The sequence below is a fragment of the Acinetobacter sp. WC-323 genome (genome assembly GCF_000314615.1).
Taxonomy (GTDB): domain Bacteria; phylum Pseudomonadota; class Gammaproteobacteria; order Pseudomonadales; family Moraxellaceae; genus Acinetobacter; species Acinetobacter courvalinii.
The window spans coordinates 230687-288357 of sequence record NZ_AMZS01000060.1; the positions used below are offsets into that span (position 1 = coordinate 230687).

A 57671-nucleotide genomic window follows, 5' to 3' on the forward strand; every position below is an offset into this window, starting at 1 on the left:
ATTATAAATCGCCGAACTCTTACCTGCAGCCGGGTTACCAATCACCATATACCAAGGCAATTCGTATAAAGCCGCATTACCCTTTTTATCGCCCAGTTTGGATTTGCGAATCAACTGGATCGACTCTTTCATCTGTTGCTGGATTAACTGTAATTCGGCTTTATCTTTTTGTTGTCCGTACTCAGCCTTGCTGTCCTGCTCGATCGCATTGGCCAGTTCTTCACCCTGTTCAGCATGGCGTTTACGCTGGATTAACCAGTAAATGCCATACACAATCAGGCCCAACGCATAAGTCGCTGCCAACGCCCAGAAGATATGACGCGGAATGGACGAATATGAAGAAATAAGCGCCACAAACAAGGACAAAGCAATGATTGCCTTAGGATTAGTGATGTACTGCCACAGATAACCTAAAATGGTATACATTGAGTTCTCAAATTCTTAATAAAGTTAATCAATTAGCAATTGCTACACTTTCCTGATCCGGTGAGATCTCTGGGAAAGTTTGAATAAATGCTTTTAAATTTTGTCCATAAACAAAGGCAACCTGTTGATCTGGAAGGTGTGCCCCCAACATCAATCCAAAAACTTTTGCCACGTTCTGGGTATGTCCAGCAGCTGGTTTACAATACAGGTAGTGATGCTGCTCTACCGGGCTTTGTGCAAAAAATTGTTCCAGCTTTTTGACTGCCTTGATATCGGTCGCATCCTCGACCACCAGTACAAAAGGTTGTTCATCTTGATATTGTGGTAAATCATGTATTTCTAGCTCTTTGAATATTTGATCTAAATTATTTTGATGAGCGACCAGCTTCAAGCTTTTTAAAGGCTGTTGTTGCATCAGCTGCACTTCGGGATGCGCCAGACAACTGCTACCGACAAACTCGGCAGGTGTATAGGCGCTCATTCCCCACACCTTTTCATCCACGATTTCCTGATCAATTTCTGAGTCTGCAGCAATAATCAAGGAAATTTCATGCGCCTGTTTCTGGATGCGCTCCACTAACTCGACCATCTGCTGCTCTGTCGATGCAGCACTGATAAAATGATATTCAATATGGAATTTTTGTGGAATGATGCCCAAATCATAAAAAATGCGCTGCAGCATTTCATTACTACTTTGGTCATTCCAGGTATGTACCACATCCTCAGACAGCAAAATATGTAAATTTAACTTATCTAAACGGTAGACCTGCTCGATCGGCAGCTCTTCACTTTGTTCTTCCCCGGAAAATCCAGGATCAATCCATGCAGGATGCATCCGGTATTCATGCAGGTTCTGACTTTCGTAAAACAGGCTGGAACGTTTTAAATGCTCTGAGATGGAAACGAGTACATCATGGTGCTGTTCGATCTGATGTCGAATCAATGCCATGATGCGTTGCTGTCGAATAGCTAAAAACTGTGACTCATCCTCGTCATCCGGGCCCAACTGCTGATCCAGCTCCTCAATACGATAGGATAAAATCGGTAATCCCTGAAAGCTCAATAAATGCGGATCCAGTTTCGGGCTGGCAAACTCTTTAATCCCTGTCAGGATGGCATCATTTTCACCCAATGCATTATAGACCGCAGCAGAGTACAGATTGACATTCAACCATTTACTTGCCTGAGCAATCGGCGCTTGCTCATCTTCTGCCTGATTATTATTTTGCTCAGCGGCCAAAGCCTGTTCTTTTCTCTCTTTATATTTTTGATAGCCCTTATAGATGAGCCAGGGCGAAAGTAAAATAAAGGTAATGACAACAGGCAGAATCAGGAAGTAATTAATCAGGTCTGCAGATTCAGGTAAATATTGCGTATCTCTCCAATAGAAGATCACAATCAGTGCCACCAGAATAAAACAGGTGATTAACGTTGCCAGGATTTTCTTGATCATTATGCGGCTCCTAAAAGTGCATAACGCGTTTCACTGTTATGTTGTAATTGTTCTGACGGCATTAAAAATGCACCTTGTCCCAAGCCCATTGCATGCGATGAATCCAGCGAAATCGGGCGAATTTCATTTTTGTCGAGAATCAAGCGCACATCAATAAATAGCGTCGGACTGCACCAGGTCTGGATCAGATCTTTTAATTTTTTATTCAGCGGCTGATTCGGTAAAAAAGCCAGATACTGTTCACGGTTTAATGGGCCAATTTGAATTTCTATTTTTCCGTCAATCTGCTCAACGGTATCCCCGCAGAAGGTATTAATGCCCAGTAAACTTGGGTGACTGCCGCCCAAAGTGGTTTTCTGTTCATCGCCCAACTGGAATTTCTCTTTAACAAACTCCTGAATCTGTACCTGCGTATCAAACACCCGTCCTAAGATGGTTTTCAAGGCATGGGCAGTATTATTCTGTCCCTGCATCAAACCAGAAAATTCGGCAAAATATTCATCCAGATCGTGCTGCTGATGCTGGGAGCGAATATAACCATTTAAGGCATGTAAAATATCGAGATAGTGATTCTTTTGTTCAATCTCATAACGTACTGGTAAATTATAGGCAATACTGGCATCGACATATTTAGTCGTGAGTTTATGGTTAAACAATCCCAGAAAGGCTTTGATTTCGAGACGTTGCTGGCGTGAACTCTGCTTGAGTTTATTGGTATAGGTATAAGGCAGTGCACCTTGGGTACCGGTTAAACCGACCACCAGATTGGTCAAATGAATCCGCTGATCTTGATAACTCAGTTCCTCAATTTCGGTTGCAGGGAAACTTAAACTAAATGAGGTTCCAAATTTGAAATCATCTGACCAGTCCTGCTGACGGGATGGTGCAGGTAAATGCCGTAATAACCGTGTCGACTGAATAAACTCAAATGAGCCGGCTTTTTTAAAAAGCTGGTCGACTACAGAAGAGTCTTGCCACCAACGTTCTGCACGCATTGGTATATCTCCTGCTGATTAAGACTGTCTTTTACAACCACATCGACAAAACTGTTAATCTGAACTTTCAGATTAAACACATGGCTGAGCAGCTGACTGAAAATATATAAACTATGCCCTCTAAACACACTCTTGTTGACTGCAAGCTCAGCTTTCACCCCTCGAATGAACATCGGGAAAGGCTTGGAATTAACCAGTTTATTGGTGGTTGAAAAGCTCAGTTGCTTGAGTGCATCAATCAGTAAAATATTTTCTTTTGAGTGCGGCAAATTATATAAGGCCAACAGCTCTTTCACATGACTCAAGGCGTCCCCTTTCATCAAGGCCAGCGTATTCAATGAAAGATGAGAAATAATCCGCCACTGCTCATTTTTATTCTTATCAAAATAGAAAGGCGACGTCGGACGTTTTAAAATTAATGCACGTCGTGCCAGGCTGCTGTCATTCAGGTTCAGGATATTATTACTTTGACTTAATGCTTCATGCGGCAAGTCGCCATTTGAGCAGAGTAAGCGGGTACTAATAAAATCCGATTTAATTTCATAAGGTTTCAAATGTTTTGAAACGATTGAATAGCCCATTTGCGTGGTTTTATTTTGTGCGGGTACATAATTCAGCGAATAAAAGAACTGTACTTTATCATTATGATAATGACTCATTGCAAAAAATGGCAATACCGGCAGATGGGTCTGTTCCTGATTGGTTTTTTCCCGCACCATGTTCATTTCAATCACCGAATAGACCTGATAAAGCTCAGGATGATGCGCATCGGTGATGAGTGGATATTGTAATTGGGTATGTGAAATTTTTTGTGGCTCAGCCTGTTTTTCAAACAGATTGATTGCGGGAGTCGTAAACAACTTAAAGTTTGCGACATTCAGCTCGGAATAATTCCGTACCACCGCCTGATCGTTTAAATTGAGCTTGAGATGGATCAGGATTTCAAACTGATTCTGCTGACCCAGCAAGCCTTTTAAGCGGCTTAAATCCAGATTGAGATAGTTAAATTTTTCAGGAAAACAGAAATATTCCATCAATAAACGATAAGCATGATGGGTATGCTGATCAATCGGTAACAGGCTTTCCTGCTCGGTAAACCCCATCACTTCAAACGGATTGCTGATTTCTAGCACGCGCGGCCCGACACGGAGCGCAAAGCCGGTATCTTTACGGAAAATACTGTCCAACACCTGTAATGGAAAGTTTGAAATCGCATCCAGATAAATCGGCAGTTTCTCATCCAGGATCCACTTTTGTGCCTCATTAAAAATTTCAAATTTCAGGCTTAAAGTCGCATTCTGGTTCAAATGCATATGGATACTGGGTGAGGTTTGAAACTCAAGCTGCGTCAATGAAATCGGCAATAAACGAACTTCATTGGTGGTATTAAACTCGCATTGCACGCCCTTAAAGCTACGCGATTTCAAGGCTGTTTTTTGTGGAATGACATGTGCTGCGGTGAGCTGTTTCAGTTTATTAATATCTTCAAAGCTGACCACTGTACAGGCAGGGAAATGACGTAAATATTGAGGAAACATCACCTCAAACAATGAATGGGTAAATACGTCGTAACTGTCTTCTAGTTTTTTATCAATACGTGCAGCGATCAGGGAAAAAGCCTGAATTAACCGTTCTATATGCGGGTCATCAATCTGTTCCTGATTTAAGGAAAGGCGCTGCGCAATTTTGGGATACTTCTGCGCGAACTCTCTGGACTGTTGACCGAATTCTTGTAGTTGTTTTTCATAATACGGTAAAAGTTGCTCTATCACAGTTCGCTCACACTAGGTTCTGGCAGAAATAACATATTGTTGTGTTGTCGGTTTGAGTAAAGCGTCAAAAAATACAGGCTCATGTCTGAATATCAGGAAGCCCATACGGTTTCATCCTTAAAAGGTGCGCCTCCGGGTTATGTCGGTTATGGCCAAGGCGGTGTTTTAACTGAAGCGGTACGTCGTAACCCTTATAGTGTTGTGCTTCTGGACGAAATTGAAAAAGCGCATAGCGACGTTCAGGAACTGTTTTATCAGGTCTTCGACAAAGGTACCCTGGAAGATGGTGAGGGTCGTGTCATCGATTTCAAAAACACTACCATTATCCTGACCTCGAATACGGGTTCTAGCGCCATCATGCAGGCCTGCTTAAATCAACCTGTGGAAGAATGGCCGGATGCGGATGACCTGATCGAGCATTTAAAGCCAAGCTTGTATAAACAGTTCAAGCCCGCATTTATTGGTCGCATGCGCATTGTGCCTTACTTCCCTTTACATGATGATTTACTGGTTCGTATCATTAAACATAAGCTTGGGAAGATTGTTGCACGTATTGAAAAACAATATGCAACTCAGGTGCAATATTCAGACGATTTGATTGACCTGATTTTAAGTCGTTGTACCGAAGTTGATAGCGGCGCGCGCAATGTAGATAACATTTTAAACTCGACCGTTTTACCAGCACTTGCGACAGAAATTCTGGTGGCTTTAGCTGAGCATAAATTGCCGAAACTGATCAACATTGATACCAAAGATGATGAAATCATCTATCAACTTGATCCTGTTGCCAAAACCACGAAAAAGCGTACCAGCAAAAAAGCGAAAGCTGAACTTTAAGATTGAGCCAACACTGTGATACATATGGATATTAACCCATTACTGAACCCGATTAATGAGCAGTCGCCTTGCGGTGAAGATTACTCTTTTTCAAATGAGTTCCATGCCATTAAAAAAGCCCGGACTCAAGATGATCTGCTGCTTGATCAAGGCGATTGGGTCACAGAACCGAAACAGGCCGATTGGGACTTTGTTGCAGCCACATCAATTGATCTACTGCAAACCAAAAGTAAAGATATCCGTATCCTCACCTGGCTGTCTGAAGCCTGGGCCAATCTCTATGGCTTCGAAGGGATTGCCAAAAGCCTTGAGCTCAGTCATCGCTTGCTTGAACAATACTGGCTGACACTGCATCCAGAAGTGGAAGATGATGATCTGGATCAACGGATTGGATTATTACAGGGTTTAATTAACCAGTTACCCCTACTGATTAAAAAAGTCCCACTGATCAATCACGCTCCTTTTTATCATTTACTCGACTATGATAATTTTCTTTATCATGAAAATATTCGTCGTAAACAGAGTGATGACTATGAAAGTGCGGGCAGTACCAGTGAGCTAGAGCAGTTTGAGCAGGCTTTAATGAATACAGATAAAGCTTTCCAACGCCAGAATTATCAACATTTCAGTGAGATTTTCCAACAGTGGTCGACCCTGAAAAATGTGCTGGATGGTTTACTTGGTCTGGATTCACCAAGCTTTGCCGCAATTGACTCTAGCCTCGATCATATTCATATTAGTCTGAAGAAAATTTATAAAACAGAACAGTTTGAGCAAGTAACTCAAACCGTGGCGACTGACAGTGAAACCGCTATGACCACGACACCACAAAATCTGACCGCTCAGCCAACTGTAGCTCAAGCGCAACCGACCTTTCAGCCACAAGTTCAATCGCATGTTGAAAATCGTGAGCAAGCGATGCGCGTTTTACAGGAAATCGCGACTTATTTTCAAAAAAATGAACCGCATAGTCCCGTGAGCTATATGTTGCAAAAAACCATTAAGTGGAGCCAAATGCCACTACATGAATGGTTAACCCAAGTGATTAAAGATGAGCATCCGTTACAAATGCTGCAAGATACGCTCGGTGTGCAACCAAAGAATGAATACGAATAATTGTTGGTAAATCGATATGTTTAAAGCAGAGAAAATTCTTTGGGGTGAGGGCCTGTTTTTACGTCCTCAGCATTTCCAGATTCAGGACACCTACCACGAGCAACGCTTGAACCATACGGTTCGGGCGTTAATTCCGCATGCGTATGGCGTCCAGAAGCTCAAATTTGATGAAGTACAGCTTTCAACCCATATTCTGGCTTTAGAAGAGGCTGAGATCATCTGGCAGGATGGTGAAATCTACCATGCACCTGCACAGGATCTGTTACCAGAACCCTTGTTGCTGGACGATTTAAATCTGCAAGGTGAAATGATTGTTTACCTTGCCCTGCCTATTTTACAGGCGAACAAGAAAAATATTGCCGATGAAACCCGCTCGCTGTCGAGCCGTTATCATAACTATCTGTCAGAAACCCATGACCTGTTTACCGACGCCAGCCCTGCTGAGCTGAGTTTGTTGCGTCGTCGTGCTGAATTCAAACTGCTTGATCCGCATATTCAACCGACCCAGAATCTGGATGGCTTCCTGTATCTGGCGGTAGGACGATTAAAACGCCAAAGCTCGGGGACTTTCGAGCTAGATGCCAAGTTCATTCCACCGATTTTACATGTGGCTGCGTCAGAGTCTTTAATCAATAACTTAAAACGTACCTTGAATGTAATTAAGGCCAAGATTAAAACCATTCAAAGCAACAACCGTGAAAATGAACAGAAACTGATCGAGTTCCGTTCCGGCGATATTGTTTCATTCTGGTTGATCAATGCCCTGAATACTGCTTATGCAGGATTGAATCATTTACTGCATTATCCGCAAATTCATCCAGAACGTTTATTCTCTGAATTATTGCGTTTGACCGGTTCCCTGCTAACCTTCTCAACCGCTTATGATGTCGACCATTTACCGCATTACAAGCATCATCAGCTGCAGGACAGTTTCCAGCAACTCGATGTTATTCTGAGAGATTTACTAGATACCATTATTTCAAGCCGTTATTTCAGTATTGCCTTGAAAGAAACACGTCCATCCTACTGGGTCGGCAGCCTTGAGTCTGACAAGATTACCCGTGATACACGTCTTTATATTGCGGTTTCGAGCAGTATGATGCAAACCCATGAACTGATCCAGATCGTGCCGTTACGCTTTAAAGTGGGCAGTACCATTGACGTTGAGCAACGTGTGATTGCCGCCCTGCCTGCAGTTCCACTGCATCATTTGATGCAAGTCCCAACCGCAATTCCAGTGCGTTCAGGTGTGAGTTACTTTGAAATTGAACCGCATCATGAACTCTATCAACGTATGCTTGAGTCAGAATCCATCTGTGTCTATGTACCAGCCGGTTTCCAAGATATTAGTATTGAACTCATTGCTGTAATGAATAGTTAAGAGAATCACAATGACTCAACATCCAGCGGGTATTCCTTCTTTATTTGATGATGGCAAAATCGGTTCAGGCTTACCTAGCACTGACCAGCCACAAAATAAGGCCCAAGCAACAAATCTGATCGATCTGTTACACGATGGATTTTATTTGGTGTTCTTGCTTCGTAACCGTTATATCCCTTCCAATCCAAGCGATTTTCGTGAAAAAATTCTGGATTTACTCAACCGTTTTGAGCAACAGGCGAAGCGTTTGCAATTTTCTGCAGAGGATATTCATGACGCGAAATACGCATTTTGTGCCTTGATTGATGAAACCATTGCCACGCAACAGGATGCAGCTTACTTTAACTTGCAAAATAGCTGGCTGATCAGCCCGCTACAGTTGAGCTTATTTGGCTCTCAGTTGGCCGGTTATCGCTTTTTTGAGATTCTGGAACAGCTCCGTAGCCGCGGTAAAGAACGTCTGGCCTCGCTTGAAGTGTTTCATTACTGCTTATTGCTAGGTTTCCAAGGTAAATATCGTCTCGAATCGGTGGAAAGCCTCAATCATCTGGTGGCACGTGTCGGTGATGAAATTGATTATCTCAAAGGTAAGAAAGCCGCGTTCTCTCCGTTTGCTGCGATTCCCGACCAGATCAAGCATATTATTCATCATGAACTGCCATTTTTCTGGATCTTGATTTTCTTATTGTTATTCGCAGCACTCGCCTTTGCAGGGTTAAAGTTTATGCTGAATAAACAAAATCATAATGCTTTAACACCTTATCAAAATGTGATTTCAGCGCCAGCGGAAGAAGCACATATTACTATCCATTTGCCTTAGTTGATTGAAGTATGAGTCAGGAAAGAACTACCTCTTTACGCATCTTACAGACAAATAAGAAAAAAACGTTATCTCCTGTGATCTATTTACTGATCGGATTTATTTCGGGGATTATTTTAACTACATTGTTTTTCTTCATGTTGTCCACCGGAACAGGATCATCCAGTGAATATGTCGAACCGACTCAGGTTGTAGAAGAAAATACCACAGTACTTCCTGGCGCCAAACAGACCACTCAGGTAACTGAAGCCGCTGCTCCTGTTCAATATGAATCGACTGAGTCAGAAGAAGACAGTAACTTTACCCAGCCAGGCAGCAATGACCTGAACAAGTTCTTCCAGCGCACGCCACCACCAGCGGCTGCACCGGCCCAAACAGCGCAACATGCCTCACCTTTTGCCAATGAACCGCATGTCAGAGCAGCTCAACCGGCAGCTCCAGCAAAAGCACCCGTTGCAAAAAGTGAAGCAGTACCAGCCAAAGTGGTTAAACCCGCTGCTCAACCCGCGAAAGCTGCTCCAGTAAAAGAACCTGAAGCCGAAGCACCTGATGCCACCGTGCAGATTAAAGTCACCCAGAAGCCTTTTGCTGTCAATGAACTCAAATAACAGATGATCTGGTTTATTTTTCTCTGCTTTGTCGGGGTTGCAATTGGGCTGACTTTACTGATGTCCTATGAGCTGCGTTACAAATGTACGCAGCTTTTACAATCGCTACTCCCAAGCGGGAAAAAGAAAATCGCCAATGCCATGCAATTTGCAGAGCATATGCATCAGGCAGCCTCTCCGGAAAAATTACAGTCACATTGGCATTTGCAACAATGGTGGATCCTGATCGCAGGTTTCTTTTTATTTGCCAGTATTCTGATTTTTGCGTTTACCCGTCCGATCAGTTCCACACGGATTGAAGCTGAATATTTAAAGGAAACCGATCCCCAGGTCTATGCGCTCCTGAATGGCGAAATGCTGAGCCCTCCACCAGATGTGGACGAGACCCTGATTCAAGATGCGATTGTAGAGGCTACCCGTTTAGAACAGGCCTATCAGGCTCAACATACGGCTGATCCGAGTATCGACGCTTCACAAATTGAAGTGCCGCTGACTCATTCTCATGGCAGTCTGGATTCATCAATGGTGGATCGTAAATGGGATAAAATTAATCCACGTTATAAACAGCGTTTACTCATGGTCTTTAAAATCATGAAAGAACAGCATGGCTATGAGCTGGTCTTACTCGAAGGTTATCGTAGTCCGAATCGTCAAAACATGCTGGCAGGCAACCCGAATACCACGCGTGCAAAAGGCTATCAAAGTTACCATCAGTTTGGTCTGGCTGCGGATGTGGCCTTTAAACGCAATGGTAAAGTGGTGATTAGTGAACGGGACCCGTGGGCCATGCGGGGTTATCAACTCTATGGCCAGGTTGCCGAATCGGTTGGCCTGACCTGGGGCGGTCGCTGGAAATCAATTCAGGATTATGGTCATACCGAATATCGTATGCCAGGTTTAAAGAAAACCAAGGAAATGGCAGATCAACTGATTGCTGAGGGTCAATTAACAGCGCGAACAGGTGATTCATAGTGATTAACATATCCAGACAGATTATCTACATGCCTATCTGTCTCTGTTTCAAACCAAAATTACCATAAGTCTTTAATCATATGATTTAAAGTATATTTTCACCAAATACCGGAATAGATACGATTCTGCTCAATTTTACTTTGCATAGCTCATAAATATAATCAGTAACAGAAACGATTATAAAGGCGAAAATAAATGAAGCGGCGATATCAAAAGGAAAATGCACTCCGACATACACTCTGGACCAGCCCACAATAGCCCCCAGGAATAACCCGACAGTTGCAATTTTTCTAAAGCCAGACAACAGATAAGAAAAGGCAATCATCGCCACGGTAAGTGTGTGCATACTCGGGAACGATGAAGTTGAACCATGCCCGACCAGCGTATGTCCTAGCCCCATCGCAAAGGGACGAGGGTGATAATACAAAGCATGGATCACTTGGCTAAATAGCAAGGCGACCAATATGAACATTAAGGTCTTTATAAATTGCGTTCTGTACTTTTTATCCTTAAACACGACAGAAACAATCAGAAATCCGAATAAACCGCCAATCAGATTATGCGAAGCAAATATAGCAATTTTATCCAAAAATGAATTTTGAGTCGCAGCTGCATTAATCCACTGAAACAAAGCAATATTGACATCTTCAATTGACATTGCCAATCGATCCATGATGATTTGATAGCGGCACAATAAAAAAAGTAGCTTAAAACAAAATTAATTTTTTCTATGAATGCATAAGTAAATCATAAATTTTATTTAAGCCTTTATTAATAAAGGACGCTTAAATTTTATCTAAATACAATTTGGAATACCTTATGAATAATCCAAAGATGATATCTGAAACGCTCAGTAAAGCACCTGAGCTGACGCTGCTCTTCTGGATTGTAAAAATTGCAGCAACGACGCTTGGAGAAACGGCTGGCGATGCACTGTCGATGTCGATGAATTTAGGTTATATCCTCAGCTCATGTATTTTCACTGTTATTTTTATTGCGCTTGTTTCATTGCAGATAAAAGCGAAACAATATAAACCGTGGTTATATTGGGCAACCATTATTTCAACCACAACCCTAGGGACCACGATTGCCGATTTTGTCGATCGCTCCTTAGGTATCGGTTATCTTGGTGGAAGTCTCATCCTGTTCACCTTATTAATCAGCACGCTCGCTGTCTGGTACTGGCGTTGTGGAAATATTGCAGTAAACAGTGTTCAGTCCGCAAAGACCGAGGCCTTTTACTGGGTCACCATTATGTTCTCTCAAACGCTAGGGACAGCGCTTGGTGACTGGACAGCTGATACCGAAGGTCTCGGTTATACAGCGGCAGCACTGATCTTCGGTTCATTACTGTTACTGTTGGTGGGTGGCTATTACTGGACTAAAATTTCCAAAACCTTCCTGTTCTGGTCAGCTTTTGTTTTAACCCGACCTCTCGGCGCTGTGTTGGGTGATTTTCTCGATAAGCCGCTGAACCACGGCGGTCTGGATTTAAGCCGATTCGGAGCCTCATTCGTGTTATTGACTTTTATTGTTGCATGCCTGGTCTGTTTTAAATCAAAACCAGCCTCGACCGCGCATTAAACCATTACCGCCGTCTACGCGAAAAAGTCATAGAAAAGGCACCAGCGCACATATTGTCTGATGCCTTTATTATCAGAAACAGAGATCTTAACCCTGCCTCAGCGCTCAGATGGGTATTGTATAAAATAATACCCAGCCTCCTGTAAAATTATGGATGCGCTTGAGCAGCAAGCATCTTTCTTAGATCACTGCCATCTGGATGCATTTTCGCAGATAGTTTAAGAACACACCGCCCCTGCTACGCTGACGGGCGCTTTGCTGTCCAATGCCGCAATCGAAACAGCCATGGCATCAATCACACGCCCCAGTGACGTACTTGCCGTGCTTACAATGGGTGCAATCTGGTTATTGCTGGCGCTGACAGGCTGGCTGAATGTCATGCGGCAAGCCAACTGCTGATTCTGGGTAGAATTTTGATCGATGGTGATATTCGGATCGTTACGTTTAATAATCCATGCCACCGAAACTTCAACATTCTTGGTATTGGCAGAAGTAGTATTCACAATATCAAAATGGGAAAAGTCGGTTGCCACACGATAAGATACCTTTCCCCCAATCATGCCGCTGTTATAGCGATCCACAGCACCAAGCTTTTGCTGTAAGCCTGCCGATAAATTGTCTCTGAGCTCTGCCCCTAAGGTTGAGGTCCAGCGCTCATTATCCAGAATATTTGAACGGCCATTAATTTCCTGTATCACCAGCGGTGCGCGATTGATTCGATCCGGTAAGCCTACAGGCAAGACTTCAATCACCTTCACTCTGGAGCTCGGTAAAGGCGTGACTTTATTGGCCAAGGTATAATAATTCGGCGTAGGTGATCCAGAACATGCAGCAATCAATAAAGTCGCAGCAACGATGCCCGTACCACGTATCATCTTTTGAGCAGTGAATGCTTGTTTAGATAGTGTCATCATTATTTATTGCTCTCTGCTTTTTTCCCGCGAATCAGCGATTCAGGATGTTGTTCAATATAATCAGCCATTAATTGCAAGGAGGCAGCTGCTCTGGTCATTTGCTGCAATGCCTTACGTACGTCCTGCTGCATTGGTGCATCACTGGATAGGATCGACTCACTGGATTGCATGGTTTTACGCACATCATTCAGGGTGGCCTGTAAACCAGGGGCCACTTTACCATCCAGCTGTTTTACCAGTTTGTCAGTTGATTCAATGGTGGTATTCATATTGTTTAAGGTTTTACGCACATCCTGGCCAATCTCTTCAAGCGGGAACTTACTCACCTTATCGGCAATCTGTGACACTTGTGCCTGTAATCCACTCAGCTCTGTCGCAGTGGTGGGCACTTCGGCCCGTCCATCTGGACGCATGATCAAAGCAGCAGGCTTGGCTTTTGGAAATTTATCAAACGCAATATAGTTTTGGCCCGTTAACAGATTGCCTGTACGCATTTGAGCACGCCAACCTTTTGCAATGAATTTCCTGAAAATTTCACCATCCGGATCAAGTTCTTTACCATGTGCCAAACGTGATGGATAAATCACCCCATCCACGCGCATACGCAACTGGGTATAATTCTGGTCAAACTCCACATTGATGGCTTTGACATTGCCTATTTCAATACCCATGAAATCAATTGGTGCATCAACACTTAAGCCACGTAACGAGTGATCAAAATACATGATAATCGGGCGCGGTTTACCATCCGGTTCTTTCATCGCCTCTTTTCGGGAGTCCGACAAACTAAAATAACTGTGATTCGGCGCAATTGCACCTGTAGAGTTCTCTGGATAGCCAAATGCAATACCGCCCGCCACAATGCTGGCAAGAGATTGCGTGTCTAAATTAAAGCCTGAAGCATTCAGGGTGACATCCACCCCACTGGCTTGCCAGAACCGTGCATCGGTGGTCACGAACTTATCGTAAGGTGATTGAATAAATGTTTGCAGTTCTACGCTTTTGCCATCATTCGCCAGCTTATAGGCGGTAATCTGTCCGACATTAATTCTGCGGTAGTAAATCGGCACCCCAATATCCAGCGAACCTAAATCCTGTGCTTTCAAGAAAAAGACTTTTCCGGGAATATCTGAGGACACTACTGGGGGCACCTCAAGTCCGATAAAACTTTCCTGCTTTTCTTCAGCCTTGCCGCCATCCACACCAATATAGGCACCCGAAAGCAAGGTATCAATGCCGGAAATTCCACCTGTGCCAATACGCGGTCGTACCACCCAGAAACGTGAATCTTTGGCCGCAAAATTACTGGCATCTTTGCGTAGCTCAATTTTGGCAATGACATGGGAACGATCATCAGACAAATCAATCTGGCGCACCAGACCAATATCCACCTGTTTATAGCGCACCGTGGTTTTTCCAGCGACTAAACCTTCAGCTGTACGAAATGACACCTGAATGGTTGGGCCAGTATCCAGCACCGCTTTGGCAGCAAGTGAAAGCGCGATTAACAGGGCGATAAAAGGAACCAGCCAGATCAGCGCAGGTCTCCAGCGGCCTTTCTTTTTTTCAGGTTCCGCGAGAACCGGATCCTGTTGAGTTAACTCGGTCAGGTTCTGTTCAGAATCTTGGCTATTGTGTGTATTTTCTGACATAGTGATCGTTCTTTTATGGGTCAAAAACAGGATTTTACAGTTTTAACTTTTCAGTTGTTGAAGCGTGCTTGTTTTTAAATGCTCAGCCTGTGGATCATGCACCGCATTTGCCTTGAAATAATTATCCCAGATAATCCGTGGATCGAAACTCATGGAAGCAAACATGGTTAAGACCACCACCGCCCCAAAGGCCACAGCACCGGGCCCAGCCAGAATGGTGGCAAGCGACTGGATCTGGATCAAGGCAGTCAATAATGCCACTACAAATACATCAATCATGGACCAGCGTCCAATAAACTCAACAATCCGGTACAGCAATGCGCAATGTTCAGGTGAAAAATGCAGTTTTGCCGAAGACTGCATAGAAACGGCAACCAGTAAAAAAACCAGAATCAGTAATTTTAAAATCGGGATAAAGATACTGGCCATGAAAATGACCACAGACACCAGATAATCGCCATTTTGCCAAAAGTAAATGACCCCACTGATAATGGTGTCTTGCTGACGGCCCAATAATGAATCTGTGACGGTCATCGGCATTACATTGGCTGGAATATATAAAATAGCAGCTGCGATCACCAAAGCGAAGGTACGATTTAAACTTTGTGGCTTACGTACATGCAAGCGACTGTTACATCTGCAACAATGCAGATGATCTTGTGCCACCTCTTTATTCGCAGCAGCGTTGAGTAATCCACAGCAATGGCACTGGATCAAGCCAGCATCTTTTGCCCTGAGATAGTTTTTAACCTTTAAATCAGCGGCAGCAAGATGAGGCGCCATCATTCCAATTTCATCTTCGTTGTTGTTATTCATCTAAGACTCCAATCCACTTCGTCCCAGAGATCCTTGATCTTAACCGAAGCAATATAGACCAACAATACACTTAATAAGGTAAATGCCCACAGCGCTACCCCCGGAATCACGGTCACCATCCCCACCAGTTTGACCAAAGTGACGAGCACCCCGATGAGAAATACCTCAACCATGCCCCAGGTCCGGAATAAAAACAGCATTCGGAGTGCTGGGGTTAAATATTTTGGTCGACGCTGAAATAGATTAATGCAAGACAGCACATAACTCAGCAATAATAGCTCGACCAAAGGCACAATAAAGGTGGTGATCAGGATCAATATCCCGACCAGCGCCCGATCGATATGAAACATGGTCCATGCCGCCCCGATCAGGGTCGTTTGTGAGATATTGCCTTGCAACTCCACAATCACGATGGGAAAACTATTGGCAATCACAAACACGATTAATGCCGTAATCACTAAAGCCAGCAGCGCGGAAAAGGACTGACCTCTACGATACAATTCTGCACCGCAACAGGTACAATAAGCCCGTTCGCCAGATGAAAGCTCAACCCTGCGGTAAATCGCATCACATTCTTCACAACCTGCCAGTTCAGACAGTCTGACCCGCTGACCGATTGCTAAGGGCTGATTATTTTTATTCGCCATAATGCCCTGCCCATTGTAAAAATTCTTTCGTGTTTAAACGTATACCAGTTATACCTTTTCTTTTAACAATCACAACCACAGGCGATCATTGTTACACAATATATAAACATATCAGCAATTAAATTGTTTATTAAATCCAATCAGCAGATCGAAGCGTGACTGACTGCATTTTAAAACGTTGATCCATAAAAAACGGAGAGGCACTAGAAAATATCTAGCGGCTCTCCGTCGATAATATAATTTTTAGATGAAACTTATAACTTAATTGATTTTGTTTTTATAAAAAATATTGTAGCTGGCATAACAGGCAATAATGAACAGGATACAGCAGACAAAACCGACCTGCATCGAAGGATCCGTCACCATACTGATACAGGTGATCACACAGAATAAACCGCCCAAAATCGGAGTTAACGGAAACAACGGTGCAGCAAACTTCAGGTCCTTGACGGTTTTACCTGATTTGATCCATTGTCTGCGGAAGTTAAATTGACACACACAAATCGAAATCCACACCACCACCATGGTAAAAGCAGCAACACCCAGTAAGTTCTTGAAAATCGTTTCAGGGGCAAAATGTTCTGACAATAAACCCGGAATTGCGCCAAACATGGTGACAATAATCGCAATAATCGGTGTGCCTGAACGGGTCAGTTTTGAAAATACTTTTGGCAACTGATTCTTGGCAGACAATGACCACATCATGCGTGAAGCTGCAAATAACCCCGAGTTTGCAGCCGATAAAAGCGCAGTAATGATCACAAAGCGGATAATGTCTTCTGCATATGGAATGCCGATGTAGTTAAAGACCGTAACAAATGGGCTATTGCTGACGCTGTTGGCATTTAAGCCTGCCATTTCATACGGCAATAATGCACAGATCACCACAATGGTCCCGACAAAGAAAATCAATAAACGCCAGATGGCCGCATTGATGGCTTTTGGTACGGTTTTGGCTGGCTCTTCTGCCTCACCTGCCGCAACGCCGATCAGTTCCGTGCCCGAGAAGGCAAAATTTACAATCAGCATGGTCGCAAAAATCGGGAAAATCCCATTCGGGAACCAGCCATGTTCGGTCAATTTACTAAATAAAGGTGCTGACTCATGCCCATGATAGGAAATCAGGCCAAAAATTGCTGCTAAGCCCAAGCCAATAAAACAGATAATGGTCAAGACCTTGACCAAAGATAACCAGAATTCGGACTCCGCAAATAGCCGCGTAGAGCTGACATTCAGGGTAAATACCAGCCCTGCAAATAATAAGGTCCACGTCCACATGGAAATAGACGGAAACCACTCCTGCATCAGTAAGGCCGCAGCGGTAAATTCGGTGCCTAGCGTTGCCGTCCAGGTCAGCCAGTACAACCAGGTAATCATATAGCCCGTTCCTGGGCCAATATAGGTTCTGGCATACTCACCAAACGAACCTGAAACCGGCATCTGTACCGCCAATTCGCCCAAACACAGCATCACCATGTAAGCAATCACGCCACCCAGCAGGTAAGAAAAAATCGCGCCCACGGGACCTGCCTGAGAAATCACGTCACCCGAGCCTAAAAATAATCCGGTTCCGATTGCACCACCCAATGAAATCATCACCAGATGACGCTTGGTCATGGCACGTTTCAATGGTTTGCCGACTTCAATCTCTGCACTAGAAGATCCCGCTAAACTGGCGACATCCTGCTGTGGTACATATTGTCCACTCAGGGCCTGGCCTGATGGAAATGTCTTTTCGTTATTGTTACTCATACACGGTCACTCCAACTGTATTCTTATGACAACCTGTCCTTGCTTTTGATTCATAAAAACGAATATCTAGATGATATTGCTTGAGGCGTTTTGTTCTACTGAACATCCATATTCAAACTCCATGTATTACTATTCCATAACGGCATCTAGCCACTGCACTGGCGAGGTCTTATTTGATTTCTTTTAATATCAACCCAGCCCGAAGCCCTGTTTTCACATTCGGGTTCGGGAATAAAATCCAGACTTGCTGATCATGCGCAATATAGGCCCCGGCTTGCTGTGTTGCAATCTCTTCACCTTGCTGGAAGGTAGAAAAATTCGGTGCATCCGCGCTCAGATTCAGCTGAAAATCTTCACTTTGCTTTAAAATGGAATCCACCACCTTAAATTGGCGAATGGCGGATTTCTGTCTGATCGGTAAAGGCTGCTCTGCAAGTACAGCACGCAGCATCTGGTCAGTACTGGCAAATTCGGCCAGATCATTTTCACCAAACGGCTTGGCCTTGCCTAATTCCAAAGTACTGCTGGCGGCCTGAAAACCTTCAGTGCTGAAATGGGTGAAGGTTTTTCCAGCCGCATTGTGATAGACCAAAGCATCCAGATTGGCTGCATTCAAGCTTTGAATCAGGAAGTCATCATAAGGTCGTGTCTGGTAAGGAAATAAGGCAAATACGGGTAATAACGAAGCGCGAATAGCGGTATGCAAATCATAGTGATAACGTTGCGTAGCAAGCTGATCCTGTTCAAAGAACGCTGCTACCGTTTGCTCCAATTGTGCAGCCCGAGCTGTTTCCTGATCCTGAATTAAATTCTGATATCCACCGCAGAACATGCGATTCATATCATTTTCAAGATAACGAACCCCTTGTCGGATTGCAGGGGGATTGCCCAATACGAAAAGCACACGAACCGCCAAAGCCAGCTGACCGGCAAACACATCCTGAATGATCTGTGCCAGCAGTTCGATCGGTGCAGTTTCATTGCCATGAATACCGGCAGAAAGTACGATGGTTTTTCGATAAGCCGTTTTTGGCGTACATTGCAATAGCCCTTCACCAAGCCATTGCCATGAAAATCCAGCCGTTTCACCTTGCTTTTGCTCAGGTAGCTGTTGTGCCAAAGTCAATGCGAGTAGATCAACCATGTACTTTCATCCTTAAAAGCCGTTATTAAATATTTATCTCTGGAAGTGATAAACCGAACCTAAACCCAGAATCTTGGTGAGTTCATCCAGTGCAGTACGACTCTCGATCAATAAATTTGGATCGGCCAAATCGTCCTGGGTTAACTCGTCACGATAATACTGATCGACCCACTGATTCAGGGTTTTGAACAATGCATCATTCATAAACAGGTTTGGATTCACCGCAGCAAGTTCCGCCTCATTCACCGCCACACGTAAGCGTAAACATGCAGGACCACCGCCATTACGCATACTTTCACGTAAATCAAATACCTTGATGTCATCAATAGGCGTACCCATTTGAATCATGTCACTCAAATAGTCCCACACGGCTTTGTTCTGACGTGATTCTTCGGGTACCACAATGCTCATGCCACCATCTGCACGGGTCAGAATCTGGCTATTGAACAAGTAAGTCGATACTGCATCATCCACACTCACCCGATTTTCCGGCACTTCAATCGAGATAAAGTCTTGCCCGATCCCCGCCATTTTTTCACGGATTTCATGCAAGGCATCTGCCTGATTTAAAAAGGCCTGCTGATGATGGAACAACACCTGTTGATTACTCACCGCAATCACATCGTTATGGAATACGCCCTGATCAATCACATCCGGGTTTTGCTGAATGAACACCGTACGTTTGGCATCTAAACGATGTAAACGCGCAATCGCCTCACTCGCCTCACGGGTTTGACGTGCAGGGAATTTCTGCGGTGCAACGGTTCCACCGAGCTGTTGCTGACCATAAACAAAGACCTGTACACCGGCCTGATCATAAGCACCACCGAGGCGGTTATGATTGGCTGCACCTTCATCACCGAACAGTGCTGCTTCAGGCAATGCTTCATGGTGCGCGAAATATACATCATTGTTGAACATTGCTTGCAGAATACGTGTGGTCGTATGATGCTCAATTGATCGATGGAACTTATTATTCAGGTTTGCCGCAGTAAAATGCATGCGACCATCCGCGCTATCTGCCGATGGCGACACCGTACAGGAGTTCGCCGTCCACATCGATGATGCTGAACTGAGCGATGATAACAATGCTGGCGCAGTGCGCATGGCTTGGGTAATCACGTCAATATCACTGCCGGTAAAACCCAAACGGCGTAGCGTTGGCACATGCGGACGCTCTTGTGGGGCAAACACGCCTTGCTTGAGTCCCAAATCCGCAAGCGCTTTCATTTTCTTCAAGCCTTGCTTTGCAGCCAATTTCGGATTGGATGCATTATTCCGGTTTTTAGTCGATGCGACATTACCATACGATAAACCCGCATAATGATGGGTCGGTCCCACTAAACCATCAAAATTAATTTCATAACCTGACATTTTTTTCTCCCTGTGTCCCGATACAAGCCGACTTACAGCACAATGCCCGGTGATAATTTTGAAGGTAAAGTAACGCTATCACTTTCCAGTGATGCCATTGGCCATGCACTATAGTCTGCTGCATAGAAGGCACTGGCACGGTGATTACCCGATGCGCCCACCCCACCAAATGGTGCCGCACTTGATGCACCTGTTAATGGCTTGTTCCAGTTCACAATCCCTGCCCGCGCTTCAATCAATACACGATCAAATAAATCACGGTCAGGTGACACCAGACCTACGGCCAAACCAAAGCGGGTGTTATTGGCAATATTTAAGGCTTCATCAAAGCTGTGATAACGATAAATCGTGGTCAATGGACCAAAGTATTCATCATCAGGGATATCGGTCACTTGAGTAAGATCTAAAATACCCGCCGTAAGCAATGAACTGTCTGCTTGTGGACGCGTCATTTCCAACAATGCTTTTGCACCTAGAGCAACGAGCTTGCTTTGTGCCGCTAACATCTGTTCTGCGGCATGTGCAGAGATGACACCGCCCATAAACGGTTGTGGTTCCGCATTCCATTCCCCAACCACCAGGTTTTTAGCGACTTCAACAAAACGTTGTATGAAGGCATCCCCATTGGCACCCTGTTTAACAATAATGCGGCGTGCACAAGTACAACGTTGCCCCGCAGAAACGAAAGCAGACTGGATAGCTAAATTCACCACCGCATCAATATCGGTTGCTTCATCAATGATCAGGGCATTATTGCCGCCCATTTCCAGCGCCAGGATTTTTTCAGGCGCACCTGCCATTTGTTTATGCAAGTGATAACCGGTATTGGCACTGCCCGTGAACAGTAAACCGTCAATCTGCTCAGCCGCAGCGAGTGCTTCACCTGTGCTGCGTCCACCTTGCACGATATTCAATACACCCTTTGGCAGACCTGCTTGCTGCCATAATTTTGCAGTTTCTTCAGCCGTCCAAGGGGTGAGTTCACTTGGTTTAAATACCACGGTATTACCCGCAATCAATGCAGGAACAATATGACCATTTGGCAAATGACCCGGGAAGTTATAGGGACCAAATACAGCCAGAACACCATGAGGACGATGACGTAATGACGCCACGCCATCGGGCATTTCAGTTTCGCTGAATCCTGTACGTTGATGATAAGCGAGGATTGAAATCGCCACTTTACCGATCATCGACTGTACTTCGGTCAACGTCTCCCAAAGCGGTTTGCTGGTTTCCTGACTAATCACTTCAGCCAACTGGGTTTTATGCTGTTCTAATAAGCCCGCAAAACGTTCAATGATGGCGATACGCTGTTCTAGTGCTAAGCGTGCCCAAGCTGGAAATGCCTGACGTGCGGCATGGCATGCCTGTTCAACATCGGCCTGACTGGCTTCATGCCCCGCCCAAATTTGCTGATTGCTGACCGGATTGGTTTTTTGAAATGCGGTTCCTTGTCCTTGTACCCAAGCACCATCAATTAATAATGCACCTTGTGACATTAGTTGTTCTCCATTTTTTCTAATGCTAAAACCCGTACTTCATCGTGTTCAGCAATATTCAGTGCCTGTGCTTGTGCTGCGGTTAAATGCAAAGTCTCGCTGTCATCGACTTTGTTATTGATCAGCAGCACGGCGTAATCTTTATATTGGTCATTGGCAACCAGAAAATGCGTCTCGGTACTTTCGACCTGCTCAGTGAGTCTGACTTTAAGCAACCGACTTTCTTTCACCGCCCGTAACTCGGCCGTAGTCGCTTCCAGTGTGGGCCCCGCATCAAAAATATCGACATGACCCTGATATTTAAGACCTTCAGACATCAACACTTTGGCTGCTGGCAGCGTATGTGGATGCACTTCTGCAATCACCTCGCGTGCCTCTGAAGACAGCAAGTCCACATAGACTGGAAATCTCGGCATTAACTCTGCAATAAAGGCTTTTTGCCCGACACCGCTGAGATAATCCGCTGCGGCAAAATCCATATTGAAAAATAGATAACCGAGTGAATCCCAAAAGGGTGACCGCCCATTCTGGTCGGAAAAACCCCGCATTTCTGCAATCAGTCGCTCTTCAAAAAAAGAACGGAAGGCTGCAATAAACAGAAAACGGACCTTGGATAAAAATTTACCGTTCTGGTTTTTACGATATTCAGGATCAAGGAATAAGGTGCAGAGTTCACTGCAACCCGTATGGTCATTGCTTAAAAACAAGGTATCCAGGGTCTTATACACATTTAAGGCTTTAGACGCATGCACCTGTTTTGCCACACGGAAGTTGTAAAAGGGTTCATTGAGCCCGACTGCAACTTCAATTGCACTCACACCCACAATTTTGCGAATGCTGGTGTCTTCCAGTACAAACAGATAACTTGCCTCACACTTTTCGGTCAGCCCCGCTAAAGTACGCGTGGTGCGTGTAATACGTTCAGCCAGAATGTCTCTATTTTGTGGTAAGGAGGTCAGGCCAATGCCTGACTCCCCCGCTCGTTGCGCTAAACGATAAATATCATCTAAGTCCCGATGCGCTGCATGTCTAACAATCATCATGGTTAGATGCTCACAGCAGACTTAGAGGCGTGCTAATGCACGAACAAAACGGTTTAGACCTTCATCAATATCCTGTTGAGGAATGATCAATGATGGTGTGAAACGAACCACATCAGCCCCTGCAACCAAAGCCAATAAACCTTCTTCACCCGCTAAGGTCACAATATTTTTGGCTTTACCGGCATGTTCATCTTTCAGCACGCAGCCAATTAATAAACCTTGACCGCGAATCTCTTTGAACAGGCCATATTGCGCATTGATTTTATTTAAGGCTTCAATGAAATATTGATGACGCTGTTTTACGCCGTCTAACACTTCTGGTGTATTGATAAATTCAAATACCGCACCCGCCACGGCACAGGCCAATGGGTTGCCGCCATAGGTGGTACCGTGATCACCCACGGCATACATGTTGGCATAATGATCTGTTGTGATCATGGCACCAATCGGGAAACCACCGCCCAATGCTTTTGCTGTGGTCAAAATGTCAGGCGTTACGCCCGTATTCATATAAGCATACAGCGAACCGGTACGGCCAACACCTGTTTGGACTTCATCAAAAATCAGTACCGCACCTTTTTCATCACATAGCGCGCGTAAACCTTTCAGGAATTCGATATCTGCTGGCAGAACACCGCCTTCACCCTGAATCGGTTCAACAATCACGGCACAGGTATTTTCAGTGATCGCGGCTTTGGCTGCTTCAAGGTCATTAAACGCCGTATGTTCAATGCCACCTGGTAATGGTGCAAAGTCTTGAGAATATTTTGGCTGACCACCCGCCGTTACGGTAAATAAAGTACGACCGTGGAAGGCGTTTTTAAACGCAACAATCTGGTTTTTGTTTGCATTGCCGCTGAGCAAACCGACTTTACGTGCCAGTTTCAACGCCGCTTCATTGGCTTCTGCACCTGAGTTACAGAAAAAGACTTTGTCGGCAAAGGTACTGTCAACCAGTTGCTTTGCAAGACGTAATACTGGCTCGTTGGTATAACCATTACCAATATGCCATAACTTTTGCGCTTGTTCGGTTAAGGCATTGACTGCCACAGGATGTGCATGACCCAAAGCGTTTACCGCGATCCCGCCTGCGAAATCAATATATTCTTTATCGTTTTGATCCCAAAGACGAGAACCTTCACCACGTACTAAAATGAAATTTGCCGGGGCAAAAACTGGCACCATCCAATCATTAAAATTGCTACGTGTAATTGCGACTTCGCTCATTTTATTTACTCACTTCCTGTTTTTAATCTTCAGGCTTGTTAAATGCTCAACAAGCCTTTTACGCTTATTGTTTGAGGGACTGATTAGCCCGGGAAAATCCCGCGTTCTTTACGTGCTTTCAGAATACGTTCACACGCCAGAATATAAGCTGCGGTACGCAAGCTGCATTCTTTCTGTGCGGCGGTATTCCAGACATCTGCAATCGCCTGGATCATCAATTTGTCCAGACGTTCATTGATCTCGTCTTCGCTCCAGAAGTAGCTCGCCATATCCTGAACCCATTCAAAATAACTGACGGTTACACCACCCGCGTTGCAGATTACATCTGGAACAACGGTAATATTACGGCTCACGAAAACATCATCCGCTTCTGGGTAAGTCGGACCATTGGCGCCTTCAAGCACGATTTTGGCTTTAAGTTTTTGTGCACGTTCAACCGTGATCTGGCCTTCCAGTGCTGCTGGAATCAGAATATCCATATCAACTGTCCAGAATTCTTCATCCGAAATCACAGTTGAATCGGCAAAGCCCTTTACGCCACCCGTTTCCACCACATGTTTTTGCAGTGCTTTCACATCCAGACCTTCTGCATTGAAGATGGTGCCGGTATGGTCTTGTACGGTCACAATTTTTGCGCCAGCATGGCTGAACAGATAGGCTGCTTCATTGCCTACGTTACCAAAGCCCTGTACAGCCACTTTACTGCCTTCGACTGGTAACTTGATGCGTTCTGCAACCTGCATACCGGTTACGAATACACCGCGACCTGTGGCACGAACACGGCCGAGCGAACCACCTAAGTGAACGGGTTTTCCTGTAACCACACCTGTAACCGTATGGCCTTTGATACTTGAATAAGTGTCCATCATCCAGCCCATAATGTTGGCATTGGTACCGACATCTGGCGCAGGAATATCAATTTGTGGACCGATAATTGGGCTGATTTCACTGGTAAAACGGCGGGTTAAACGCTCGAGTTCGCGTGTCGACAATTCTTTTGGATTCACACGGATACCGCCTTTCGCGCCACCGAACGGCAGATTCAATACGGCAGTTTTAATGGTCATCCATGCAGACAAGGCCATGACTTCATTCAATTCAACATCTTGGTGATAACGAATACCGCCTTTACCCGGCCCACGTGACAAATTGTGCTGGACACGATAGCCTTCAAAATGACGGATTGAACCATCGTCCATCACGATTGGAACATCAACAATCAAGGTACGTTTTGGGGTTTTCAGTGTGTTGATAAAGTTGCTGAGGTCGGCATCCAGATAAGGGGCTACCCGATCAACTTGAGTGAGAAAGGTTTGCCAAGCACTACCGTTTTGAGCCGCATATGATAAAGACATCATCTATTCCTTAATTAATCAATTGTCCCTGTTATTCACAGATTCCCTTTTTTTCAGGGCGTCCTACCCCATCCTCCCTAATCGGCATTGTGCTTCTTTTCACTGAATCAAAAATGCTTGGGGTTTTGTATAAGATTATTATTAAGAATCAAATTGATTCACAAAATTCGTTATAATGATTAAAATGAATTATTTTTTATCAATTTGCTAATAGTAAATATCAAAATGAACAATATCGATCATATTATATTAGGATTACTCAAAGACAATGCACGGATGTCCATTACCGATCTGGCGGCCAAAACACGGGTGTCACGCGCAACCGTACAGAAACGAATTGAATATATGGAATCGACTGGCGTTATTACCGGTTACACGGTGCGCTTCCGCCCCAGTGCAGAGAAGAATATCATTCGGGCATGGATGAATATTATGGTGGAAGGGACCAAAGCCCAAGCCGTGATCCGCGAATTACGTCTCGAATCTGCGGTAGAACGGCTGCATACCACCAATGGCAAATGGGATATTCTGGTGGAGTTACAATCTGACAGTCTGGAAAATTTTGATAAGGCTTTGGAGCGAATCCGAAATATTTCAGGTATTTACAATAGTGAAACCAGTATTTTACTGTCGACCTATAAAACCTGATCAGACTAAAAGTCAAAGATTGCAGACATGAATAAGGGCGCACAATCGAAATGATCATACGCCCTTTAAAAAATCACTTATCGCTTAAGCAGTGACACGACGGTAACTACGATATTCTGGTGTCCAGAAATTATCATCAATCACTGTTTTCAACACATCATTACTCATCGGAACAGCCAAGCCATCCGCCATTGCCGCTTTTGCCACTTTAAAGGCAATAAACTTGGACACTTGCTGAATATCATTAATATTCGGCAATAAATCCGCTGCCGGGTTTTTCAGGCGCGGCGAACAATCGGCCAAAGCCGTGCTAGCAGCCATCAGCATAGAGTCACTGATATGCGTTGCGCCACATGCAATGACACCCAAACCAATCCCCGGGAAGATATAGGAGTTATTACATTGTGCAATGCTATAGGCCTTGCCCTGATAATAAACAGGCGCAAATGGACTACCTGTGGCAACAATCGCCGCGCCATCTGTCCATTCGATAATATCTTTAGGTTGTGCTTCCACTTGTGAAGTCGGGTTCGACAGTGGCAGAACGATCGGATGTTTATAATACTTCGCTAAGGTTTTAATCACTTCTTCACTGAACAAGCCCGCCTGACCGGAAACACCAATCAGGATACTCGGTTTGGCATTTTTCACTACATCCAGTAAACCGACATATTCACCGGTATATTCCCAGTCACTGATGGCACTGGTTGGTGTCGCCAGCTTTTGCTGGAAATCGAGTAAATTTGGCTGTTGGTCAGTCATCAGACCAAAACGATCCACCATAAAGATACGTGAACGTGCTTCATGATCACTTAGCCCTTCATCCATCATTTGACGAACGATCTGCTCTGCGATACCGCAACCTGCCGAACCCGCACCAACAAAAGTAATGGTTTGGTCTTTAAGCTGCTTGCCTTGTGAACGAGAAGCCGCAATCAGGGTTGCTGCTGTTACAGCCGCCGTGCCTTGAATATCGTCATTAAAACAGCAGATCTTGTCTCGATACTGGGTTAATAACGGCATCGCATTCATTTGCGCAAAGTCTTCAAACTGGATCAGTACATCTGGCCAGCGCTGACGCACTGCAGTAATAATCTGCTCAACGAATTCATAGTATTGCTCACCACGAATACGTGGTTGTTTCCAGCCCATATAGATTGGATCATTCAGCAATTCTTCGTTGTTGGTTCCGACATCAATGGTAATCGGCAAGGTATAGGCAGGACTGATCCCTCCACATGCGGTATACAGTGATAATTTACCGATGGGAATCCCCATACCGCCAATGCCCTGATCGCCTAGTCCCAGAATGCGTTCGCCGTCTGTAATCACGATGACTTTGACATTTTTCTTATTCACGTTGTGAATAATCTGGTCAATGTACTTACGTTCTGGATAAGAAATGAAGATACCACGGTGACGACGATAAATATCAGAGAAACGCTGGCAGGCTTCGCCCACCGTCGGGGTATAGATAATTGGTAGCATTTCATCCAAATGCTGACTCAATAGGCTATAGAACAGGGTTTCATTGGTGTCTTGGATATTTCGTAAATAAATATGCTTATTTAGGTCACTGTCAAATGAAAGGTACTGTTGATAAGAGCGTTGGGTTTGCTCTTCAATGTTTTCAATATTGTATGGAACCAGACCATGTAAATTAAAATTTTCTCTTTCTTCTTCAGAGAAAGCAGAGCCTTTATTTAACAGCGGAAGTTCTAAAAGAGCATTCCCCGCATAGGGAATATATAAAGGTTTTTTGATTTTACTCGGGTTCGCAGGCATACCTTACTCTTGAGATTATCCGTCAAATATATAAAATTTCGTTGCTTAAATTCTTATAAAAAAAGAATTTTGGCGAAGTGAATAATTTACACCAATCAGCGCTTAAAACCGAATAATCTGACCGTATGTAAAGTGGCTAAACATTTAGGAAATAAATAGTACTCGCTAATAATGCACATTTGTAGTCCAATCATGGCAATATTTTGTAGGTTTTTTATACACCCAGCCCAATTTGAATAATTATTCAACTCAAATCGTTTTTAACTGCAAGATTCTATTCAAGCTCACCATCCATTTTCTATACAATGACGAATTAGAACCATGAAGGAAGTCAGATTAATTCTCTTCGCGAACCTCATTATTCCTTCATGCCTGAGCATATCTTTTAAGCCCGTTTTTTCTTGGATTTCTTGCTAAAGAAACTCAATGCATGTGAGTAATGGCTTGGCGTAATCCGCTGGATCAGGTCAATGATTTTTGCATCATTTCCAATCAATACCCGTGCCTTATCCGCTTGCACAGCTTCAAGAATGATTCGAGCAGCTTGTTCAGGTGGCGTTTTCAATACTTTGTTAAAGGCCTGACTGGCTTTAGCAGGATTCATGCCCAAAGCCCGAATGCTGTCACTCATGCGTGCACTATTGGCAATATTGGTTCGAATTCCACCAGGATGTACACAGGTCGAGCTGATGCCATTGTGTTGCAGCTTGAGCTCTTGGCGCAATGACTCGGTAAAACCACGAACCGCAAATTTCGTTGCATTATAGGCACTTTGGGTCGGTTGAGCCGTCAAACCAAATAGGCTGGAAATATTCACAATGTGCCCTTCGCCACTTTGCTTTAAATAAGGCAGAAATTCTTTGGTACCATAAACCACACCCCAAAAGTTAATTTTTAAGATCCAGTCCAGTTCCTCATAATCCATCCCTTCGACGGTACTTGCCAGCGCCACACCCGCATTATTAAAAATCAGGTTGATCTTGCCGTGTGTCTTAAAACTCTGTTCTGCCCATTCACGGACTGCGTCCTGATCAGAAACATCGAGTTGGGTCAGGGTGACATTGACAGGATATTGCTGTAACAAGGCCTTGGTCTCTTGCAGGCCCTGTTCATTGACATCACTCAAAGCCAAATGTGCGCCTTGCTGTGCCAGTAAAATTGCAAGTTGTCGACCAATCCCTGACCCTGCACCGGTAATGGCTGCGACTTTCTGATTAAAATTTTTCATGGCTAGACTCTAGATGAAGTTGATAAAAATGGGCTGCGTTTTGTCTAAACATGGCATACATTGCCTGTTCACCATAGGGACGAAGCATCTGGATATAGGCCTGAACCAGATCACTGAGTGTTGCATTGACTTTGTCCATCGGAAAATTAGACGCATACATAATGCGGTTGATGCCAAAGACCTGAACAGCATGTTGAATCATGGGGGTCAGTAAATTGACGATTTCAGCAGTTGTCGCGGTGCGTTTGTGTTGATAGAAGCGATGTCCTAATACCGGCATCATTAAGCCTGAAATTTTGGCATAGACATTTTTCTGTTCAGCCAACATGGCAATGTCCTGCTGCCACTGTTTAAAAATGGTCTCACGCTGCGATGCTGTAATTCCCGTTTTCTTACCCACGGCCTCAAACAAGCCAGCGGGTGTCGCCAGATGATCGACCACAATCCGGGTGTCAGGAAATTGTTTCGCCAGACTGGTAATTTCTGCTAACTGTGTGGAATACCCCCATGCATCAAAAGATAGATCCATTTTTGCCAGCTGTTCAAAACCTTTTAAGAATTTCTTGTCACGGTAAAGATGCGGCCGATCACACCATCGATAAATCCCACTATCCTCATGCCAGGCCGCCATTTTACGAATGCCCCGAAATAGTGGGCTAGCCTGCTGATGCGCTTTAAGAATGTCTTTGAACTTTCGGTCTCTGGGATCAGCCGCGGCAACGATGGCACCCAGCTTTAAACCGTGACGATTAAACTCTAATTGCTTAATCCAGTGAGTTTCTTCCACCACTCCAAAGCCTGTGTGATGATGCCAGTTTGCTTCGACATGCACTACGCTCTCTACAGGAAATAAAGCACTATCCTGTTGATAATGCGCGGGTAAATAAGGATTCAGTGCGTATCGGGTTATCCCTAAAGTCTCTAATAAAGGCTTGGGTTTGACCAAACGTACTACGCGATCCATAACAGCGGGATATTTGCCTAAAGTTTTTACCAATACAGCAGCAGAATGCGGTGTGTGATAAGGATCCCATTGATGAATATGCGGATCAATGATCGAAAAGCCTAATTCTTCCATGCGTTCACTCGATATCATTATTTTTAAAAATGGCGATGCTTTATGTAACTTATCCTATTTGATCAATGTAGCCTACCGAACAAGTCAGTATGAATAAAATGATTTATTTCAATATAACAGTATGAATACGATTCATTTATTTTTTACCGAATCCTTTCTAAATATATAAATTTATGATGAGTTTCAATGAAAAAGGTGCAACCATGGACTATGAATCGCTGGCACCCGCAAAACGGCTGATGTTCTTTCTTAATAATGAGACATTTACCAATCTTTCAGAGGATGGACTCAAACTGTTTGATGCCTCCATTCAATGGTTACTCGATCAACAGCCTCTTCAGTTGAAAAATACCAAGACAGTTAATCCTTAACAGCCTGTGCGGGTGGCACCAGCGGATGCAATTGCATATGCTGTTTTAAAATCCGTCTTAACTCAAGAATCGCTTCGGGCTGTTCCTGAATCGAATGCCCGCCCTGAATGACTTTTTCCGAGATGGCACCTGACAGATGCGAACTGCTATACGGCACGATGCCATCGGTCATTTTATCTGGCTCCTGATGCTGAGTGATATTGCCAATGATGGAGTGATAAGCCAGCCCTTGTACCGGCTGAATGGCCTGAGTCATGTTCATGAATTTGGACTGATAACTTAAATCACTAGGACCGTTTTCGATAATGCCGGCTGCCAGATTTTTCTTCATTTGATGAATATTGATGTTGTGGTCTGCCACCGCCAGCTCAGCCGCCGTTAAGAACTTGGCCGGTAAATGAATTATCTTGCGCAAAGCCAAGGTGAACCAGCGATCTGCGTAGGCTGTTCCTTGATGCGGGGTGGCAATAAAAATCACCCGGTTAATGTTTTCAATCGGACGGAACATAAAACGCTTGCTCACCGCAGCAGAAAAAATAAAGTCATGCGCCTTATCATTCTGGATTGCCTCGACGGCCTGCTGGCGAATATCACCCTGCCCCATCAGCAAACGGCTGATAATGCCCCCCATACTGTGTCCTATCAGTACCGCATCCTGCATGGCAGCATCATGCGGATCATGCATGGCAAAAGCCTGTGTTAACAAAGCATAAATCTGCGCACGACTTTCAAGAATCGGCATGTTGGTGGAATAAAAAACCTGCCAGACCTGATAGTGCTGACGTAAGCTGTCATCTCCCAAGATATCATTGGTCAAGGCGATCCAAGCTTCTGGACTACTGGCCAGCCCATGAATAAAAATAATGATTTTTTTATCCGGATTATAGGGTTCCAGCATGAACAGATGTGGCATGCTGAATTGCTCTTTGCGATCAATCAGGGTTTTATAGCCGGTTCCTCCCAGATTGTTTTCAGCCAGCCACAGACCATAAGGTGCTGAATAATTGGCACTAAGTAAATAGTCCTGCTGTGCCACCTGAAGCTGGTCATAACGGAACGGATCGATCAGCTGGATCTGCAAGGGAGCCGCATCAAGTAACTGCTCGACCGAAGTATTAGGCGCAGGCTGAGCTACGGCGGTGACCGACAGATATCTGGCCGCATGAATATAAGGATTTTCTTTACCGGCATAATAGCTTTCAGGATCATAAATATAATCAGGGCTTGAAGACTGCTGATTTTTGGCCACCAGAACAAATTCCGAGCCCAGACCATCGCGTCGGTTAACACTGTAAAATCCAGTAAACCGCATATTGTAGCTGGACTGCAATAACTGGATATCGGTGTTTGCCAGTTCCGGATAATGATCAAAATTGAATTGATAATGTCGCTGGTTAATCTGTAACTGCTGAGGAAAGCGGGTAAATCGATGCCGTAAATAGGCCGTAGTGATCAAACGTGACAGAGTGACATTGTAAAAAAGCCGAACCTGGGTCTGGCGTTGATCAAAAATACGTTTCTGTGGTGTAGAGGGCGTTGCAAATAAATAGGCAAAGCTAAAGCGAACACTTTGATCAAGCGAACTTAAGACTTCATCGAGACAGCGGTTTTGCTGTGCTGAATGCGACGTTTGAGCCAATGCAATCTGGCAATTTTTCTCCTGACCGAGTTGCAGGGCCCGTGCCAGATAAATCTCACTGGCTGCGGCATAACGCTGTTCAGGACTGTCGGCCAGTTTCTGTTGTAATCTCTGTACGCATTGCTCAGGCTGACTTAGACAAGCTTCGACCGGAACTCCGGACAGCAGCAAGCTATTTTGTGTGGCATCACTCAACTGGGATCGGGTCAGAATGGTCTGGGTTTTATCGGTTAAGGAGGCGCTTAAACTTCGTTGCTGCAATTTCACCAACTGACAGGCCGACAAGCTGAAAAGAATAAAGCCAAGCAGCACCAATTTGGCCAATAGTTGCTTATATCGCCCCATTTTCTCAAGCTCCAGACTGATTAACCCGCATCGCGCACCCAACCAGTTTTCCTGTTCTTGCGCATCTGCTTCTAATATGCCAAATATCCGCCAACAACACAGCCATCGTGTTAAAACATTTCGTTTTTATTTTAGAACAGCCAATCAAAGATATAAAAAACCATCGAAGGACTGGTTCGATGGTTTAACTGGATCACAAGAATAGAAATATGCCATCTCAAACTGGGAACTGAATCAGCCAGCTCTGCATGTAAAAACTGGACAGCGCTCAAGGCCGTGCATCTTATAACAGGTATTCCCAGATTACATAGCCAATACCAAAGCCCAAAAAGGCATATAGTGTAATAATGAAGAATACAAAACTGGCATTATTCTTTTTTTTCAAAAAACTCATATCGGCACCTTTGGCTTTGCTCAACTCATACTGTTATAGTGCAGGAAGTAACAGAACAAAAAAAGACACAGAGTTTTCTAAAAAAAATATAACAGATGAGCTTAAAAACTCGAGACTGTTATGAAAACAGCCCTGAACATAAGCAAAAGAGGCATAGATGACGCTTCATCTCAGATACATTCAGGACTGCTTCAAGCTGTGCTTACACGATTCAATCATAAGTTGCGAAGGTGGGGATTTTCCAACGGCAGGTCATCGACTAAATGCTCATCAAAAATATCCGTCAACATACTGTCATAACGTTTGGCATTGTAGTCTAAAAGTGACTCCGCCTCAGCTGTAGTGATAAAACCTGTCTCGATTGCATTGGCAATATGCGCTTCAAAGGTGAGACCGCTAAACTGATCTTTGGATTCGGCTTTTTTAAACTTGTTCCACAACGGCTGTAGCTGTAACAGGCTTTGGAATGTAGACTCCATCCGCCCCATCACATCGTTGGCATCCGTGTTGTAATAGACATGTTGCTTCAACTGCTCCCGGAACGCATGTTCCTGCATCATCAATTGCGCGACCTCTTGCTTCAACTGATCTGACGGCGCTGCAATAGGACGGCCAAATGGGAAACAGATCAGTTTCACCATAGCAGAGGCAAGCGGCATCGGAAAATTATCATAGAAGCCAAAGAAGGCTTCTTGCACCTGATACAGGGCTTTATTCACGGCTAATTCGGCATGTTTCTGTTCTGCTTCGGTGCGTTGACCCTGTTCATAATATTTCAGGATTGCCGTCGCAATAAATAAATGCGCATGAATATCCGCCAGACGTCCAGACAGCATTTCCTTACGCTTTAAATCGCCTGCCAGAATTCCCAGCGCCATATCGGCGGTTAAGGCAAAATCGGCACTGAAACGGTTGATTTTACTGTAATAGGCCTTTGAAAAATCATCGGCATTTTTAGAGCCCTCATCTGAGCCGCCCGTAATCGAAAATGCCAGTGCTTTGGCTGCGCGATTGAAAGTATAGGCCAGATGTTTAAACAATAATGGCGAAAATTCCTTAAAAGCGGCCGCTTTATCTTCAGCTTGTAACAGTTGCAATTCTTCAAACAGATAAGGATGGCAACGCATTGAGCCCTGACCGAAAATCATCAGAGAACGGGTCAGAATATTGGCGCCTTCCACAGTAATGGCAACGGGAATGGATTGATAAGTCAGGGCAAGGAAGTTACGTGGGCCTAACTGAATCGCCCGGCCACCCACCACGTCCATGCCATGATTAACCACTTTACGCATGGTTTCGGTGGCATAGTATTTGGCCATGGCGGTCATTACCGCAGGGGTTCCGCCTTGGTTCAAACCACAGGTCACCAGATAACGGAATGATTCCAGCATATAAGCATCACTGGCAATATCACTGGTCGCCTCTTGTACCCCTTCAAAATGCCCAACCGAAATTTTAAACTGTTGACGAACACTGGCAAATGCACCCACCAACAGATAACTCATTTCCCCTGCTGCGGTTGCTAAGGCAGGCAATGAAATACCACGTCCTACTCCTAAACATTCCATCAGCATCCGCCAGCCTTTACCTGCATTTTGCTGACCGCCAATAATCCAGTCCAAAGGAATAAATACGTCACGACCTTCAACCGTACCATTCATAAATGGCGCCCCCGGATTATGGCGGGGTCCAATCTGAATGCCTTCATGGTCAGCCGGAATCAAGGCACAGGTAATGCCATATTCCACCTTATTTTTATCGCCCAGCAAACCTTCCGGATCATATAACTTAAAGGCCAGACCAATCACGGTTGCAATTGGAGCCAGGGTAATCCAGCGCTTGGAGAAATTCATTTTCAGGCCTAAGACTTGTTGGCCTTGATATTGCCCATGACACACCACACCGGTATCCGGGATCGCCCCAGCATCCGAACCCGCCTCAGGGCTGGTCAAGCCAAAACAAGGTACTTCGGTACCGTTGGCAAGCCCAGGTAAATAACGTTGTTTTTGCTCCTCTGTACCATAGTGCAGCAGCAACTCCCCTGGCCCAAGCGAATTGGGTACCATACAGCTCACCGCAGCAGTCAGTGAACGGGAAGCAATTTTGCTCATGATGCGACTTTGCGCAAAGGGGGTAAATTGTTTGCCACCAAATGATTTTGGAATGATCAACCCCAAGAAGCCATTGTCCTTGATAAATTGCCACACCTCTGGCGGCAGGTCCTTGTCCTGATGATGAATCTGCCACTCATCCAACATTGAGCACAGCTGTTGTACTTCATTATCTAAAAAAGCCTGTTCTTCTGCCGATAACACGGGATAAGGATATTGATCAAACTTTTCCCAATCCGGCGCCCCCATAAACAGTTCTTTTTCCCACCAGCTGGTACCGGCATCCAGAGCCTCTCGTTCAGTGGTACTCATACTCGGCATGGCATTGGACAGCACTTTAAAAGCAGGTCGGCTAATCAAAGCATCACGCAATGGCGTAATCAGCAGAATAATACTGGCGATGATAATAGGTACACCCAGTAACAGACTCCATGGGGTAATCAGCACACTACACAAAATCGCAGTGACAATTGCCAGCACACTACCGACAGTTCGACTGGCTTCAAAATAAAAGAGAGCCCAAATCACAAAGAGTTGTATCAGTAGACCAAGCAATATTAATAGTACAATCATGTTTGCTCCTTTATCTCAGATTGGGATGAAGAGGAAAAATAAAGATCTGAGTTGTTTTATGTTTAAGTTAATTCTTGAATAAAATGGCTGTTTTTTATTCTACAGATCAGATCGCTATTTGCTTGATTAACTACTAAATTTTACATAAACGCATTGAGATGACACCGAAACTGGAATTGCGGCCTGCTCAAGAATAATACACAAAGAAATCGTAATGATTGCGGCAATAAATCCAAAAATAAAATCATCAATAACCGTAATGCTGCATGCGGGCAGTTAAACAAATTTCTGCCCCGCCTCGTGGTTGTCTCAGCAATAGCCAAGCTATCTTGCTGCCAAGGATCAGGCAAGCACACCGAGGTCGCTCCCTTTTAACCGGAAAATGGCCAAATCGTGTAAAGAGATCCTTTAGTCCAGACATAAAAAGAGCAAACATCTGTTTGCTCTTTTTATTTAACTACGATGCTGCCAAAGCTTAAATCAAACTCACGATTAACAGCAGCGCAAATAGAACCGTCACGATCAGATTAGTCTGCAAAAGCTTTTTAGGCTGGTAGGTCAATACAAGTCCCACTGCCAAAGCCGCAAAGCTGAGACATCCCAACCATTCGGATAAACCGATTGAAGCACCTTTCACATAAATCATGACCAACGCAGAAATGAGTAGAATGACCCAGCCTGCAATTTCAAAAGCCCGACTCATTTGTGCTGAAACCGGAGAGCTAAAGATATCGCGCTGATGTTTATTCATTCCACACGCCAGACTCGATAGCGCCACCACGGCAACACACCACAACATCCATGCTGCCATCATGTCTGCTCCTGTATCACTTGTGACTTAGGCTGTTTTTTCTGCTTAACGGGTAGACCTTGATAACGTTTTAGCTTGTAGTAAGAGTAGATAAAAATCAGACCTAAAATAATGCAGACCAGATCAAAACTGGCAATCATCCATTGTCTATGATAAATACTCATCCATAAGGCCTGTCCACCAGTAAAAACGTTTAACACCGGTATAAACAGGAACATGACAGCCGCCAATGCAAGTTGCTCTAGCCATGCTGGACGATGTGCCCGAACAGCCGCATGTATCAAACACAATAACCAAACACTAAAGAACACATTAATTTCTAGCGGCGAACGTTCTGCGAGTTGCGCAGGGATAACACGGTTGGCAAAAAAGTACGCTGCGCAGGCAATCGGTAGCCCTGTAATCGCCGTAATATTCAGGACCTCAACCACTCGATGGCCAAAGGGTTTATAACCTAGTTTTTGTACCTCTGGAATACGCTTCACCACCCACAAAATCAATCCGGAAGCGATCATCATCGTGCCTAAGACGCCTGATAGAAATAATAACCAGCGTAAGACCGAATCGACACCCCGAGCCATATGCAGCCAGGTCACTAAGGTATAAATAGCTTTGGATGCAGAATTTACAGGCTGGGCTTCGTCGATCAGTTGCCCTGTTAGCGCATTGAACTTGAGTGACGGTACACTTTCCCGATCCAGCAAGGTCGTGGCATGGGTTGCATTAAATTGTACATCCGCTTTCACCGTATTCGGTTGATTCACCCGAACCGAGGCAATCGGATTATCCTCCCAATCGTGTTGAACCTGCTGGCTTAATGCCACTAAGTTGACCATGGGTGCTGCTGCAAGCTTGGGCACCACTTGTTCAGCTTCGCCACCACGGCCAGCACCTCGATTGCCACGTCCTTCTTCTGCGGCTTGTTTCTGTTTTTGCTCTGCCAGTAAACGTGTCTGTTCAGGTGTTTGCGCTACAGGTTCATTTAAAATCTGGTAGAAGTTCCGGACATTGCCATAGTGCGTGTTCATTGCCCATGGCATAAACAGATGCATCAATAACAACAGCCCGCTAAAGGTGATCATCAGATGAAAAGGCAAGGCAAACACGGCGGTTGCATTGTGGGCATCCAGCCATGAACGCTGGCCTTTGGCTGGACGGAAAGTAAAGAAATCCTTGAAGATTTTTTTATGGGTAATGATGCCACTGATAATCGCAACAAACATGAACAAGGTTGCAATACCCACAATCCAGCGCCCCCAGATGCGCGGCATACCGTACAGTTCAAAATGGAAGCGATATAAGAAACCACCACCACGGGTTTCTCTGGCTTTAATTTCCTGCCCCGTTTGCGCATCCAGATAAATTTCGCCGCCACGGCGGCGTCCCTCACCCGGCTTGCGGACATTCAGCATGATCGCGGGCTGTCTTTCATTGGCAAACCGGATATTCCAGCTCTCGGCAGCTTGGCCTTTCTGATTTAAATATTGCAAGGCATAAGTTAATTGTTGTTGCTGCGAAGTTGTATTTACTGATTGATGCAGTTCCGGTTTCATCCATACCGTGATTTCATTTTGAAAGAAACTGAGTGTTCCTGTGAGAAAAACTGCATACAGCAACCATCCCAACAACAGACTGGTCCAGGTATGTAACCATGACATCGATTGGCGTGGGCCTTCATTTTTACCATCAACACGCATGAACTTACCCTTTTAACAAGCCATACATGACGGTCATGATCAGGCTAGGAATAATGACGCCCAACCAGACTTTCAAGGTCGAGTTGACCATGAATATCCAGATAAACAGGATGCAATGCACCACAAAAGCCAGCATGGTTGCACTAAAAACTGCATTCGCTCTGGATGGCTCAGATGAAAACAAGCAACCGATCAGCATTGCCGCAATCGCAGCAAAATAATAGCCCCCAAAAATTGCGAGTACAAAACGTGAAAAAATCATCAATCGATATCGAATCAATGAGGACGGTGCAACCTTCTTTTTTACCACCCTTGTGCTGCTCACCAAGGGTACAGACGCTTCAATAGACATAAACAACACCGGACAAAATGACATCAACGGAAATGATGTTCACCTTTATATAGAGCCATGAAAATACGGATGATTTAGCCGATAACCTATGCAACACCCCATCTCATGTGCATGGTATTTGATCCGGTAATGCCAAGGGCAAACCTGACCAAGCTTAAATCAGCCTTAAAAAATCAAGGCATCATAATCAAAATCAACAAAAATAACAATAATAATGAGAATTAATCTCATTTTAATCTTAAAGTTAAGGTATTTTGCTAATCGAAATAGAAAATTTGGTAATTGAGGTAAAAAATATATGAGGTTTAGGTCGATTCGGGATTTAAGGACTGACCTGCAGGATCGTCAACTGCTGGCTTTGATAAGCGCCTGTATCAATAAAGAAGCAATTATGTTTTTGCAGCACCTCGGCAACAATGGTATGTCCCAGATAAATCTCATCAATATTGCGGACCGTGCCATATTTTTGCTCATCCCTGATTCTTGACCTTCCCCATAATACATGGGCATAACTGGCCTGATCGGCATGATCGCTTAACTCAAGGGTTTGCTTAAGCAGGTTCCAATCATCTACGCCAATATCACCATGTGCGATGCCCACTGTTTTATGAGCAAAATTCAACTGGATCAACACAGGCAATCGTTTGAGACACGCGATAATCCGGGCCTGCTGTTGTGGCTTCAACTGATAGAACCATTCTCCACCATATTTTTGATGCAGCTTTTTAAAATAAGGATGCTGACTCCCCTGAATACATAACTGCTCGTGATTGCCGCGTACCATCCTGAACCAGTGTTGTTGCAATAACTGTAAGCATTGCAAGCTTTCCGGGCCCTTATCGATCAAATCTCCCACGCCAATCAGCAGATCTTTTTCAAAATCAAACTGCAGTTGCTTAAGTTGATGCATCAATAGCGTATAGCAACCGTGAATATCGCCCACCACATAGACCTTTTGATGATCTGGCGCGATATATTGCACCAGTGACCATGCTTCAGAAGCTTCTCCACATACAGCGATTTTAGGGCTCATCATTTACCCCGAGCTGCACAATTTCACTGTGAATTAACAGATGTCGTGAAGGAAAATAAAATTGATAGGCCAAGGCATAGCTGTTAAAACGTGCCAGTTGAGTTTGCTCCAAGGACCAGAAATAGGCGGTCATGCCGCCTTGTTGCCGCTGATTTAAAAAATACGATTTGCCAAAATGCCGGGATACAATAATAAAATCTTGCATAACTGTTTCGATCGACTCAGCGGACTGAATAATCACTGGTCTGTAGCGACAGCAATAAAGGATCAAGCATGGCTTTGGCGATTTCAGCCGCCTGCGACTCGGACTGTGCCTGTATGGCATCGACCAGTTGAGCATGAATAGTTTGATCCGGATCGGGTAGCTGGCTATTGGTCACCAGTTCAAAGGTGTATTGATAGCTGGAGTTGAGAAAATATTCATAGGTGGCATACAGCGCCTGATTATGGGTGGCCTGTGCAATAGCCAAATGCAGCTTTTTATCGTTCAGCATAAACTCAGCCACATCACTGGCATCCGTTGCAGCCCGTGTATTGAGGCATGCCAGAATATTCAGCAGATCAGTTGCATCGCGGTTTCTGGCTGCAAGTTTTGCAATTTCAATTTCCAGAACACATCTGACTTCGAGATGTTCATACAACGCTGACTGTTGAATCGAGTGAATCATACTGGAGAAATCGTGTTTGCTACGAACAAAGGTTCCATGGCCCTGTTTAACTTCCAGAATGCCGAGATATTCCAATATTTTAATGGCTTCTCGAATGGTATTGCGTCCCACCCCCAGCCCCTGAACCAGTTCAGGTTCTGTCGGAATTTTATCATTGACCTTCCACAGTTCGGTCTGAATATTATGACGGACAACCGTAATCACTTCGTCAACAAGCGATCTTTTCTGGATCTGTTCGATCATTAAAATTTCTACTGGCACTCAAAAACATCCAATGATACTATCATCCTATGTTTAAATTTTCAAATGCACACCGTGTCATCTCTCAGGGTAAAACTTATGGAATTAAATCAGACGATTTTCAGTCTTATCGGTGAAATTCAAAAACTGACCCAGGCGATTGAGAAAATTGCCAACCATCAGGAAATCTCACTGGAAGTACTGGATCAGGCCATCGCATTTCGATGGGAAAGAGAAAACAATAAAGGTCACCTGATTCCAATCCGTAAACCCCAACTGCTCTCGTTTGACAATCTTTGTAATATTGACAATCAATTGGCCAAAGTAAAGCTGAATACAGAGGCCTTTGCCAAAGGATTATTGGCCAATAATGTGCTGTTGACCGGTTCACGAGGAACGGGAAAATCATCAATTGTGAAAGCCTGTTTAAATGAATATCACCAGTACGGCTTACGTGTGATTGAGCTGGAAAAAAAATATCTTGAAGATCTTCCCAAGATTATCTATCTGCTCAATGAACGCGATGAACGCTATATTATTTTCTGTGATGATCTGGCCTTTGAAGCAGGCGATAGCAGTTATGCAACCTTGAAAACCGTATTGGATGGCTCGCTGGCCACCAGTTCAAACAATACCCTGATTTATGCCACTTCAAACCGTAAACACATGGTCGCGGAATATAACAAGGACAATACCGAGATCAATCAGAGCGAAAATGGTGAGTTGCGTCCGGGTGATAGTCTGGAACAAAAGATTTCTCTGGCTGACCGTTTTGGTCTGCAAATCAATTTCTATGGCTTCAGTCAGCCCGAATACCTGAAAACCGTGCAGTTCTGGTTAAATGAATATCACTGGCAACAACAGGAAAACTGGGACAGCTTACAGTTAAAGGCCATTCAATATGCCACTCAACAAGGCAATCGTTCTGGTCGAATTGCCAATCAATTTGCCAAAATGATTGTCGGCCAGGAAATGTTGCAATCGCAAAATCTGTCTTAAATCCTGTAGCACTGCAGCATCCCCACCTGAACAGCAACGCTCTTACTCAGGTGGGCAACAGATCATTAAAACTTATGCGTGTAGGTGGTCATGATGCGATTTTCAACAAAATCTGTTCCAGGATTGTTGCCTGCACCATATTTGATATCAGCCCGAATATGTCGCCATTCAAAGCCGAGACCTTTGAGTTTACCTTCAGGGACGCTGTAATTGATGATGACATTTTTCTCGGTTTCTTTATTGTCCTTAAAGCCTTCCCGATAGATTTCACTACCATTTAAATAGCGTAGCGTCAGTTTTAATCCGGGGATACCCTGCTCTTTAAAGTCATAACTATATAAAATATGCCAGGTCAATTCTTTGGCTTTATAAAAGGCAAGCGCAGACCAGCTCTGTAAATAGGCTTGTGGCACATAACCATTTAACAGTGGAATATTGTCCTCGCCCATATGCTTTTGCAGACCGGTCAAAATGGTATGCGGGCCATTCTGTACACTGGCTTGCACACCGATTGATTGCGTATCAATATCGCCGAAATAGGCGTCGCCATCTTCTTTATAGTTAAAATAGCGGGCATCCACTTTTAACTTGCTGTTTTTAATCTGCTCTGTATAGGCCGCATTGATATAGTGTTGTTGATAAATATCTTGCAGTTGTCCAAACCAGTAAGCCCCGGATAAATTCGGCGTGAAATTATAGTCCAGACCTAGAAAATTGAGTCCATCACTTCTTTTCGCCGGATCAGTCGAGTTGCCTAATGTGAATTTTCGATACTCGTCATCATCACGGGCATTCACATGGGTAAAACGGCCCGCAGATACTTTTAAATTCTTGATCTCTTTGCTTTCCAGCATTGCACCGGCATAGGTGGTAACCAGTTGCCGTGAGTCATCAATAAACAGTACCGGCGTTTTAGGAAAAAGCTCCCCCACTTTCAGTTCGGTATTGTGATATTTCAATTTTAGGGTCGCACCCAATTTTAAGTAATCACGTTCCTGACGGCGTTCATGCTGATCATATTTAAACACGGTATCCAGCCGTTCATCATTATGGTCATTCAAACGCAATGCATATTGAAAACCTAAATCCAGACCGACTTGAAGCGGTGTATCGGTATAGCCTGACTCAAACCGCCCCGATAAGCCTTGTGACCAACTACCCAGATCTTGATTGGTGCCTTCAAAATCACGTTCGACATAGAAATTTCGTAAATAAATACTCTTTTCACTGTCCTTTAGAAAGTCGGCATAAGCCGCATTGACATTGAGACAGCCAAAAAGCGTATATAACGCCACGCGCTGGGCTTTATACAGCCTATTCGGTATTAACATGGGAAATCCTTTCCTGAGTTTTTAAAATTCTTGTTGCTGTAAATAAAGTTTCACAACTTGCCTAGTCCTGCCGACCTGAGTTCCATTTCTTTTAAATATCCGGAAATTCAAGAAAATATCTTTAGAGAAAGATTCAGGCTGGATTTATTATTTGAATAATTAATGTAATTTTCCATAGATAACGAAGTATATAGTTATACCTTTTAAGTCTGGTTTTTGCTATAGACCATCGTATCGCATTAAAAAAGCGGTCTTTAGGACCGCTCTGAAAGTCATTAGTTTTTTGACTGGTCTTAATCACCATCCAGTTGTATCGGTATTCCCTCTTCTTCAAATACCTGTTTAATACATTCCAGTATTTGCGGCAGATACGGACTCTGATCCATATTGCGTACCGCCAGTGAAATCGGGGTATAGGCTTCCAAATCCAGAATCGGTATATAGACCAGATTTTTCATGCCAATATCGCTGGCACTCTCAGGAATAAGACAAATGCCCTCACCAGATGACACCAGACCTAAGGCCATATGAATTTCACGTACCTCGACCATATCTTTGGGTACCAAGCCCAAGTCAGTGAAAATCGACTGGATCAAGGTGGAAAAGTTCGGTTTTTGTGTGGCGGGATAAGAAAAAATAGGCTCATCAATAATCTGCGACAGGTAAATCCCCTGATCGATAAACCGGGTTAAATGATGATTTTTATGGATGGCTAATTTGAGTTTTTCTTTACGCAATAAAATCCGTTTTATTGCTGGATCGCTGATTCTAAGCCGTCCAAAACCCAAATCAATTTTACCCAGTTTTAACGCTTCAATCTGGTCCTTGGTGCCATGTTCAATCAGTTCGACCTGAATCTCGGGATGATTTTGGCGAAATAAATAAATCACCTGCGGTAATAGCGCATACAATAAGGAGCTGACATAACCAATACGCACGATCTTATTGACTGTGCTAATGCGTTTTGCCATGGAAGCCGCTTGGGCGGTATGGGTCAAAATCTGCACTGCATGCTGATAAAAGAACTGCCCCGCTTCGGTGGTTTTCACAGGTCGCGAACCACGTTCAAATAACAAAATGCCCAGTTCCTCTTCCAGCTTTTGAATCTGACGACTCAAAGGGGGCTGCGCAATACATAACTTTTCCGCCGCTTTGGTAATGCTCTGTTCCTCCACTACCGTCACGAAATAACGAAGATGTCTTAATTCCATTTAATATACCTTTTAAGTATCTAAAAATACCAAATTCAGCCTAGTTCTAAATATTACATTAATTTAGGGTATGTAAATAGGCAAAGATTGAAGAAATACCAAAGATGTATAAATCCATAGAAACCTTACTTGTCGAGATTCCAACCATCCGTCCGCATAAGATGGCGGTTGCAACCATGCAAACCCAAACCTTGGTACTGATTAAAATCACCACAGCAGATGGTTTTACCGGTTGGGGCGAAGCAACGACCATTGGAGGGTTAGGTTATGGGGAAGAAAGTCCTGAAAGTGTCAAAACCAATATTGAGCAGTACTTTTCGCCATTGTTAAAAACACTGGACGGTTTTAATGTGGCTCAAACCCTAAAAACCATTCAGCAAAATATTAATGGGAACCGTTTTGCCAAATGTGCCATCCAGACAGCCCTATTAGATATTCAAGCACAACGTCTGGGTTTGTCGCTCAGTGAAGTTTTGGGTGGACGCTTACGTGATAGCGTGCCTGTGCTGTGGGTACTGGCTTCGGGCAATACCGAAAAAGATATTGCTGAAGCAGAAAAAATGGTGGCGCTCAAACGCCATAATATTTTCAAATTAAAAATCGGTTCACGTCCGCTTGAGCAAGATGTTGAACATGTGCTGGCCATTAAAAAAGCCTTAGGCAAGGACGTTTCAATCCGTGTCGATGTCAATCGTGCCTGGTCTGAACTCAATGCCATTAAAGGGATTCAAATGCTTCAGGATGGCGGTGTTGATCTGATCGAGCAACCGTGTGCGATTCACAATATTGATGCCATGCAACGTCTGACCCGTAAGTTTGATATTGCCATTATGGCGGATGAATCATTAACCGGTCCGCAAAGCGCCTATCAACTGGCAAAGACTAATGCAGCCTCAGTGTTTGCAGTCAAAATTGCCCAATCTGGGGGGCTGATTGAAGCCTGTGATGTTGCCAAAGTCGCCAATCTGGCAGGGATCGACCTGTATGGTGGCACCATGCTGGAAGGACCTGTAGGGACGATCGCTTCTGCACATGCATTCTCTACTTTCAGTAATCTTGCAGCAGGAACTGAACTGTTTGGCCCATTATTACTCACGGAAGAAATTTTAAAAACACCGCTTCAATATGGCAATTTTGAGCTCAAGCTTCCAACGGGTCCTGGCCTCGGCATTGAGCTGGATCAAGACAAAATCGACAACCTGCGTCGTCTATAATTCAAGGAGTTGACATGCTTTTCCACGTACGAATGGATGTAAATATCCCGCTGGATATGCCAGTTGAACAAGCCAATCAAATTAAAGCCGTAGAAAAGGCTTATTCTCAAGATTTACAACGTCAGGGCAAATGGCGTCATATCTGGCGCATCACGGGACAATACTCAAACATCAGTATTTTTGATGTGGAAAGTAATGAGGAATTACACAATATTTTGCAGGGATTGCCTTTATATCCCTACATGAATATCGAAGTGATGGCCTTGAACCGTCATCCTTCTACCATTCGTGAAGATGACAGCTAAACACGTCTAGCCGGTAAAGTGAAAAACAGGATTTGAACAAGGAATGTGGCAAGCCAAGCAAGCAGTAAAAACAGCAAGTCCGCGAGCCACCAAAAATTATCATACTTCAGGAGAATATGTATGAACCGTCAAGAAATCGATGCACTGGTTAAAAAAATGAATGTGGATACCGCGACAGGTGACGTCAATCCACGTGTCCAACAAATTGTGGTTCGTCTGCTCGGTGATCTTTTTCAGGCGATTGAAGATCTGGACATCTCACAAAGTGAACTGTGGAAAGGTCTGGAATACTTTACCGATGCAGGTCAGGCCAATGAACTGGGTTTATTGGCAGCAGGTCTAGGTCTTGAACATTATCTGGATTTACGTGCCGATGAAGCCGATGCCAAAGCGGGTATTACCGGTGGCACACCACGCACCATTGAAGGTCCACTCTATGTTGCAGGCGCGCCTGAATCTGTCGGTTTTGCCCGTATGGATGACGGTTCTGAATCGGATAAAGTCGATACCTTATTTATTGAAGGAACGGTCACTGATCCTGAAGGCAATATTATCGAAGGCGCTAAAGTTGAAGTGTGGCATGCCAACAGCTTAGGCAATTATTCATTCTTTGATAAGTCACAATCAGACTTTAACTTGCGCCGTACCATTTTGTCTGATGCCAACGGTCACTATGTCGCGCAAACCACGATGCCTGTCGGTTATGGCTGCCCACCAGAAGGCACCACTCAGGCATTATTAAATCAGTTAGGTCGTCATGGTAACCGCCCTTCTCATGTGCATTATTTTGTGTCTGCGCCGGGTTATCGCAAATTAACCACACAGTTCAATATCGAAGGTGATCAATACCTGTGGGATGACTTCGCATTTGCAACACGTGAAGGCCTCATCGCAACTGCGGTAGACGTAACCGATGAAGCCGAAATTTCCCGTCGTGGTGTGAATAAACCATTTAAACACATTACCTTTAATGTAGAACTGGTGAAGGAACATGCTGGTGCACCAAGTTCAGAGGTAGAACGTCGTCGCGTTGGTGCTTAATTCTCTAAAAAATGACTGTGAGCTATTCATTAGCTCACGGTTTTTAAATTTCTATGCATATCCGTTTATAACGAAACCGGTATGTATAGAAATTTGAAAACATGGATAAAAGGTTGGCCTTATGATTGATAAAAGTACGCTCACATTGACTGAGGCACTGGCACAGATCAAGGATGGCGCAACCATCATGATCGGTGGCTTTGGCACTGCAGGACAACCCGCTGAACTGATTGATGGATTGATCGAACTCGGCATCAAGGATCTGGTCATCGTCAATAACAATGCCGGTAATGGCGATTATGGTTTGGCCAAACTGCTTAAAACAGGTGCAGTTCGTAAAATCATCTGTTCCTTCCCGCGTCAGTCTGACTCATGGGTGTTCGATGAACTGTATCGTGCCGGCAAGATTGAACTGGAACTGGTCCCACAAGGTAATCTGGCCTGTCGTATTCAAGCCGCAGGAATGGGCCTTGGTGCCGTATTTACCCCAACAGGTTTCGGTACCTTATTGGCAGAAGGCAAAGAAGTCCGTCATATCAATGGCAAAGACTATGTACTGGAATATCCGATCAAGGCTGACTTCGCCTTAATCAAAGCACACAAAGGCGACCGTTGGGGCAATCTGGTCTATAACAAATCTGCGCGTAACTTCGGCCCGATTATGGCGATGGCTGCAGATATCACCATTGCGCAGGTATCTGAACTTGCTGAACTCGGTCAGCTTGACCCTGAACATATCATTACCCCCGGGATTTTTGTACAGCATGTGGTCGCTGTCGATGCAGCCAATGGCACAGGAGCAGAACAATGAGCTATCAAAAACTAAGCCGTGATCAGATTGCTGAACGTGTGGCACAAGATATTCCAGATGGTGCTTATGTCAATCTCGGCATCGGCCTTCCAACCAAGATTTCTAATTATCTTCCAGCCGATAAAGATGTATTCCTGCATTCGGAAAATGGCCTACTTGCATTCGGTCCACCGCCTGCCAAAGGTGAGGAAGATCCTGAGCTGATCAATGCAGGTAAAGAATATGTGACCATGCTGACGGGTGGCAGTTTTTTCCATCATGGTGATTCCTTTGCCATGATGCGTGGTGGACATCTGGATATTGCGGTACTCGGTGCCTTTCAGGTGGCGGCCAATGGTGATCTGGCCAACTGGCATACTGGAGCAGCAGATGCCATTCCTGCCGTGGGCGGTGCGATGGATTTGGCTGTCGGCGCCAAGAAAGTATTTATCACCACTGATCACAATACCAAGCAAGGTGAACCGAAGATCGTCGAAGCACTCACTTATCCGGCAACGGGATTGAAGTGTGTCGATCGTATTTATACCGACCTGTGTGTGATTGATGTGACCAATGACGGTTTAAAAGTAATTGAGAAAGTCGAAGGTTTGAGCTTTGCGGAGCTACAGGCGTTGACGGGTGCGGAACTAATTGATGCGACGCAAGGATAATGTTTACACAGCCAATAATTACGGGTTAAAGCAAAGGCTTTTTGTATAGGCATTGCCTTACTTTTTAAGGATAAAAAGTAACAAAAATCCTTTGTTAGACTGATGGTATATCCATATACCACAGTCTAACGGGCGGCATCCATGCCGCCATCGCGAAATGCTTATGGGAAAGTCTCAGATCGAGATTTTCACATATTCGAAGATAAATTGAGAGTTGCTATCGTGATTGGCGACAGGGATGTCGCCCCGTTACTCAGCACAACAAGGAAGTTGTGTCTGAGTAACAAAGGGTTTTGTCACTTTTGTCCTGTCAAAAGTGAGGCATTGCCTACGCAAAGGAAGAATGACTAAACCCATAATTTGTGGCAGTGCTCACAACAGATTTAGAAATGGAAATGTAAGACTATGAAAAACGCTTATATCATTGATGCCATCCGTACCCCATTTGGTCGTTATGCAGGCGGTCTTGCTCCTGTCCGTGCCGACGATCTGGGAGCAGTTCCAATTCAGGCGCTCATGCAACGTAATCCAAGTATTGATTGGCAACAGGTCGATGATGTGATCTATGGCTGTGCCAACCAAGCGGGTGAAGACAACCGTAATGTGGGACGTATGTCAGCCTTATTGGCAGGCGTACCGTATCAGGTGCCTGCCACCACGGTAAACCGTTTGTGTGGTTCATCACTGGATGCCATTGCCATGGCTACCCGTGCCATTAAAGCCAATGAAGCCAACCTGATTATTGCAGGCGGTGTCGAAAGCATGAGCCGTGCGCCTTATGTGATGGGCAAATCAGACAGCGCCTTTGGCCGTAGTCAAAAGATTGAAGACACCACCATGGGCTGGCGTTTCATCAATCCTAAACTGAAAGACATGTATGGCGTCGACAGCATGCCACAAACCGCAGAAAACGTGGCGGAACAGTTCAACATCAACCGTGCCGATCAGGACCAGTTTGCGCTTAATAGTCAGCAGCGTACTGCAGCGGCACAAGCCAAAGGCTTCTTTACCCATGAAATCATCCCGGTGACGATTCCACAGCGTAAGGGCGATGCTCTTATGGTCGATCGTGATGAGCATCCACGTGCATCAACCACATTGGAAGCATTAACCAAACTCAAAGGTGTGGTCAAAGCCGAAGGTACTGTAACAGCAGGTAACGCCTCTGGAATTAATGACGGCGCAGCCGCTGTGTTGATTGCGTCGGACGAAGCGGTAGAAAAATACCAACTCAAACCACGCGCCAAAATCATTGCAGCCACCACAGTGGGTGTTGAACCTCGCATTATGGGCTTTGCACCTGCGCCTGCAATCAAGAAACTGCTGAAACAGGCCAATCTCACGCTAGAACAAATGGATGTGATTGAATTGAATGAAGCTTTTGCGGCACAGGCTTTGGCAGTCACCCGTGATTTAGGCTTGGCGGATGATGATGCACGGATTAATCCGAATGGCGGTGCAATTGCATTGGGTCATCCACTCGGTGCCTCTGGTGCGCGTCTGGTGACCACGGCCCTGAATCAGCTTGAACAGATCAAGGGGCAGTATGCCTTGTGTTCGATGTGTATTGGTGTCGGTCAAGGGATTGCCTTGATTATTCAACGTATTGATTAAAATAAAGGAATAGTACATGTCAGTTTTTCAGTCTGCCGATGCGCAAATTCACTATCAAACCTTTGGCGATCCCAACGCCCCTGCACTGGTGTTTTCCAACTCTTTGGGGACCAACTACGGGATGTGGCAACAGCAATTCAATTATTTTAAACAACGCTTTTATGTGATCTGTTATGACACTCGTGGTCATGGGTCTTCATCTACCCCATCAGGTCCATATACCTTGCAACAACTGGGTGAAGATGTCATCCGCCTGCTCGACCATTTAAAAATAGAAAAAGCCAGTTTTTGTGGGATTTCCATGGGTGGGATCACTGGTCAATGGCTGGCAATTCATTATCCAGAACGATTTAGCCACGTAGTGATTGCCAATACTGCAGCAAAAATTGGACAGGAACAGGCCTGGCTGGATCGTGCCCAGCTGGTTCGAAAGCAAGGTTTAGGTCCTATCGCCACCACAGCAGCTTCTCGCTGGTTTACAGATCCCTTTATCCAAAGTCATCCTGCCATTGTCAATAATCTGTGTAACGACTTAAGTGCTGGCAGCGCAGACGGTTATGCCAATTGTTGTGAGGCTTTGGCTAAAGCGGATGTCCGAGATCAACTCAAAGACATCCATCTCCCTGTTTTGATCATTGCCGGAACCCAAGATCCCGTTACTACCGTTGCAGATGGACAGTTTATGCAACAGCAGATTGCAGATGCCCAACTGGTAGAAATCAGTGCCTCACATATTTCCAATATTGAACAGGTCGATGCATTTAATCAGGCAGTATTCAGCTTTATAACCACTACCGAATTGAAATCAAGCGCTGCTTCATAAGTAGCGCTTGATCGTAGAACTAAAAAACACGTATCACCTAAATAAGCGTTGCCAAAGAAATATATTTATTTAAATCAATAGTAAGCCATTATTTTTTGACCGATGTGCCTTGGTCACTGCATAAGGATCATGCAATGCATAATAACAACTCACAACTTCATACGGTTTCAGCACCTTCATTTTTCTCTTCAAACCTGAAACGAGCTTGGCTAATTACGGCACTTTTAGTACTGTTTCAGATGATTAACTTTGCAGATAAAGCTGTTTTAGCGCTTGTTGCCGAACCCGTCATGGCTGAGTTGGGACTCACTGCAACTCAATTTGGTTTTATCGGCAGTGCCTTTTTCTTTTTATTTGCAATCTCAGGAATTGCGGTGGGCTTTCTCGCAGAAAAAGTTCAAACCCGCTGGCTACTGTTGATCATGGGCGCAAGTTGGGCACTATTACAGTTCCCTATGTTATTGGGTGGTGGTTTAACCACCTTATTGATTACTCGGATTGTACTCGGTGCAGCAGAAGGCCCTGCTTCTTCCATATCTTTGACGCATGTCCAAGGTTGGTTTGAACCCAGTGCCCGTGGTTTCCCAAGCAGTCTGGTCGCTTCAGGAACCATGCTTGGCCCCATTATTGCGGCGCCTATTTTAGCTTATATCATTGCGCATCCGGATTGGGGCTGGCGTTGGGCCTTTGGCTTTCTCGGTATTGTCGGCATCATCTGGAGTATTTTATGGCGTTGTATCTGTAAAGAAGGCCCTTATAGTCATTTTCATCAAGCTCAAAATTCAGCAGCTTCCTCTATTATTAAAAGCAAAGAAGCTGAGACCAGTCGCCAAAATATCATAGATTTTGTAGATCAATTAAAACCTGTCCCGATTTTCAACGTATTTTTTTCTCAAATGTTTATTGCTGCCTTGCTTGCCGGTTTAGGATGTTTTTGGTCTTTAGGTTTTTTAACCACTTGGGCAGTTAAATATATTGCATCGACCCATCAATTCGCACCTGAAATGATTGCTTTTATTTCCAGCTTTCCGTGGATTTTAGGCGCCATCACCTTGGCACTTGCTGGCTATATTTCAAAGGTACTTCTACAAAAAGGTCAAAGTGTTCATGTCGCTTTTGGGGTTGTTTTTGGCTTACTGCTGTTATGTTCAGGTGGTGCCTTTTATATGCTCCCTTTCTCAACAGGAAATCTCAATCTGATCCTGATTACGGTAGCAGCCGGATTTTCGATGTGTTTTCCGCTGGCGACCATGACCGTCAGTTATAGTGTATGCCCGCAGCAACGTGCTGCAGTTATGGCAACACTGGTGGCAACCGCATCTATAGGCGGAATGATTTCCCCAACCATGATTGGATATTTGATGGATCATGCAGGTTATATCAACCCGGGTAAAGGCGTTCCGCTTAGTCCACAGATGATAGAAAATTTAACGATAGGCATGAATCAGGGTTTTAGCGCTATAGGCGTTTATCTGATTGTGGTGGGAATCCTCAATATGGCCTTTCTCAACCCGGATCGGCTGGCTAAAAAATTAATGCGCTAATCATTGTTTTATCCGTAAATCATCTGAGTCAGCTCAACAGACCTTAAATGTTTTTTGTTTTGATTTTTCATATCGATCTTTCAATCAACCGATTAAAGCGTTGTCTTATAAAGTATAAAGATATACCCACAAGGTAATGGAAAATTACATAGATAAATCATCATAATTTTATTTAATGAACAAGGCATGTTCATGGGTATATCTCGTCGGCTTCCAGCAGAAGATTGACTCGACATTACATTTAAACAATAGCAACAATAAGGATCGTTAAAATTGATCAAGCATTCCCCCTTTTATAAACCGACTGTGCTGAAAAATGGAATCATGGCACTAGGTTGCGCCTTTCTCATCGGCTGTCATTCATCTTCGAATTCAGAAGTGACACCGCCCAAAAATTTAATCACCATCAAACGAGATAGCTTTGGTACACCTCATATTTATGCCAAAGATAGCTTTGGCCTGTTTTACGGCTATGGCTATGCGGTTGCAACCGATCGTTTATTCCAGATGGAGATGTCGAAGCGCACAGGTTTAGGTACTGTGGCTGAAGTATTGGGTCCTGACTATCTGCAATATGATATCGCCACGCATAGTCGCTTTAATCCAGAGAATATCAGAAAACAAATTGCACAACTCTCCCCTGAAGACCGTGCAATTTTTGAGGGCTATGCAGCAGGTTTTAATCAACGGGTCAAAGAAGTATTAGCTAATCCAGCACTCATGCCCAAAGAATTTGTTGATTATGATTTTAAACCCTCCCTCTGGGCATCAGAAGATATCGCCATGGTTTGGGTTGGCCTGATCCTCAACCGCTTTTTTTCAGCAAGTTCTGAGGTTTCAAATCTAGATTTACTCACCCAACTGCAAAAGGAAAAAGGGCAAGCTGAGGGTCTTAAAGTCTATCAACAATTACGTTGGCTAGATGATCCCAAAGCCCCAACCATTATTCAGTCCAAACAAGCCCCACAGTTTTCAGCACGGAAGCAAACTATCTCGAAAAAGGTGTTACCGATCTCCAGTCATGCGGCCGAAACATATTTAGCCCAAGCCCGTATTGCCATGGGAAAAAGCGTGATTGATGGTGTTCCAACGGCCAGCAATGCCTGGGTGGTGAAGGCAGATAAAACCATCGAAGGTCAGACTGTTTTATATAATGGCCCACAACAAGGCTGGTATACCCCTGCCATTACCTATGCAATTGGACTACACGGCGCTGGCTATGACTTAACCGGAATTACCCCTGTGGGTTTACCCGCAATTTTATTTGGTACCAATGGCAAAATCGCATGGGGCTCGACCGTCGGTTCACTGGATACTAATGATGTTTACCAACTCACTTTAAATCCAAGCAATTCAAAAGAATATTTATACAAAGGCGCTTATATTCCATTTGAGCACAAACAAGTAAAAATAAAAGTGAAAAATCAGGCCGACCATATTTTAGATGTTTATCAAAGTAAACAAGGCTTTGTCAGTACATGGGATGAAAAAAATCACACCGCCTATGCTCAAAAACGGAGTTGGGAAGGTGTAGAAATTGAAAGCTTATTAGGCTGGGCCAATGCAGCCAAGGCCAGCAACTGGAATGAGTTTCTTGCCCAAGCCAAACGTGTCGCAGCTTCAATCACCTGGTTTTATGCCGATACCCAAAATAATATCGGAGTCGCTGCGTTGGGTCGTTTACCGATTCGGCCTGAAAACCAGCATATTCAGCTTCCAGCGCTTGGCGATGGTTCAATGGAATGGCAAGGTTTCTACGATTTCTCGCATAACCCTAAACAATATAATCCAGAAAAAGGTTATATCAGTAGCTGGAATAATAAAGCATATGCTGGTTTACGTTCTGACTCTTCGAATTTCTCTTATGTTGATCGTGTCAATGAACTGCTTGAACCTTTGGAAAGCAAACCCAAGTTAAGCCAGCAAGAGATTTGGGACATCAATAAAACAGGTGCTTGGTCAGATCTGAATGCACGCTATTTTATTCCCTCTATGATTAAGGCTGCACAAAGCGAAAAAGCCTCGGCCCAAGCGAAAAAAGTCGCACCGTTATTGGCAGAATGGGATCTAAAATTACGTCCTGATCGTGAAGCAAAGTATTATCAGGGTGCAGCACCAGCGATTATGCGTGCATGGCTGAATCAGATGATTGTGTTTGTGTTAAAACCGAACTTGTCTGAAAATATTTATCAGCGTTATACCGATACGCTTTATCCGGTCAATCATGATCCGCGTAGTGCCCAGCCAGCCAGCGCTTCAAAATTAATCTGGAATGCGCTGCAAGGAAAACAGGCCAGTGTTCCCCAGACGGTTGATTTCTTAAAAGGACAAACAGCAGATGAAGTGGTGCTAAAAGCCTTAGAAACTGCACTGACTGAACTTTCAAAACAGTATCATTCGACTGACCCGAATGACTGGAAAATTCCAGTGGCAACCATGGGCTTTTCCAGCAAAAATTCAGTCGGTATCCCATGGGCGGATGCATCACATGAACAACAACTCAGTACCTATGGCAATACGGGAAGTGCGACCTTTAGAGTGGTGTTAAATCCAAATCAGGTCAGCATGTGTTCAATTTTGGCCCCGGGTCAAAGTGGCTTTATCCATCCAAATGGAAAACCGGATGCTCACTTTGCAGATCAACTGCCTTTATTTGAAAATTATAAATGTAAAGAGGATGCAGTAAGCCAAAAGCAAATCGATCAAGCAGCCCAGCAAACTATCACGTTAAATTATTAGTTTTTAGTTCAACTGATCTTAAAAAACGAGGTTTGTTATTTAATGACAAACCTCGTTTTCAGTTAATAGCGAATCATCACCGATTTTAATTCGGTGTAATCTTCAATAAATGCATCTGAAAACTCTCTGCCAATTCCTGAAGCTTTTACCCCGCCAAATGGAACAGATGGATCCAAGAACGTATGCATATTGACCCATAAGGTTCCTGCTTCAATTTTAGGAATTAACCGTAAAGCTTTAGATAAGTCATTGGTCCAGATACTTGCGGTTAAACCAAAGCGCGACTGATTCATCAACTGAATAAGCTCTTCGTCAGTTTCAAATGGCATTACACCAACCACTGGGCCAAAGGTTTCTTCTGAAAATAAAGGATCAGCGGTATTTTTAAAGGAAATTAAAGTCGGCTGTACAAAATACCCGGTCTGATCCAGGGCCTCACCCCCTGCAATAATCTGCTTGTTGGCTTTTGCCAGATCTAAATAATGTTTTACTTTATGAAAATGGGGCTGATTAGCAAGTGGACCAAACATACTTGCCTCATCCATCGCCGGTCCAATTTTGAAACTAGAGAGTGCTTTAGAGAGTTTTTCCACCAATTCATCGTATTTGGTATGGTGTACAAAAAAACGCTCTGGCGATGCGCAAACCTGACCTTGATGTACAAAAGTTGCTTGCAACAAAGTCGGTAAAATCTCATCAATATTTGCATCAGCCAAGATGGCTATGGCATTTTTACCCCCCAATTCCAGACTGACACGGGTTAAATCACTGCTCATCGCGAGTTTACCAATCGCAATACCTGTTGGGACTGAACCTGTAAATGAGACTTTCTTAACCAGGGGCGACTCAATTAAATATTGTCCCGTCTCCCCCTTACCTGTCACCACATTAATCACACCGGCTGGAATACCTGCCTCAATAGCAAGTTCGGCTAAACGTAATAAAGATAAGCTGGCAAACTCACTTGGTTTCAGCACAATGGTACAACCCGTGGTTAACGCTGAACCGATTTTCCACACACCAATCATCAGTGAAAAATTCCAAGGCACAATCCCTGCAATCACACCAACCGGTTGTCTTAAAGTAAAAGCTGTATATTTCTCACCTTGCATAGAAGGAATAGAGGGTTGCATAGTTTGACCATTAATTTTAGTTGCCCAACCTGCAAAATATCTTAAGAAAATAACAGATTGTGCGACTTCAAGATGGCGGGAAATATTGATAAGTTTTCCAGTAGATAACGACTCGAGCTGTGCAAGTTCTTCACCATATTGCTCAATTAAATCGGCTAACTTGTTTAATTTAACGCCACGCTCATACGGCGTCGTTTCAGCCCAAGCATGTTGAAAAGCATATTCAGCACTTTTCACCGCACTATCTACATCGTGTTGACTACCAATACTAATTTGAGCAACCACTTGTTCAGTCGATGGATTTACAATATCCACTTTATCTAAAAGCTCGGCAGCAACTGATTTTCCATTAATAAAATGTCCATGTTGACGTGCCATAAATTGCTGTACGCTTGCTAAAATCTGAACTTCACTCATGTTCTTTTCCTCTTTTCATTTCTAAAATTTTGTTATGACAGCAACTAAGCGACTTGATTCAAAATAAAGTCTGCACCGCGTTCACCAATCATGATGGCAATTGCGTTGGTATTACCGCTAGGAACTTGCGGGCAAATCGAACAGTCCACCACACGTAAATTTTTAAAACCATGTACTTTAAGGGTCTGATCTGTGACCGAATCTTGCGGAGCATTGCCCATTTTGCAGCTACCTGCGGGGTGATAAACCGTTTTAATGTTCTGGCGCATCCAAGTATCAATCCCTTCAATATCATCGGGATCGAGATTTGCAGGCTCAATCACTTCTTTGACAATCGCTTTCAATGCGGGCTGTTGTAATAGGCGAAGTCCGGCCTGTACCGCACGGATATTGGCATCAATATCTTCTTGATGACCTAAATAATTAGGGTCAATGACAGGTAAATCTTTTGGATCTTTACTGCTTAAACGTAAAGTCCCACGTGCTTTTGGCTGTACATGTCCGACTTTAATGGTGAGGCCATGTGCCTGAGCAACTGCTTTTTCACCTGGGGTATTATCGAAATTATCCAGTACAGGTAAAAAATGAAATTGGACATCAGGTCGACCGTTGTTGTTGGTGTCAATAAAACCACCACCCTCTAAAATATTGGTGGTTAACAATCCTGAACGGGTGAAATACCACTGTAAAAAGTGTCGTACCGCAGTTAATCCCTGATCTTCACCCAGCAGACTATTATGGGTTGTTACCGTTGCATTGACCGACATATGCAAATGGTCGTGAAAATTTTCACCCACAGGTAAGTCACGAACACATTCGATTCCAAGTTCATCCAAGTGCTGTTTTGGACCAATTCCCGAAAGTAATAAAACCTTAGGACTGCCAATAGCACCAGCACTCAGAATGACTTCTTTTTGAGCCTGTACCGTAATCGGTGATTTTCCGCCAATACTATAAGTCACCCCAGTCACCTGATCCCCTTGAGTTTCAATTTTATGAACCAAGGCATCCGTAATAATCGTAAGGTCCGGGTGGTTTTCGACTGACTTTAAATAGGTTTTAGAAGTACTCGCCCGAGAACCGTTTTGAGTAGTGGTTTGATAAAATCCTACACCCGCCTGATCCCAACCATTAATATCATTGACATAATTCATCCCCATTTGTTGACCTGCTTTAATACAAGCAAGTGTTAAAGGATGGCGATAACGGTTTTCACTGACAGGTAAAATGCCATCTTGTCCGTGATATTCATCAGCAAGACTTTCATTTTTTTCTGCTTTCTTAAAAAAAGGCAGCACATGTTGATAAGACCACTGATTGCATCCCCATTCCGAGGACCATAAATCATAATCCTGTCGTTGGCCTCGGCAATAGATCATGCCATTAACCGAGCTTCCACCTCCCAACACTTTTCCTTGTGCAAGGATCATTTCACGATGATTACAATATTTCTGCGGAACAGTCATGTATTGCCAT

49 protein-coding genes and 3 pseudogenes (2 of these 52 running past the window's edge) are annotated in these 57671 nt (G+C 44.2%); 19 read left to right on the forward strand and 33 right to left on the reverse strand.

Annotated features, from left to right (window positions below; translation table 11 throughout):
- The 5 genes and pseudogenes from tssM to ACINWC323_RS20070 all read right to left on the reverse strand — a co-directional run.
- A protein-coding gene (tssM, locus tag ACINWC323_RS03625) for a type VI secretion system membrane subunit TssM (RefSeq protein ID WP_009514727.1) crosses the window boundary here: on the reverse strand, positions 1 to 426 show its 5' portion. It extends 3384 nt beyond the left edge of the window; the window shows 426 of its 3810 coding nt (coding positions 1–426); it begins with the start codon at positions 424 to 426; its stop codon lies beyond the left edge, outside the window.
- A gap of 28 nt (positions 427 to 454) precedes the next feature.
- Complete coding sequence (locus tag ACINWC323_RS03620; RefSeq protein WP_009514800.1) at positions 455 to 1879, reverse strand: hypothetical protein; 1425 nt, start codon at positions 1877 to 1879, stop codon at positions 455 to 457.
- Positions 1879 to 2874 (reverse strand): type VI secretion system baseplate subunit TssG, encoded by a 996-nt coding sequence (gene tssG / locus ACINWC323_RS03615; protein ID WP_009514758.1) that lies wholly within the window; start codon positions 2872 to 2874, stop codon positions 1879 to 1881. Before tssG ends, ACINWC323_RS03620 begins: the two co-directional genes overlap by 1 nt.
- Positions 2838 to 4646, reverse strand: coding sequence for a type VI secretion system baseplate subunit TssF (tssF, locus tag ACINWC323_RS03610; protein WP_009514763.1), 1809 nt, complete (start codon positions 4644 to 4646; stop codon positions 2838 to 2840). The genes tssG and tssF overlap by 37 nt, the downstream gene beginning before the upstream one ends.
- Before the next feature lie 12 nt (positions 4647 to 4658).
- Positions 4659 to 4730, reverse strand: a pseudogene (locus ACINWC323_RS20070) (type VI secretion system baseplate subunit TssE); the annotation flags it as partial.
- Between ACINWC323_RS20070 and ACINWC323_RS03605 the strand changes: the two are divergent.
- The 6 genes and pseudogenes from ACINWC323_RS03605 to ACINWC323_RS03580 all read left to right on the forward strand — a co-directional run.
- Positions 4728 to 5483: pseudogene (locus ACINWC323_RS03605) on the forward strand (AAA family ATPase); the annotation flags it as partial. The pseudogenes ACINWC323_RS20070 and ACINWC323_RS03605 overlap by 3 nt on opposite strands.
- Before the next feature lie 24 nt (positions 5484 to 5507).
- Positions 5508 to 6599, forward strand: coding sequence for a type VI secretion system protein TssA (tssA, locus tag ACINWC323_RS03600; RefSeq protein ID WP_009514817.1), 1092 nt, complete (start codon positions 5508 to 5510; stop codon positions 6597 to 6599).
- A gap of 16 nt (positions 6600 to 6615) precedes the next feature.
- A complete protein-coding gene (gene tssK, locus ACINWC323_RS03595) occupies positions 6616 to 7980 on the forward strand; it encodes a type VI secretion system baseplate subunit TssK (protein WP_009514457.1) in 1365 nt (454 codons plus the stop codon).
- A gap of 10 nt (positions 7981 to 7990) precedes the next feature.
- On the forward strand, positions 7991 to 8800 hold the full coding sequence (gene icmH / locus ACINWC323_RS03590) for a type IVB secretion system protein IcmH/DotU (RefSeq protein ID WP_005229251.1): 810 nt from the start codon (positions 7991 to 7993) through the stop codon (positions 8798 to 8800).
- Between the two features lie 11 nt (positions 8801 to 8811).
- On the forward strand, positions 8812 to 9408 hold the full coding sequence (locus ACINWC323_RS03585; protein ID WP_009514479.1) for a hypothetical protein: 597 nt from the start codon (positions 8812 to 8814) through the stop codon (positions 9406 to 9408).
- A 3-nt stretch (positions 9409 to 9411) separates the two neighbouring features.
- Positions 9412 to 10380 carry a M15 family metallopeptidase gene (locus tag ACINWC323_RS03580; protein ID WP_009514751.1) on the forward strand — a complete coding sequence of 323 codons (969 nt, stop codon included), beginning with the start codon at positions 9412 to 9414 and terminating at the stop codon, positions 10378 to 10380.
- An 85-nt stretch (positions 10381 to 10465) separates the two neighbouring features.
- Here ACINWC323_RS03580 and ACINWC323_RS03575 read toward each other — a convergent pair whose 3' ends face one another.
- The gene (locus ACINWC323_RS03575; RefSeq protein ID WP_009514744.1) at positions 10466 to 11038 is read right to left on the reverse strand and encodes an undecaprenyl-diphosphatase; all 573 of its coding nucleotides are present in this window, start codon (positions 11036 to 11038) and stop codon (positions 10466 to 10468) included.
- A 161-nt stretch (positions 11039 to 11199) separates the two neighbouring features.
- On the opposite strand from ACINWC323_RS03575, the gene ACINWC323_RS03570 reads away from it, so the two are divergent.
- A complete protein-coding gene (locus ACINWC323_RS03570) occupies positions 11200 to 11964 on the forward strand; it encodes a COG4705 family protein (protein WP_009514828.1) in 765 nt (254 codons plus the stop codon).
- Between the two features lie 218 nt (positions 11965 to 12182).
- On the opposite strand, the gene ACINWC323_RS03565 is transcribed toward ACINWC323_RS03570, so the two are convergent.
- From ACINWC323_RS03565 to ACINWC323_RS03515, 11 genes are all read right to left on the reverse strand, one after another.
- Positions 12183 to 12878: a PqiC family protein gene (locus tag ACINWC323_RS03565; protein WP_009514606.1), complete on the reverse strand. Its 696-nt coding sequence runs from the start codon at positions 12876 to 12878 to the stop codon at positions 12183 to 12185.
- On the reverse strand, positions 12878 to 14536 hold the full coding sequence (locus ACINWC323_RS03560; RefSeq protein WP_502322130.1) for a PqiB family protein: 1659 nt from the start codon (positions 14534 to 14536) through the stop codon (positions 12878 to 12880). The genes ACINWC323_RS03565 and ACINWC323_RS03560 overlap by 1 nt, the downstream gene beginning before the upstream one ends.
- Before the next feature lie 36 nt (positions 14537 to 14572).
- Positions 14573 to 15316, reverse strand: coding sequence for a paraquat-inducible protein A (locus tag ACINWC323_RS03555; RefSeq protein ID WP_404976100.1), 744 nt, complete (start codon positions 15314 to 15316; stop codon positions 14573 to 14575).
- A gap of 26 nt (positions 15317 to 15342) precedes the next feature.
- The gene (locus ACINWC323_RS03550; RefSeq protein ID WP_009514533.1) at positions 15343 to 15993 is read right to left on the reverse strand and encodes a paraquat-inducible protein A; all 651 of its coding nucleotides are present in this window, start codon (positions 15991 to 15993) and stop codon (positions 15343 to 15345) included.
- Positions 15994 to 16254: 261 nt separating this feature from the next.
- Complete coding sequence (locus ACINWC323_RS03545) at positions 16255 to 17745, reverse strand: amino acid permease (protein ID WP_009514674.1); 1491 nt, start codon at positions 17743 to 17745, stop codon at positions 16255 to 16257.
- A 169-nt stretch (positions 17746 to 17914) separates the two neighbouring features.
- Entirely contained in the window at positions 17915 to 18889 is a 975-nt protein-coding gene (gene astE, locus ACINWC323_RS03540) for a succinylglutamate desuccinylase (protein WP_009514782.1), read from the reverse strand.
- A gap of 33 nt (positions 18890 to 18922) precedes the next feature.
- Positions 18923 to 20263: an N-succinylarginine dihydrolase gene (gene astB, locus ACINWC323_RS03535; RefSeq protein WP_009514746.1), complete on the reverse strand. Its 1341-nt coding sequence runs from the start codon at positions 20261 to 20263 to the stop codon at positions 18923 to 18925.
- A gap of 32 nt (positions 20264 to 20295) precedes the next feature.
- On the reverse strand, positions 20296 to 21765 hold the full coding sequence (astD, locus tag ACINWC323_RS03530; protein WP_009514818.1) for a succinylglutamate-semialdehyde dehydrogenase: 1470 nt from the start codon (positions 21763 to 21765) through the stop codon (positions 20296 to 20298).
- Positions 21765 to 22808, reverse strand: a complete 1044-nt coding sequence (gene astA / locus ACINWC323_RS03525; protein ID WP_005284300.1) for an arginine N-succinyltransferase — start codon at positions 22806 to 22808, stop codon at positions 21765 to 21767. The genes astD and astA overlap by 1 nt, the downstream gene beginning before the upstream one ends.
- A gap of 21 nt (positions 22809 to 22829) precedes the next feature.
- Positions 22830 to 24035, reverse strand: a complete 1206-nt coding sequence (locus ACINWC323_RS03520) for an aspartate aminotransferase family protein (protein ID WP_005229221.1) — start codon at positions 24033 to 24035, stop codon at positions 22830 to 22832.
- 83 nt (positions 24036 to 24118) lie between these two features.
- Entirely contained in the window at positions 24119 to 25393 is a 1275-nt protein-coding gene (locus tag ACINWC323_RS03515; protein ID WP_104021888.1) for a Glu/Leu/Phe/Val family dehydrogenase, read from the reverse strand.
- Positions 25394 to 25615: 222 nt separating this feature from the next.
- Between ACINWC323_RS03515 and ACINWC323_RS03510 the strand changes: the two genes are divergently transcribed.
- Positions 25616 to 26038: an Lrp/AsnC family transcriptional regulator gene (locus ACINWC323_RS03510; protein ID WP_004771166.1), complete on the forward strand. Its 423-nt coding sequence runs from the start codon at positions 25616 to 25618 to the stop codon at positions 26036 to 26038.
- A gap of 84 nt (positions 26039 to 26122) precedes the next feature.
- Here ACINWC323_RS03510 and ACINWC323_RS03505 read toward each other — a convergent pair whose 3' ends face one another.
- The 3 genes from ACINWC323_RS03505 to ACINWC323_RS03495 form a co-directional block, all read right to left on the reverse strand.
- Positions 26123 to 27823 carry an NAD-dependent malic enzyme gene (locus ACINWC323_RS03505; protein ID WP_009514823.1) on the reverse strand — a complete coding sequence of 567 codons (1701 nt, stop codon included), beginning with the start codon at positions 27821 to 27823 and terminating at the stop codon, positions 26123 to 26125.
- A gap of 385 nt (positions 27824 to 28208) precedes the next feature.
- Entirely contained in the window at positions 28209 to 29051 is an 843-nt protein-coding gene (locus tag ACINWC323_RS03500) for an SDR family NAD(P)-dependent oxidoreductase (RefSeq protein WP_009514765.1), read from the reverse strand.
- Entirely contained in the window at positions 29038 to 30129 is a 1092-nt protein-coding gene (locus ACINWC323_RS03495; protein WP_009514633.1) for an amidohydrolase family protein, read from the reverse strand. The genes ACINWC323_RS03500 and ACINWC323_RS03495 overlap by 14 nt, the downstream gene beginning before the upstream one ends.
- 188 nt (positions 30130 to 30317) lie before the next feature.
- Between ACINWC323_RS03495 and ACINWC323_RS19905 the strand changes: the two are divergent.
- Positions 30318 to 30500: pseudogene (locus ACINWC323_RS19905) on the forward strand (hypothetical protein); the annotation flags it as partial.
- Here the strand turns inward: ACINWC323_RS19905 and ACINWC323_RS03490 are convergent.
- The 9 genes from ACINWC323_RS03490 to ACINWC323_RS03460 form a co-directional block, all read right to left on the reverse strand.
- The gene (locus ACINWC323_RS03490) at positions 30490 to 32484 is read right to left on the reverse strand and encodes an esterase/lipase family protein (protein ID WP_009514757.1); all 1995 of its coding nucleotides are present in this window, start codon (positions 32482 to 32484) and stop codon (positions 30490 to 30492) included. The pseudogene ACINWC323_RS19905 and the gene ACINWC323_RS03490 overlap by 11 nt on opposite strands.
- Positions 32485 to 32767: 283 nt before the next feature.
- Entirely contained in the window at positions 32768 to 32878 is a 111-nt protein-coding gene (locus ACINWC323_RS20175) for a hypothetical protein (protein ID WP_005229212.1), read from the reverse strand.
- A gap of 215 nt (positions 32879 to 33093) precedes the next feature.
- Positions 33094 to 35562 (reverse strand): acyl-CoA dehydrogenase, encoded by a 2469-nt coding sequence (locus ACINWC323_RS03485; RefSeq protein WP_009514784.1) that lies wholly within the window; start codon positions 35560 to 35562, stop codon positions 33094 to 33096.
- A gap of 475 nt (positions 35563 to 36037) precedes the next feature.
- Positions 36038 to 36373, reverse strand: coding sequence for a DUF3325 domain-containing protein (locus tag ACINWC323_RS03480; protein WP_032881679.1), 336 nt, complete (start codon positions 36371 to 36373; stop codon positions 36038 to 36040).
- Positions 36373 to 38070 carry a PepSY-associated TM helix domain-containing protein gene (locus ACINWC323_RS03475; RefSeq protein WP_009514605.1) on the reverse strand — a complete coding sequence of 566 codons (1698 nt, stop codon included), beginning with the start codon at positions 38068 to 38070 and terminating at the stop codon, positions 36373 to 36375. The genes ACINWC323_RS03480 and ACINWC323_RS03475 overlap by 1 nt, the downstream gene beginning before the upstream one ends.
- Before the next feature lie 4 nt (positions 38071 to 38074).
- Positions 38075 to 38422 carry a hypothetical protein gene (locus ACINWC323_RS0119325; protein ID WP_032873115.1) on the reverse strand — a complete coding sequence of 116 codons (348 nt, stop codon included), beginning with the start codon at positions 38420 to 38422 and terminating at the stop codon, positions 38075 to 38077.
- Between the two features lie 322 nt (positions 38423 to 38744).
- Positions 38745 to 39458, reverse strand: a complete 714-nt coding sequence (locus tag ACINWC323_RS03470) for a metallophosphoesterase (protein WP_050560475.1) — start codon at positions 39456 to 39458, stop codon at positions 38745 to 38747.
- The gene (locus ACINWC323_RS03465) at positions 39445 to 39660 is read right to left on the reverse strand and encodes a hypothetical protein (protein ID WP_009514689.1); all 216 of its coding nucleotides are present in this window, start codon (positions 39658 to 39660) and stop codon (positions 39445 to 39447) included. The genes ACINWC323_RS03470 and ACINWC323_RS03465 overlap by 14 nt, the downstream gene beginning before the upstream one ends.
- A 16-nt stretch (positions 39661 to 39676) precedes the next feature.
- On the reverse strand, positions 39677 to 40366 hold the full coding sequence (locus ACINWC323_RS03460) for a FadR/GntR family transcriptional regulator (RefSeq protein ID WP_032881683.1): 690 nt from the start codon (positions 40364 to 40366) through the stop codon (positions 39677 to 39679).
- 96 nt (positions 40367 to 40462) lie between these two features.
- On the opposite strand from ACINWC323_RS03460, the gene ACINWC323_RS03455 reads away from it, so the two are divergent.
- Positions 40463 to 41362 carry an ATP-binding protein gene (locus ACINWC323_RS03455; RefSeq protein ID WP_009514796.1) on the forward strand — a complete coding sequence of 300 codons (900 nt, stop codon included), beginning with the start codon at positions 40463 to 40465 and terminating at the stop codon, positions 41360 to 41362.
- A 65-nt stretch (positions 41363 to 41427) separates the two neighbouring features.
- Here ACINWC323_RS03455 and ACINWC323_RS03450 read toward each other — a convergent pair whose 3' ends face one another.
- Together ACINWC323_RS03450 and catM are read right to left on the reverse strand one after the other, a co-directional pair.
- The gene (locus ACINWC323_RS03450; RefSeq protein ID WP_009514804.1) at positions 41428 to 42693 is read right to left on the reverse strand and encodes an OprD family outer membrane porin; all 1266 of its coding nucleotides are present in this window, start codon (positions 42691 to 42693) and stop codon (positions 41428 to 41430) included.
- 293 nt (positions 42694 to 42986) lie between these two features.
- Positions 42987 to 43904, reverse strand: a complete 918-nt coding sequence (gene catM, locus ACINWC323_RS03445) for a cis,cis-muconate-binding transcription regulator CatM (protein WP_005229202.1) — start codon at positions 43902 to 43904, stop codon at positions 42987 to 42989.
- A gap of 104 nt (positions 43905 to 44008) precedes the next feature.
- On the opposite strand from catM, the gene ACINWC323_RS03440 reads away from it, so the two are divergent.
- The 9 genes from ACINWC323_RS03440 to ACINWC323_RS03400 all read left to right on the forward strand — a co-directional run bounded on the left by ACINWC323_RS03440 (position 44009) and on the right by ACINWC323_RS03400 (position 54645).
- On the forward strand, positions 44009 to 45118 hold the full coding sequence (locus ACINWC323_RS03440) for a muconate/chloromuconate family cycloisomerase (RefSeq protein WP_009514534.1): 1110 nt from the start codon (positions 44009 to 44011) through the stop codon (positions 45116 to 45118).
- Between the two features lie 14 nt (positions 45119 to 45132).
- Complete coding sequence (gene catC, locus ACINWC323_RS03435; RefSeq protein WP_009514680.1) at positions 45133 to 45423, forward strand: muconolactone Delta-isomerase; 291 nt, start codon at positions 45133 to 45135, stop codon at positions 45421 to 45423.
- 120 nt (positions 45424 to 45543) lie between these two features.
- A complete protein-coding gene (gene catA, locus ACINWC323_RS03430; protein ID WP_009514764.1) occupies positions 45544 to 46464 on the forward strand; it encodes a catechol 1,2-dioxygenase in 921 nt (306 codons plus the stop codon).
- 121 nt (positions 46465 to 46585) lie between these two features.
- Positions 46586 to 47275 carry a 3-oxoacid CoA-transferase subunit A gene (locus ACINWC323_RS03425; protein WP_009514836.1) on the forward strand — a complete coding sequence of 230 codons (690 nt, stop codon included), beginning with the start codon at positions 46586 to 46588 and terminating at the stop codon, positions 47273 to 47275.
- On the forward strand, positions 47272 to 47925 hold the full coding sequence (locus ACINWC323_RS03420; protein WP_009514491.1) for a 3-oxoacid CoA-transferase subunit B: 654 nt from the start codon (positions 47272 to 47274) through the stop codon (positions 47923 to 47925). The genes ACINWC323_RS03425 and ACINWC323_RS03420 overlap by 4 nt, the downstream gene beginning before the upstream one ends.
- A 405-nt stretch (positions 47926 to 48330) precedes the next feature.
- A complete protein-coding gene (gene pcaF, locus ACINWC323_RS03415; RefSeq protein WP_009514532.1) occupies positions 48331 to 49539 on the forward strand; it encodes a 3-oxoadipyl-CoA thiolase in 1209 nt (402 codons plus the stop codon).
- Between the two features lie 16 nt (positions 49540 to 49555).
- Positions 49556 to 50362, forward strand: a complete 807-nt coding sequence (gene pcaD, locus ACINWC323_RS03410) for a 3-oxoadipate enol-lactonase (RefSeq protein ID WP_009514719.1) — start codon at positions 49556 to 49558, stop codon at positions 50360 to 50362.
- A 134-nt stretch (positions 50363 to 50496) separates the two neighbouring features.
- On the forward strand, positions 50497 to 51906 hold the full coding sequence (locus ACINWC323_RS03405) for an MFS transporter (protein ID WP_009514781.1): 1410 nt from the start codon (positions 50497 to 50499) through the stop codon (positions 51904 to 51906).
- A gap of 324 nt (positions 51907 to 52230) precedes the next feature.
- The gene (locus tag ACINWC323_RS03400; RefSeq protein WP_050560476.1) at positions 52231 to 54645 is read left to right on the forward strand and encodes a penicillin acylase family protein; all 2415 of its coding nucleotides are present in this window, start codon (positions 52231 to 52233) and stop codon (positions 54643 to 54645) included.
- A gap of 62 nt (positions 54646 to 54707) precedes the next feature.
- Here ACINWC323_RS03400 and ACINWC323_RS03395 read toward each other — a convergent pair whose 3' ends face one another.
- Both ACINWC323_RS03395 and ACINWC323_RS03390 read right to left on the reverse strand, forming a co-directional pair.
- Positions 54708 to 56195 carry an NAD-dependent phenylacetaldehyde dehydrogenase gene (locus ACINWC323_RS03395; RefSeq protein WP_009514512.1) on the reverse strand — a complete coding sequence of 496 codons (1488 nt, stop codon included), beginning with the start codon at positions 56193 to 56195 and terminating at the stop codon, positions 54708 to 54710.
- 44 nt (positions 56196 to 56239) lie between these two features.
- Positions 56240 to 57671 carry the 3' portion of a GMC family oxidoreductase gene (locus ACINWC323_RS03390; RefSeq protein WP_009514687.1) on the reverse strand. The gene runs 176 nt beyond the window's last position, so 1432 of the gene's 1608 nt are visible here — the last part of the coding sequence; its start codon lies beyond the right edge, outside the window — the gene reads right to left on this strand; it ends in the stop codon at positions 56240 to 56242.

Bases quoted from the DNA above. Each gene is read 5' to 3' on its own strand.
- ACINWC323_RS03620 (WP_009514800.1), bottom strand. From the start codon at position 1,879: ATGATCAAGAAAATCCTGGCAACGTTAATCACCTGTTTTATTCTGGTG.
- tssG (WP_009514758.1), bottom strand. From the start codon at position 2,874: ATGCGTGCAGAACGTTGGTGGCAAGACTCTTCTGTAGTCGACCAGCTT.
- tssA (WP_009514817.1), top strand. From the start codon at position 5,508: ATGGATATTAACCCATTACTGAACCCGATTAATGAGCAGTCGCCTTGC.
- tssK (WP_009514457.1), top strand. From the start codon at position 6,616: ATGTTTAAAGCAGAGAAAATTCTTTGGGGTGAGGGCCTGTTTTTACGT.
- icmH (WP_005229251.1), top strand. From the start codon at position 7,991: ATGACTCAACATCCAGCGGGTATTCCTTCTTTATTTGATGATGGCAAA.
- ACINWC323_RS03585 (WP_009514479.1), top strand. From the start codon at position 8,812: ATGAGTCAGGAAAGAACTACCTCTTTACGCATCTTACAGACAAATAAG.
- ACINWC323_RS03580 (WP_009514751.1), top strand. From the start codon at position 9,412: ATGATCTGGTTTATTTTTCTCTGCTTTGTCGGGGTTGCAATTGGGCTG.
- ACINWC323_RS03575 (WP_009514744.1), bottom strand. From the start codon at position 11,038: ATGTCAATTGAAGATGTCAATATTGCTTTGTTTCAGTGGATTAATGCA.
- ACINWC323_RS03570 (WP_009514828.1), top strand. From the start codon at position 11,200: ATGAATAATCCAAAGATGATATCTGAAACGCTCAGTAAAGCACCTGAG.
- ACINWC323_RS03565 (WP_009514606.1), bottom strand. From the start codon at position 12,878: ATGATGACACTATCTAAACAAGCATTCACTGCTCAAAAGATGATACGT.
- ACINWC323_RS03555 (WP_404976100.1), bottom strand. From the start codon at position 15,316: ATGATGGCGCCTCATCTTGCTGCCGCTGATTTAAAGGTTAAAAACTAT.
- ACINWC323_RS03550 (WP_009514533.1), bottom strand. From the start codon at position 15,993: ATGGCGAATAAAAATAATCAGCCCTTAGCAATCGGTCAGCGGGTCAGA.
- ACINWC323_RS03545 (WP_009514674.1), bottom strand. From the start codon at position 17,745: ATGAGTAACAATAACGAAAAGACATTTCCATCAGGCCAGGCCCTGAGT.
- astE (WP_009514782.1), bottom strand. From the start codon at position 18,889: ATGGTTGATCTACTCGCATTGACTTTGGCACAACAGCTACCTGAGCAA.
- astB (WP_009514746.1), bottom strand. From the start codon at position 20,263: ATGTCAGGTTATGAAATTAATTTTGATGGTTTAGTGGGACCGACCCAT.
- astD (WP_009514818.1), bottom strand. From the start codon at position 21,765: ATGTCACAAGGTGCATTATTAATTGATGGTGCTTGGGTACAAGGACAA.
- astA (WP_005284300.1), bottom strand. From the start codon at position 22,808: ATGATGATTGTTAGACATGCAGCGCATCGGGACTTAGATGATATTTAT.
- ACINWC323_RS03520 (WP_005229221.1), bottom strand. From the start codon at position 24,035: ATGAGCGAAGTCGCAATTACACGTAGCAATTTTAATGATTGGATGGTG.
- ACINWC323_RS03515 (WP_104021888.1), bottom strand. From the start codon at position 25,393: ATGATGTCTTTATCATATGCGGCTCAAAACGGTAGTGCTTGGCAAACC.
- ACINWC323_RS03510 (WP_004771166.1), top strand. From the start codon at position 25,616: ATGAACAATATCGATCATATTATATTAGGATTACTCAAAGACAATGCA.
- ACINWC323_RS03505 (WP_009514823.1), bottom strand. From the start codon at position 27,823: ATGCCTGCGAACCCGAGTAAAATCAAAAAACCTTTATATATTCCCTAT.
- ACINWC323_RS03500 (WP_009514765.1), bottom strand. From the start codon at position 29,051: ATGAAAAATTTTAATCAGAAAGTCGCAGCCATTACCGGTGCAGGGTCA.
- ACINWC323_RS03495 (WP_009514633.1), bottom strand. From the start codon at position 30,129: ATGGAAGAATTAGGCTTTTCGATCATTGATCCGCATATTCATCAATGG.
- ACINWC323_RS03490 (WP_009514757.1), bottom strand. From the start codon at position 32,484: ATGGGGCGATATAAGCAACTATTGGCCAAATTGGTGCTGCTTGGCTTT.
- ACINWC323_RS20175 (WP_005229212.1), bottom strand. From the start codon at position 32,878: ATGAGTTTTTTGAAAAAAAAGAATAATGCCAGTTTTGTATTCTTCATT.
- ACINWC323_RS03485 (WP_009514784.1), bottom strand. From the start codon at position 35,562: ATGATTGTACTATTAATATTGCTTGGTCTACTGATACAACTCTTTGTG.
- ACINWC323_RS03480 (WP_032881679.1), bottom strand. From the start codon at position 36,373: ATGGCAGCATGGATGTTGTGGTGTGTTGCCGTGGTGGCGCTATCGAGT.
- ACINWC323_RS03475 (WP_009514605.1), bottom strand. From the start codon at position 38,070: ATGCGTGTTGATGGTAAAAATGAAGGCCCACGCCAATCGATGTCATGG.
- ACINWC323_RS0119325 (WP_032873115.1), bottom strand. From the start codon at position 38,422: ATGTCTATTGAAGCGTCTGTACCCTTGGTGAGCAGCACAAGGGTGGTA.
- ACINWC323_RS03470 (WP_050560475.1), bottom strand. From the start codon at position 39,458: ATGATGAGCCCTAAAATCGCTGTATGTGGAGAAGCTTCTGAAGCATGG.
- ACINWC323_RS03465 (WP_009514689.1), bottom strand. From the start codon at position 39,660: ATGCAAGATTTTATTATTGTATCCCGGCATTTTGGCAAATCGTATTTT.
- ACINWC323_RS03460 (WP_032881683.1), bottom strand. From the start codon at position 40,366: ATGATCGAACAGATCCAGAAAAGATCGCTTGTTGACGAAGTGATTACG.
- ACINWC323_RS03455 (WP_009514796.1), top strand. From the start codon at position 40,463: ATGGAATTAAATCAGACGATTTTCAGTCTTATCGGTGAAATTCAAAAA.
- ACINWC323_RS03450 (WP_009514804.1), bottom strand. From the start codon at position 42,693: ATGTTAATACCGAATAGGCTGTATAAAGCCCAGCGCGTGGCGTTATAT.
- catM (WP_005229202.1), bottom strand. From the start codon at position 43,904: ATGGAATTAAGACATCTTCGTTATTTCGTGACGGTAGTGGAGGAACAG.
- ACINWC323_RS03440 (WP_009514534.1), top strand. From the start codon at position 44,009: ATGTATAAATCCATAGAAACCTTACTTGTCGAGATTCCAACCATCCGT.
- catC (WP_009514680.1), top strand. From the start codon at position 45,133: ATGCTTTTCCACGTACGAATGGATGTAAATATCCCGCTGGATATGCCA.
- catA (WP_009514764.1), top strand. From the start codon at position 45,544: ATGAACCGTCAAGAAATCGATGCACTGGTTAAAAAAATGAATGTGGAT.
- ACINWC323_RS03425 (WP_009514836.1), top strand. From the start codon at position 46,586: ATGATTGATAAAAGTACGCTCACATTGACTGAGGCACTGGCACAGATC.
- ACINWC323_RS03420 (WP_009514491.1), top strand. From the start codon at position 47,272: ATGAGCTATCAAAAACTAAGCCGTGATCAGATTGCTGAACGTGTGGCA.
- pcaF (WP_009514532.1), top strand. From the start codon at position 48,331: ATGAAAAACGCTTATATCATTGATGCCATCCGTACCCCATTTGGTCGT.
- pcaD (WP_009514719.1), top strand. From the start codon at position 49,556: ATGTCAGTTTTTCAGTCTGCCGATGCGCAAATTCACTATCAAACCTTT.
- ACINWC323_RS03405 (WP_009514781.1), top strand. From the start codon at position 50,497: ATGCATAATAACAACTCACAACTTCATACGGTTTCAGCACCTTCATTT.
- ACINWC323_RS03400 (WP_050560476.1), top strand. From the start codon at position 52,231: ATGGCACTAGGTTGCGCCTTTCTCATCGGCTGTCATTCATCTTCGAAT.
- ACINWC323_RS03395 (WP_009514512.1), bottom strand. From the start codon at position 56,195: ATGAGTGAAGTTCAGATTTTAGCAAGCGTACAGCAATTTATGGCACGT.